This is a genomic window from Methylobacterium sp. UNCCL125, from assembly GCF_900116795.1.
GTDB lineage: Bacteria > Pseudomonadota > Alphaproteobacteria > Rhizobiales > Beijerinckiaceae > Methylobacterium > Methylobacterium fujisawaense.
This window is the reverse complement of record NZ_FPBW01000034.1, coordinates 1-57,151: the sequence shown is the minus strand read 5'-3', so window position 1 is coordinate 57,151 and position 57,151 is coordinate 1. Positions and strand designations below refer to the sequence as shown.

The window sequence follows — 57,151 nt, the reverse complement described above, 5'->3', positions numbered from 1 at the left end:
GCAGCACTGCACAGGGGCCGGCGGAACGAGATACGCAGAGGCGCCAGAATGATCCGGCAGCCCGGGCCGCGAGGAGCGCGTAGCGCGCAGGTCGCGGCGGTGCGGCGACGCGCATCACGTCTGCCAATCGCTGTGGGTGCCACCTAGTGGCACCTTCAAACCCGAGGATCGAGAGCGCACGGGCTGGCCGCCCATGTGCAGGACGACGGTTTCTGTCGTGCCGCCTGTCAGGGACGGGCGAACACCGCTTCGGCGCAGGCCACGAGACGACCCAGGTCTCGCCTGACCACCTCGCAGAAGCGCGGCTTTCAGCGCTTGCCCGGACATTGCAGCACCGGAACGGCGAGAAGAGAATGCTCTCGAACGTGACACCGAGAATAAGAGTCGTGGCCGTGCGCGGTGTCGGGATCCGCTCGCTCCGCGGCGAAAGCTCCGTCGCGAAGGCTCTCAGATGTTGCGAGATCCTCATATGGTGCGGTGTGTCGGTTGTTGCGGTGTATCAATCGACGTTGCGTCGCACCCAACCTGAGGCTCTCGTACCCGATCTCTCAAGGCCCATTCAGTTACAGCGGTCGCGAGGTCTCACAAATCGCAGCGTTATTCAAAATTCTAGTTCTTGAATCGAAAATCTGTTCCCGATTGTGATAATCTCGCGGCGTCTTCTCCGGGTTCTCGGAGGCTGTCTCCGGTCGTACCCAGTCGGATGTCTTATTTCGCCTCCGGGTCGATCCGGACCCGCTCATAGGCCTCGACAACATGCCGGCGCATCAGATCTGCAGCGCCGGCCGCGTCACCGAAGATCATACGTTCGAGAATGCGGCTGTGCTCCTGCCACACGCTGATCGACATGCCCGGATAGCGGAGCACCTGACCCATCGCTCGGCGCAGGTGGAGCCAGTGTAGGCGCATGGTCTCTCCGATGATCGGATTGCCGGACAGCTCGTAGATGAAGGCATGGAAATCCATGTCGGCCTGGAGTGTGGCGCGCGCGTCGCCAGCCACCACCAAGTTGCGACCGTGTTCCACCAGCGAGCGCCCGCGCACGATGGCGTTCTTAGTCAGACGCTGTGTCGCGAGGCTGACCGCGAGGGGCTCGACGGCCGAGCGGAATTGATAGATCGCCTGGAAAAATTCGGGTTCGACGGCGGTGACGGTGAGCCCGCGACGACCTGACTGCATCAGGAAGCCCTGCGCCTTCAGCACCGCGAGCGCATGGGTGACGGGCTGGCGTGAGACGCTGAGCCGGGCCGCGATGTCGTCCTGCGTGAGTCGTTCGCCAGGCTTGAACGTGCCATCACACAAAGCGTCGAGGATCACGGTATAGGCTTGATCGACGAGGCTCGTCGATGGCTCGAGTGACTGCAAGCCCCGTCCTCCGATACGCGAACACGACAACGATATCACGCCCGCTTGACAGAAGAGCAAGCGCTCTGCACGCTGCGTTCCGTGTACCGAATTCCGAGTTCGAGGCCGCGAACGGCGCCGAACAGCAATTTCCTCGCCGGAACGCCACCGGCGTGCTCCCTGGAAATGCGAATGGGACTGTGATCGGCCAACGCCGATAGAATATTCCGGGCTCGATCCACCAAGTCACAATAATAGACTAGCTCTATTACAGAGGGAGGACGTTATGTCGAGCGGTCTCACGCTGGCCCCGGTCACCGATCTGCCTTCGCGCGATGCTCTCTACGGGAGATTGCTGCGCAGGATCGTGCCGTTCTTACTTCTCTGCTACGTCGCGGCTTACCTCGATCGCGTGAATGTCGGCTTCGCCAAGCTACAGATGCTGAGCGACCTGAAATTCAGTGAAACGGTGTACGGGCTGGGAGCGGGCGTGTTCTTCGTTGGCTACGCCTTATTCGAGGTCCCGAGCAACATCATCATGGTGCGATTTGGTCCCCGCTACTGGATCGCGCGAATCATGATCACCTGGGGCGTGATCTCAGCCGCCATGATGTTCGTCACGTCGCCGACGAGCTTCTACGTCCTCCGCTTCCTGTTGGGCGTGGCGGAGGCCGGATTTATCCCGGCGATCATCTACTACCTGACCATTTGGTTCCCCTCCGCCTATCGCGGCAAAGCCTCGGCGCTGTTTTTGGCGGGAATCCCGCTCTCGGGCATCGTCGGCGGCCCGCTGTCAGGCTGGATCATGACCGCCTTCCATGGAGCGACTGGCCTCCAGGGATGGCAGTGGATGTTCCTGATCGAAGGTCTGCTCGCCTCGCTGCTCGGGATTGTCTGCCTATTCCGGCTCGACGACAACGCGGCCTCGGCGGCTTGGCTCGCACAGGACGAGAAACAGCAGATCGCCGCCGACATCGCCGCGGAGGCGCGCGAGAAGCCGTTGCACACCGCCCGCCACGGTCTGACCAGCGGCCGGATCTGGCTGCTCAGCGGCACCTACTTCTTCTTCACCATGGGTCTTTACGGTCTCAGCTTCTGGCTGCCGACGATCATCCGCGATAGCGGGGTCAAGGATCCGCTGACCGTCGGCCTGCTCACCGCGATCCCTTACACGGGGGCGCTGGTGACGATGTACATCGTCGGATTGAGTTCGGACCGCCAGCGCGAGCGGCGTTGGCATCTCGCAGTCCCCGCCCTCGTGGGAGCGGCGGGGCTCATCGCCAGCGTGCTGGTGGCCCACAGCCCCGCGATGGCACTCGCCGCTCTCACGGTCGCGTCCGCCGGCACCCTCACCTGCATCCCACAATTCTATACTCTGGCGCCGAGCGTTCTCACGGGCGCGGCAGCGGCGACCGGCCTCGCGGTGGCAAACTCGGTGGGCAGCGTCGCGGGCTTCGTGAGCCCGTACCTCCTGGGTTGGGTCAAGGACGCCACCGGCAGCACCGGACAGGGGGTGATGGTGCTCGGCGCCACGCTCGTGATCGGCGCGCTCCTCGTCTTCATCAACCCGGCCCGCCTCGTAAATCGCTGACCCCGGTCCCGCTCAGCCGGCGCGCCAAGCCCGCTCGGCCCGGTCCCAAGCCTCAAGGGGCTGCAGGTCTGGGACCCAGGCGAGGCCACTCTTTGCATCCGACGAGACCGCCTCCCCGGTCACCAACACGTCGAGCAGGGCCGGCCGGTTCGCCATCGCCCGCGCGAGAGCCGCGGGCAGCGCGTCGGCCCGCTCCACACGCTCGGCGTACAGGCCGAAGGCACGGGCCATCGCAGCGTGGTCGGCGTGCTGGAGCCGCGTCCCGACCACGCGCCCGTGCGTGACGGTCTGGTCGTGGACTTCGATCTGCCAAGCTCCGTTGTTAGCCACCACGAACAGGACCTTGGCCCCGTGCCGCTGGGCGGTGTCGAGCTCCATGGCGTTGAATCCGAAGGCGCCGTCCCCGGTGGCGACCACGACGTCCCGTTCGGGCGCCGCGAGGGCGGCGGCGATCCCATAGGGTACGCCGACGCCGATGCAGCCGAACGACCCGGGATCCAGTACAATCCGGGCCGAGAGGCCGACCCGGGCGAAGCTGAGGAAATCGCCGCCGTCCGTGCAGATGATCGCCTCAGAGCCGGCGACCGCCTGCAGCGCGTCGAGCAGCCGGTTCGGGTGCATCAGCCCATCTGAACCATCGGGCGCCGCGCGGGCCTGCTCGCGGAGCTTGTCGACCCGCACGACATGGCCAACCCGCAATGCATCGACCCAGGCTCGATCGACCAGCGGCTCGCGCTTTTCGACGCCGCGCACCAGCGCCGTCAGCGTCTCCCCGGGATCGGCCAGAATTGCCGTCCCGGGGCGGTTGTCGCGGAGTTCCGCAGGCGCCCCGGCGATGCGCAGAAATTGCGCGGCGCTGAATACCGCTGGCGAGCCGTAGGCGAGCTGGAAGTCGAGACGCCGGCCGACCGTGACCACGAGGTCGGCCTCGGCCATCGCGCGGCCGCGCATCGCGGCGACCACGGACGGGTGATCATCTGGCACGAGCCCACGGCTCTCGCCGGTGTCGAGATAGGGACAACCGAGGCGGTCGAGCAGCGCCAGGAGCTGCGGCCCCGCCCCGCGTGCGCCGCGCCCGCTGACGATCAATGGGCGCTTGGCTGCGACCAGCAAGTCGACGGCGCGGTCAACCGCCTCGGGATCGGGCCGCGGCCGCGTCAGGACCCGAGGGCGCATCAGTTCAGGCAGCAAGAGCGGTGCGGGTACGTCGGCCCGCAGCACGTCGGTCGGGACGTCGAGGTAGGCAGGCCCCGGGTCGCCCCCCTCCCCCAGGGCCCGGGCCGCCGCTTCCGCGAGCTCCTGCGGGATGAGGCCAGGCTCGCGCACGGTGCGGGCATAGCGGGTAATCGGGCCGACCAGGCGCGCGTGGTCGAGGTCCTGCAGAGCGCCCCGGTTTTCCTGGGTCCGCGGCGGTGTCCCCGACAGGATCAGGATCGGCGCACGCGAGACGTGCGCGTTCGCGATGCCGGTCATGGCGTTCGTGACGCCCGGCCCCGCCGTCACCAAGGCGACGCCGAGGGCGCCTGTCACCTCAGCCTCACCCTGCGCCATGTGTACGGCCGCGCGCTCGTCGCGCACATCCACGATGCGGATGCCGGCGGCATCGACGGCCATCCAGATCGGCATGATGTGGCCGCCGCAGAGGCCGTAGACCCGCTCGACCCCCCAATTTTTGAGGAACCGCGCGATCACAGACGCGGCTTGGTGTTCCTCGGTTGTGCACATCAGTTCCTCCGCTCAGCCCAACGTTGCAGTCCCGCGAGTCGGTTTGAATTCCGTCCTCAGCGCGAAATTCTTGACTCAGAGTCCCGTCTGCCTTTGCCGCACAAGGGGACGCCGGCTTCTGCGCTGCAATATAAGTTCTATCTTGACGCTCAACCTGCACGATCGTACCGATGGCATACGGAGTTCGGAATTCAATAGCGAGAGCCCGGAATGAGCCAGCCGATCCGCGTGTTGCTGGCCAAGGTCGGCCTGGATGGCCACGACCGTGGCGTGAAGGTGGTCGCCCGGACGCTGCGCGACGCCGGCATGGACGTGATCTACTCGGGCCTGCACCGCACTCCTGAGGAGGTGGTCACGGCGGCGATCCAGGAGGATGTCGACGTGCTCGGCGTCAGCCTCCTGTCGGGGGTCCAGCTCACGGTCTTCCCGAAGATCTTCAAGCTCCTCTCGGAGCAGCAGGCGAACGACCTCATCGTGATCGCGGGTGGCGTGATGCCCGACGAGGACGTCGTCGCCATCAAGGAGATGGGCGTGCGCGAGGTCCTGCTGCAGGACACGCCGCCGGAAGTCATCGTCAGCACCCTACGCCGGCTGGTCGCCGAGCGTGGCGAGCGTTGAGGAGGCGATCATGGAAGCCTGGACCTTCCCGACCGCCTACGACGACAGCTACTTCCCGGACGCCGGCAGTCGCTACTGGTTTCCGCGGCGCGAGACCATGCCGGCGGGGGAGCGCGAGGCCGCAATCCTGGGCCGCCTGCGCGAGGTCTGTAGCTACGCCTACGCCAACGCTCCCTTCTACCGGCGACGCTGGGATGAGGCCGGTTTCCACCCGGACCAACTGAAGAGCCTGGAGGATTTCGAGGACCGGGTTCCGGTGGTCACGAAGGCCGAGCTACGGGCGTCGCAGAACGCGGCCCCACCCTTCGGCGATTATCTCTGCGTGCCCGACCGGGAGATCTTCCATATTCACGGCACGAGCGGCACCACCGGGCGGCCAACCGCGTTCGCCATCGGCCGCAACGATTGGAACGCCATCGCCAACGCCCATGCTCGTATCATGTGGGGCATGGGGATCCGGCCGGGCGACATGGTCTGCGTCGCCGCGATCCTCAGCCTGTATATGGGCAGCTGGGGGGCGCTCGCCGGGGCGGAGCGCCTGGGCGCCCAGTCCTTCCCGTTCGGCGCCGGCGCGCCCGGCATGACTGCCCGCTGCGCCCAGTGGCTGGCAAGCCTCAAGCCCGCGGCCTTCTACGGTACGCCCACTTACGCGCTGCACCTCGCCGAGGTCGCTCGCGAGGAGGGCCTCGACCCGCGCAGCTTCGGCCTGCGCATCATGTTCTTCTCGGGCGAGCCCGGCGCTTCCATCCCCGGCGTGCGCGACCGCATCGCCGAGGCCTTCGGCGCCAAGGTGTTCGACTGCGGCTCGATGGCGGAGATGTCGCCGTTCATGAACGTCTCTGGCACCGCCGAGACCCCCGGCATGCTCTGCTGGCAGGACGTGGTCTACACCGAGGTCTGTGACCCGGCCACCATGCGGCGCGTGCCCTACGGCAGCCGCGGCACGCCGGTCTACACGCATCTGGAGCGCACCTCGCAGCCGATGATCCGGCTCGCCTCGGGCGACCTGACCCTGTGGACCGACGACCCGACCCCGTGCGGGCGCACATACCCGAGCCTGCCGCAGGGCATCTTCGGCCGGATCGACGACATGTTCACGATCCGCGGCGAGAACGTCTATCCGAGTGAGATCGACGCAGCGCTCAACGAGACCTCAGGCTACGGCGGCGAGCATCGCATCGTCATCAGCCGTCAGGCGGCGATGGACGAGCTGCTGCTACGCATCGAGGCGGACGACAGTGTGTTCGCCCGCGGGCCGGAAGGGGTGGAGGATTTCCGCCGCGCGGCCTGCCACCGGTTGCAGAAGATGCTGGGCCTGCGGGCGCAGGCTGAAATCCTGGCAGCCAACACCTTCCCGCGCACCGACTTCAAGGCCCGTCGAGTGATCGACGACCGGGCGGTGTTCCGCGACATGCACGCGCAGATCGCCGACCGGGGGGCTGCGTGACACGGGTCCCCTCCCTCGACCTCGTCGAGCGGATCGCCGCGGGCGCGGTGCCGGCAATCGGGCGGATGATCTCCCGAGCCGAGGCCGGCTCCCCAGAAGCGCGCCCAGCGCTGGCCGAGATCTACGGCCGGGCCGGACGCGCCCACGTGGTCGGCCTCACCGGCGTGCCGGGTAGCGGCAAGTCGACCCTCGTGGCGACGCTCACAGCTCATCTGCGTCGGGCCGGCCAGAAGGTCGGCGTCGTGGCGATCGACCCGTCAAGTCCGTACTCGGGCGGCGCCATCCTGGGCGACCGGATCCGGATGGCCGACCACGTCTGCGACGCGGGCGTCTACATCCGCAGCATGGCCACCCGGGGCGCCATGGGCGGCATGGCCCGGGCCGCCCTCGACGCAGTCGACATTCTCGACGTGGCGGGCTTCGACACCGTGATCATCGAGACGGTGGGCGTCGGCCAGGACGAGGTCGAGATCGCCCGAGCCTCGCACACCACAATCGTGGTCTCGGCCCCCGGGCTCGGGGACGAGATCCAGGCGATCAAGGCCGGCATCCTGGAGATCGCCGACATCCACGTCGTGTCGAAATGCGACCGCAGCGACGCCAACCGCACCCTCACCGACCTGAAGCAGATGCTCACGCTCGGGGCGCTCACCGCCCGGCACGCGGAGTGGCGCATCCCGGTGATCGGCCTCTCCGCCTACAAGGGCGAGGGCTTCGAGTCCTTAATCGCGGCGGTCGAGGACCATCGACGCGTCGCCTTCGAGACCGAGACCGGAGCCCGGCGTCGGCAGGCAATCGCGCGCTTCCGCTTGGAGAAGACCGCCGAGAATCTGCTGATCGAGCGCTTCAGCCGTGGCGCGCAACGCCTCAGTGGCCCGCTGGCGGAGCGCCTCAGTGCGCGGGCCGGCGACCCTTACAGCCTCGCCGCCGCACTCCTCGAACAGGCCCTCGCGTCAGAGGCCGACGAACCCGGAGCATCGTCATGACCAGTCTCATCGACCGGACCACCGTCGACGCGCTGCGCTCAGAGGTGGCCGACTGGGAGGAGAAGGAGGTCGGTGCCTTTATGAAGAAGCAGGCCGAGCGCAAGCCCGCCTTCTTCACCCTCGGCGACATCCCAGTGAAGCGCGTCTACACGGCCGCCGACGCCGCCGAGACGCCGATCGAGGATATCGGGCTGCCCGGCCGCTACCCATTCACCCGCGGTCCGTACCCGACCATGTACCGCTCGCGGAATTGGACGATGCGCCAGATCGCCGGCTTCGGCACCGGCGAGGACACCAACAAGCGCTTCAAGTACCTGATCGCCCAAGGCCAGACCGGCATCTCGACTGACTTCGATATGCCGACCCTGATGGGCTACGACTCCGACCACCCGATGAGCGAGGGCGAGGTCGGGCGCGAGGGCGTGGCGATCGACACGCTGGCCGACATGGAGGCTCTGTTCGACGGCATCGACCTGGAGACGATCTCCGTCTCCATGACGATCAACCCCTCCGCGTGGATCTTGCTCGCCATGTACATTGTCCTGGCAGAGAAACGCGGCTACGACCTCGACAAGCTCTCGGGGACGATCCAGGCCGACATTCTCAAGGAGTATATGGCGCAGAAGGAGTATATCTTCCCGGTGGAGCCATCGGTCCGGATCGTGCGCGACTGCATCACCTACTGCGCCAAGCACATGAAGCGTTATAACCCGATCAACATCTCGGGCTACCACATCTCCGAGGCTGGGTCGTCGCCGCTCCACGAGGCCGCCTTCACGCTGGCCAACCTCATCGTCTACGTCGACGAGGTGCTGAAGACCGGCATGCCGGTCGACGCCTTCGCGCCGCGGCTCGCCTTCTTCTTCGTCTGCCAGGCGGACTTCTTCGAGGAAATCGCCAAATTTCGGGCGCTCCGGCGCTGCTACGCCAAGATCATGAAGGAGCGTTTCGGGGCCAAGAACCCGGAATCAATGCGCCTGCGCTTCCACTGCCAGACGGCAGCCGCCTCGCTCACCAAGCCGCAGTACATGGTCAACGTGGTGCGTACCTCGATGCAGGCGCTCGCGGCCGTGCTCGGAGGCTGCCAGTCGCTCCATACCAACGGCTACGACGAGGCCTTCGCCATCCCCACCGAGGACGCAATGCGCATGGCCCTGCGCACCCAGCAGGTCATCGCGGAGGAGACCAACGTCACTCAGGTCACAGACCCGCTCGGCGGCTCGTACTACATCGAGACCCTGACCACGGAGTACGAGAAGCGTATCTTCGAGATCCTCAAGGAAGTGGAGGAGCGCGGCGGCACGCTGAAGCTGATCCAAGAGGGATGGTTCCAGAAGCATATCGCGGATTTCGCCTACGAGACCGCGATCCGGAAGCAGACCGGCGAGAAGCCCGTAATCGGCGTCAACCGTCTCGTCGACGACACCCCGGATCCGAAGATCGAGACGCACCCCTACGACCAGTCGACCGCCGACCGGCAATGTGCCCGCACCCGCCGGGTCCGGCAGGAGCGCGATCCGGTGAAGTTCGACCTGCTCCTGCAGCAGCTCGTGGCGGTGGCCAAAGATCCGGCGCAGAACATCATGCCGATCACCATCGAGCTGGTCCGCTCAGGGGCAACCATGGGTGACATCATCGAGACGCTGAAGAAGGTCTGGGGTACCTATCGGGAGACACCGGTCTTCTAGGAGCATTTCAGCGTCTTTCAGATCGTAAGCGGCGTTTGGAGGCCAGAGACCGTCGCGCTCTTCGGGATACGACATCAACGTCGCTCGCGGACACTCTGTGGGAGGGTCAGAAGATGGGTTCTCGGCTTTCGGAAATCGCGGCCCACGCTGGCGATCATGGCCAGACCGGACTCGATAACCGGCTACGCGTGGACAAGGACAACCCCGTCATCCAGGCCCTCGGCGCAGTGGACGAACTCAATAGCTGGATCGGTGTCGTAATCGCGCTGTCGGGATCCGATAAGATCCGGTCGTTTCTGTCGCTGGTCCAGCATGATCTGTGCGATCTCGGTGCTCAGATCAGGGGCCCTGGTACGCAGCGCCTGTCACCAAATCACCTCGCGCGGCTAGAGATGCTCGTCGCAGCGCTCAACAGCGAGTTCGGTCAGCTGAAGGAGCCGATCCTCTCAGGAGGCGTTCAATCGGCGGCATTCGCACACGTGGCGCGAACCGTCTGCCGACGCGCCGAGCGGGATCTCTTCACGCTGATGGAGGCGTCCAACCGGTTGGACGGTCTGCAACCTGCCGATCGGGCGCCCGCGACCGATGATTTCGGTCTCCCATATCTCAATCGGCTCTCCGATCTACTGTTTGTCGTCTCACGCTTCGAGAACTGCAATGCCGGGCAGACAGACGTCATGTGGAGGCGCGAACAGAGTCTGAGGTCAGATCCGGTTCAGGTCGGGCGATGAACGGATTGGCCGCGGCTCCGACGGATGAGGTGCGCATACGCCGGAGCGGACGGCTCGGGCATCTCACTTTAAATCGTCCCGCGGTGTTGAATGCCCTGACCCCTGGCATGGTCACCCGAATGCTCGCGGCAATCACGGCGTGGGAAGTCGAGAGCGGGATCAGCGCAATTCTCATCGACGGCGCAGGAGAACGGGGTTTCTGCGCGGGCGGCGACGTCAGGATGCTGCATGCGAGTGGCCGACGCCGGGACGGATTGGCCCAGCGCTTCTGGCATGACGAGTACGTGTTGGACGCGCTGATTGCCCGCTGCACGCGTCCGGTGATCGGGATCATGTCGGGGATCGTCATCGGGGCCGGACTCGGATTGACTGGGCACGCGTCCCACCGGATCGCCACTGAGGATCTGCGCCTCTCGATGCCGGAAGTCGGGATCGGTCTGATCCCGGATGTCGGCGCGACTTGGCTCTTGTCCCGGGCTCCCGGGGAATGTGGGACCTATCTCGGGCTCACAGGCGCGTCCGTCGGCGCCAGCGACGCGATCGCGCTCGGATTGGCCGATCTCTTCATCCCCTCCGAGCAGGTGCCCAGGCTCGTCCAACGGCTCACCGCTTCGGGAAGCGGCACCGATGCCGGAGGGATCGGCGAGATCTTGGCGTCGTACGCGGAAACGCCCGACACGGCGCCCCTCTCGGCTCGGCGTGCCCTCATCGACCGCTGTTTCGGTTTCAACAGCTTAGAGGAGATCGTCGCCGCGTTGGCGCGCGAGGACGATGCGTGGGCCGGCACCGTGCTTGCCCTCCTTCGAACCCGATCACCGACCAGCCTTAAGATCTCGCTCGCCGCGCTGCGGGCGGCGAGGGAGTTCAACTCCCTCGAGGACTGCCTCAGGCTCGAATTCCGGCTGGTGTGCCGGATCCTCGACGGCCATGACTTCTACGAAGGTGTTCGGGCTGTCGTCATCGACAAGGATCGCACGCCTCAGTGGAAGCCAGATCGGATTGAGGACGTGTCGTCGGAGGTCGTGCGCGCCTATCTCGATCCGCGTGACGCCCCGGAGGTCGCGTTCATCGCCCGTCCGGTGGATGCAGCGGTCGGCTGAGCGGTGTCCGGACGGACGGCAACCCTCTACGGCGTTGGGATGGGCCCGGGGGATCCGGACCTGCTGACCGTGAAGGCACAGCGTATCCTGATGCGGGCGCCAGTGCTGGTGCATTTCTGCAAGCGCGGGAAGCGGGGCAACGCCCGCACCATCGCGGACGCGATCCTGCGCGACCCCGCCCGCGAGATGGCGCTGGCCTATCCCTACACCACCGAGATCCACCCCGAGCATCCGGACTACGTGGCGGCGCTCGCGGGCTTCTACGACGACGCGGCCGGGCGGCTCGCCGACCATCTCGGCGCCGGACGCGACGTGGCGATCCTGTCGGAGGGCGACCCGTTCTTCTACGGCTCGTTCATGCATCTGTGGCGCCGCCTCAAGGACCGCTTCCCCGTGGAGGTGGTGCCGGGCGTGACCGGCATGTCCGGCTGCTGGACCCGGGCCGGCACCCCGATCACCTGGGGCGACGACGTCCTCACGGTCCTGCCCGCGACCCTGTCGCTCGCCGCGCTGACCGAGCGCCTGCGCGCGACCGATGCCGCGGTCGTGATGAAGCTCGGGCGTCACCTGCCCAAGGTGCGCGCGGCGCTGGCCGCCTCCGGGCTGCTGGAGCGCGCGGTCTATGTCGAGCGCGGCACGATGGCGGGCGAGCGCGTCGTGATGCTGGCCGACAAGGCCGACGACGACGCGCCCTACTTCTCCATGGTGCTCCTGCCCGGCGAGGGGCGCAGGTCGTGAGCACCGCGTCGCGCGTCCCGGCTCGCGGTCACCCGAAATTCGGCTCCGGATCTCCCGTGGGCTCGAAAGCGGAGAGAATCGCGGCGCGGTCGACGTCATCGAGTGCGGCGGGCTGCCAGGCCGGACGGTTGTCCTTGTCGACCAGGACGGCGCGCACACCCTCGTAGAAATCATGACCCTGCATTATCCGCGTGACCAGGCGGTACTCCGTCGAGATCGCCTCCGGCAGGGTCAAATTGAGGCCGCGCCGCATCTGCTCCTGGGCGAGGCAGAGACTGGTCGGTGAACGGCTGCGGATCGTGCGCGCAGTCGCGGCGGCAAAGTCCGATCCGGCAACCGCGTCGAGGTTGGCCAGGACGGCTTGGACGCTGCCGGCCGAGAAGCAGGCGTCGAGTAGGCCTGCCTCCCGCACCACCGGACCAGCGGATGGCGGAGGGCTGGCGTGGGCGGAAAGGACCGTGTCGATCGGCCCGCCCTTAGCGAGACCGTCGAGCACCGCCGGGAAGTCCGCGGCCTTCGCGGCATGCGTGGCGAGGCCCAGCGCGAGGGCGTCCCCCGGGCCGATCCTGTTGCCGGTCAGGGCGAGATAGGTGCCACTATGGCCGGGTAAGCGCGGTAGCAGGTAGGTGGTGCCGACATCCGGGATGAAGCCGATGCCGACCTCTGGCATCGCGAAGGCGTAATTCTCAGAAGCAACACGGTAGGGCCCGTGAACCGAGATGCCGACCCCCCCGCCCATGACGATACCGTCGATAAGCGCGACGATGGGCTTCGTGTAGCGGGCCATGGCGGCGACGAGGTCATACTCGCCGCGCCAGATGTCGAACATCATCGCGTGCTCGCCGGTGCGGGCCGCCTCGTAGATGCGCCTGACGTCGCCGCCGGCGCAGAACGCGCGTCCGCCGCTACCCCGAACAACCACACGCGTAACACACGCGTCATCCTCCCACGCCCGCATCTGCGCGCGCATCGCCCTGATCATGCCGAGCGTCAGAGCATTCAGCGCCTTGGGGCGATTCAGCGTTATGAGACCGAGCGCCCCACGTCGCTCGAAATCCACTTCGTTGGAACAGGCCATTTTCACCACGGCGTGCGGTTGCTCGTCTTAAAGTGGAATCGCCTCCGTGATCAACGCAATAGCCTGTCGCAGGGCTGCCGCATCGTCCTTCCGAGTCGAGTCCGTCGCCGTCGCGAGGCGCCGGCGAGCGGTTGGGTCCTCGGGGAAGGCGGCGGCCAAGCCCTCGTAGATCTCGACCGACTTGCGCTGTTCGTCCGGAATTTTGGAGAAGAACAAGCAGTTGGCGTATTCAATTTTAAGGAAGTACCCCACTGTCCGGTCAAAACGCGCCGTGACGGGTGTTTCCAGCAGCGGCCCGAGCCCCTCGATCGCCTCACGAAAATTCACCGCGGCCGTGACGTAGTTCGTGCGTGCTTCCTCACGAGAGTTTGCCTCCTACCCGTCGATGATCAGGCCCTAGCCGACCTCGACCACACCGACCATCTCGCTGGAAGCCACACCCCTGAGAGCCGCAACGATGGCGTTGCGATCGGTCGGCTGTGATGTCGCAGACTACGTTTCCAGCGATGGCATACTCTTCAGCTGATTAACATCTGCCCCGCCGTGAACGGCGGGGATTTTCGGAGCTTTCAGCCTCGTACCGAACGAGTTGGACGAGCAGAGACCACGCGGCATCGTGAATGGAATGCGCGAGCATCCCTCGCTTGAGCGCAGTCAGGTTGAGGTCTTCGAACGCGATGCTGCGGTAGCGGGAGACCAGGGACCGGGAAAGCCTATGCGGATGATCCCGACGCTGCCGGGCGATCCTTGCCGACCCAGCAGCCAGCCGCGCCCTGGCCTCGAGGCGGCGCTCCGAGCCTCGTTGGCACCGAGCCAGTGCACGCTGTCGCCTACTCTGCGCCTTCTGCACCGTGCGAGCAAACCGAGGTACCGGGACCGTGTCGCCGTCGCTGGTGGCGATGAGGCTGTTCAGGCCGAGATCGATGCCGACCGTACCCGTGCCGCACGCCTCGGCAAACGCGGCCTCGACGCTGAACACGACGTACCACTTGCCCTGCTGTCGCGTGAGGATCGCCGTGCCCAGTTCGTCGTCCTCTGGTAGGGCGCGATGCCACACAACCTTGATGCCGCCGAGCACGCCCAAGCGCCGATCCTTCCGGATCGTCAGCTCGTCGCCGACCCGGAAGGTCGCTGCATGATAGCGGGCCGACGCACGGAAGCGCGGGAGGCCGTGGCCGCACTTGAAGAAGGCAGTATAAGTTTGATCCAGCCGGCGCAGCACCTGTTGCAGGGCGGAGAACGACCAGCGTCCAAGCCCGTCCGGGTCGCTTCGCGGCACGCCTCCAACTCGCTGGCTTGATGCTTGTAGCGCAGGCTCATGCCGCGGCGGCGGTATGCCTCGACGCGCTTGCAAGCCGGCGTTGTACAGACCGCAGAAATCGCGGAGCTTTGCGTAGAGCGCTGTATCCTGCGTCCGGTTTGGCCGGAGCCGATACTTGTAAGAGCGCACAGACACCGCTCAGCTGCCCTTCTGCGCGGCGATGTGGGCTTTGACCACCTTGGCGCTGACGTGGTCGACTGAACCCGCATAGTAGGAGCGCGACCACGGCGTTCGCAGGCGCAAGCGCAGCGCCGGGAGCTTCTGGCGCATCAGCCGAGACGAGCGGCCTTTGAAGCGATTGACGATCTCGGCGACCGCAAGCGTTGGGTCTGCCTCCACGAACAGATGCACGTGATCGGGCATCACCTCGATCGCGTGGGCGATCAACTCTGCCTTGTCCGCAACCTCTGCGATGATCTCCCGCATCCGCGTGTCGTAAGGCGCGATCAGCACCTTGCGCCGGTACTTTGGCACCACACGAGGTGGTACTTGAGGCTGAAGGTTGCGCCCGCGTTGTGCCGATAGCGGCTCATTCAAAACATTATATCAAGGGCGTTTATCTTTCACGAGCTCGTCGGCCCATCCGCATGCAACCGACGCCTGAAGGCGACGGTCCCCTGCGGAAGTGACTATGAGTCTTGAGGTCTGATCGAATGCCCTCGCTTCCTGCTCGCCATGTCATTCTGAGAACGACTTTCCGAAATCGGAACTTACCGCGCCGGATGGTGCGCCAGTCGCCGAAAGCGAAGAGCCGAGTCGCTCAGATCCGTCCGCCGGTGGCTCGCCCGGCGCGAGCTACGACCGGGTCCCGAACAGCCTGCGAGCGGAGCAGCAGGGCCCGGAGTCGAGAGAGCTCAAGCTTCACGGAGCGGGCGCGCAGTGCCCTCCCGGGGCCCAATCTCTCAGTACCGAGCCCTGAGGGGCGCCGGCGTAGCCGGGGCCGGATCACCAACATACAAGGGAGCGACGACGCGCAGCCATCCTCGCGTGTCCCGACCGCCATAGTTCCGCTCGATCACGTCGCGGGTGAGATAGGCCTGCACCGTGAAGGGACCGAAATCGTAGCCCACGAGTCCGCCGACGGCGAACTGCCCTTGGGAACGGTACGAGGAAAACCGCGTCGGGAGGTCGGTCGATCCGAACGCGACAGGACCGAGCTCCCACTTGCCGAAGTGTTTCGTCGCGGTCAAATCGAGGTTCAGGTAATCCGGATATATGGCTCCATTCTTCGTGGTCGGCCCGACGATGGTGCCGTAATACAGATTGGCCGCGAGATTGTAGCCGTCAGCGGTGTACCCGATCGCAAACCGCTGGTTGATTGTGGTCGTCTCCGCATCGAGGTTAGTCCCCGAAGGCAGATAGGCCGCCAAAAGGTAGCTGACGCCGACGCCTCCGCCCAGATCCCAGGCGACGATGCCGGAAATAAAAAAGTCGGTGAGGCCGCCCTGCGTGCGCGTTCCGGGGCTAGAGACCCAGATGTTGGGCATGGCCACGATCAGCCCGAAATGCCCGTCGAAGATGCGAAGCGGCGTAGCCCAGACTAGGACGGGAATGTTGAGCCCGAGATCGGTATGGGCAGGTTGCGTGCTGCGGCGGCCGAAGTTGAACGTATTGATGAAGTAGAGGCCGTCCGGCAGCGGCGTAGCAACCGCGAGCCCGATCGTCTGGCCTGGCTCTGAGACGGACGCGGCGTCAGCCACCGTCGTGGCAGCGAACAGGCTGGCAGCAGCGAGAACAAGGCTGGTGTACCGCATCGCGTATCCTCATTGGGTTCGATGAACGTCTTCGCGCGCCGAAGCCGCGCTGGCGGGCCGGCCTCAATGGCGGCCAAGCTCGAGCCGATCCCGTCCGCGCGAACGCGCCGGCAGCCCGAGTTCATGGATCGGCCGGCTTAACGGCCGGCCGGGTCGATTTGCGGAAGAAGTGCGCCACGATCCGGATCGTCTCCGGGACTGATCCCGTCACGAAGTTGCGTCAGTGGTTTTTTCACCGAACTGACGTGGATCCACGTTAGATGCCCGCAGCTGCGGTCGAAGATTCCGCCACTAGATTCGGCATCTCTGCTTTAGTCAAGTTCTGATGCCGGGCGTTGATAAGGCGAGTCGATGTGTGTCGAGACGAGTTTTGTCTCGGACGGGGAGTGCGAGATCGCGGAAGGTCGAGAACTGGACATCGGTCGTCCTCAGATTTGCGGTTGGCAGGGCCGGCAACGGCGCGGTGCCGGGGACAGTGTTGGGCGGGTGCTCGCGCGACCGGTCCCAGCCATCAGCAAAGGTCAGAGACGACTGACGGATCGCCTCGCGCGCCGATCCGACCTGATCTGAGACAGGCCTCTTGATCAGATCAGCTGACACGAGGTCTCAGCCAGTATCCTCCCTCGTTCTTATGTGGCGGCGCTGCTGCGCGAACCATCTGTTCTGTAAGACTAGACTATTGCTGCTCGCAAGCGAGTCAATCCGGAAAAATAACACCGGATGGAGCTGTTGTAAGATTAGCACATTGTCTTACCTGGACAGAGCGTCCGGAGAGACGTGGTTCGGCTAAAGTTGCAAAACGCGACAGTGTAGCTGAATGCGACAAGTGTAGCGCGTGGTTGTTTTGGCGGAGAACCCTGAAACCTCGGCCTTCAGGCCGGGGAGGCCGCGCGTCGGCGCGGCGTGAAGGGTTGGTGAGATGCGCGCCTGGTGATAGAGACGAATTGTGACCATCGCCCGCGGCTTCCGCTACAAGCTGGAACCGCTGCCCGAGCAGGAGGGCCTGTTCCGGCAGTGCGGTCACTGTGCCCGCGCGGTTCACGTCGCAGACCTATGCGGCCTGCGGTGTAGTCGGTGCCAGAAGCCGCGAGAGTCAAGCGAGCTTCACCTGCGTCAGCTGCGGCCACTGCGATCACGCCGACATCAACGCGGCGATCAACATCCAACGGCGGTGGAACACACCGTTGCTGGACGTGGAGGGTGTGCATCAGCAGCCTGTCGAAGCGTCAACTGGACGAGACCTCACCGTCTCCGAAAATCCCCGGCCTTCACGGCGGGGAAGATGTTAACACCTGTGATCAGGCAAGTGCGGAGGTGCTGTGGAGCATCGATCCGGAGCTTGCCGCGGCCAACAGGTCGGAAACTCAACCCAGAGCCGCCTGAGCAGCTTAGGTGGGATCGTTCACGGCCGGATACTCTGAGGCGCTCTCCCGGTGCTGGCAGAGGCGAACCTAGGCCGCCTCCCGGAGACACAGCGCCTGCTGGACCGGTGCGGAGGACGCTTCGGCGGTCCCGTCCCGGGGGCATCGCGACGCCCGCGCGTGAGCCATGCACGATCAGGGCGTGATCGCGACTTTCAGAACCCCGTCGCGCTGATTGGCGAAGAGTTCATAGGCGTCCTCGATCTCTTCCAGTTTGAAGCGATGGGTCACCAGCCCGGATAGATCGGCGCGCCCTGAGGTGACGACCTCGAGCATGCGGCGCATGCGCTCCTTTCCACCCGGGCACAACGAAGTCCGGATCGATTTGTCTCCGAGCCCGGCCGAGAAGGCGTCCAGCGGGATCTTAAGGTCCGTCGAATAGACGCCGAGGCTTGAAAGCACCCCACCCGGGCGAAGCACACGCAAGGCAGCCTCAAAGGTCGGCTGCGTGCCGAGTGCCTCGATGGCGACGTCGACGCCGCGCCCGTCGGTCAGGCGCATGATGGCCGCGACGGGGTCCTCTGCCTTGAAGTCCACAACGGCGTCCGCACCCATCCGCTTGGCCATCTTCAGGCGCGCCGGGACCGTGTCGACGGCGATGATGCGGGTTGCGCCCATGAGCTTCGCACCCGCCGTCGCGCAGAGCCCGATCGGCCCCTGCGCGAAGACCGCGACCGTGTCACCAATCTTGATCTGCCCGGTCTCGGCACCGGCCAAGCCCGTTGACATGATGTCAGGGCACATCAGGACTTGTTCGTCGCTGACGCTGTCGCTGATGGGCGCGAGATTCGCCATCGCGTCGGGGACGCGCACGTATTCGGCCTGGCAGCCATCGATCGTATTGCCGAACTTCCAGCCGCCGATCGCCTTCCAGCCGTGCCGGGTTCCCGCACCGTCCTGGGCGCCGCAGCCGCACAGGCACGCGTGGCTCCAGCCGGATGGCGTGATGGCGCCGGCGATGACCCGTTGTCCCTCCGTGAAGCCGCTGACGCCGGAACCCAACTTCTCGATGATGCCGACTGGCTCGTGCCCGATGGTCAGGCCCTTCTCGACGGGATATTCGCCCTTCAGGATGTGGACGTCGGTTCCGCAGATCGTGGTCGTGGTGATCCTGACCAGCGCGTCCTGCGGGCTGATATCCGGGATCGGCTTCTCGTCGAGCACGATCCGGCCCTTCTCCACGAACACCGCCGCCTTCATCCTGCGCTGCATATCGGTCTCCTCGCCGCTTCACGCTCCGACGTTCTCTCGAAGAGGCTGGCGCGGCTCACCCTGTGGGCCGCGCCCCTCAAAGACGCGCATCTCCGGCCTTCTGTGCAGCCCGTCCGAGCCTTAGATGTCTCGCCTCTGCATCGCGCCGGCGATGTGATCGGCCTGCCGGATCGCGAGCGCCACGATCGTGAGCGTGGGGTTGCAAGCCGCGCCCGAGGTGAACTGGCTGCCGTCTGAGATGAACAGGTTCTTGATGTCGTGCGTCCGGCCGAACTTGTTGACCACGCCGTCGCGCGGGTTCGCGCTCATGCGATTGGTGCCCATGTTGTGGGTGCTCGGATAGGGCGTCGTGGGATACGTCACCGTCGCACCGACGGCCTCGTAGACGGCCGCACCCTGCCGGTAGGCGTGGTTGCGCATGGCGATGTCGTTCGGGTGGTCGTCGTAGTGAACGTTTGCGACCGGCAGCCCATGCTTGTCCTTTGCCGTCGGATCGAGGGTGACGCGGTTGCTCTCCTGCGGCATGTCCTCCCCAATCAACCACATGCCGGCCATGCGAGGATACGTCTCGAGAGCGCTGGTGAAGCTGCGGCCCCAGGCTCCCGGGTTGAGGAACGCCGCCATGAAGGGAAGCCCGATCGAGATCGTCTCCATCTCGTAGCCACCGTTGAAGCCGCGCGAGGGATCGTGGCGCGCCTCATCGCGGATGATGCCCGCCATGGTGGTGCCGCGATACATGTGCACCGGCTTCTCGAACGTGGCGTACACGGAACCGGTCATATGGCGCATGTAGTTGCGCCCGACCTGACCCGACGAGTTGGCCAAGCCGTTCGGGAACAGGGATGAGGCACTGTTGAGCAGAAGCCGAGGGCTTTCGAGCGAGTTGCCGGCCACACACACGACGCGCGCCTTCTGACGCTGCAGGGCACCGGTTTCGTCGAAGTAGGTGACCCCCGTGACCTTCCCGCTTCGATCATGCTCGATCCGCGCCACATGACTGTTGGGCCGAACCTCGAGGTTGCCGGTCGCCTCCCCTTGAGGAATCTCCGTGTACAGCGTCGACCATTTGGCGCCCGACTTGCAGCCCTGGAAGCAAAAGCCGATCTGCTGGCAAAAGCCGCGCCCGTCGCGCGGCTGACTGTTGATCGCCATGCGCCCGGTGCTGACCTCTTTATAGCCGAGTTTGCGCGCGCCGGCCTCCATCACTTTGAAATTGTTGTTGCCCGGGAGCCCGGGGATGTTGTTCGTGCGGGTCACCCCCATCTTCGTCTCGGCCTTGTCGTACCATGGATCGAGGTCGGCCTTGATTATGGGCCAGTCCAGGAGATTTGCGCCTTTCACGCCGCCGTAGGCCGACGCGATCTTGAACTCATGTTCGTCAAATCGGAGCGAGGCGCCCGCCCAGTGAACGGTCGATCCACCGACCGATTTCACGATCCACGCGGGGAGATTCGGGAAGTCCTGCGCGACGCGCCACGAGCCGGACGCGACCCGCATGTCGGTCCACGCGAGTTGGGCGAAGCTCTCCCACTCGTCGTTTACGAAGTCTTGGATCTCGTTGCGCGCACCGGCTTCCAGCATCACGACCTTGACGCCGCGCTGCGCGAGTTCATTGCCGAGCGTGCCGCCGCCGGCGCCGGAGCCTACGATCACGACGACGCCGTCGTCATTCAGATCAAACTGGGCCATCATCATCCTCCCTAGGTATCTTTTTGTCTACCACTGCCAGCTTCAGGTCTTGGGAAGCCAATCGATGTCATTGAATCCGCGGTTGATGTAACCGCCCTTGTCCGCAGATGGCCCCTCGTAGCCGAACTTCTTCCAAAGCTCGTGCTGATTGTAGAGCGACACGACCAGATCGGATCGAAGCTTCTTGAAGAAATCGGTCTTCTCGACACCTTCGAGGAGTTTGACCCGCTGCTCCTCCCAGCCAACGTCGACGTAAGGAACGCCATGCCGCTTCTGAGCATCGGCATCCAGGTGCCGCACGCCGTCTTCGAGCATGGTTTTAATCGCCGGATCGCTCGCAGCCTTGCCGTTCCACGGCTTGATGGCATTGACGTAGTAGACGTCCCCGAGAAAATCGTGTGGGTAGATATCGCGAGCGACCTTGACCAGTGTTTTCATCGTGAGCGGAGCCAGTGGGCCGTCTTCTGCCCAAGCGTCAGATACTGACAGCTCCGCAGAGCTGGCGATCGCCGCAGCGGGCAGACCCGCGGCCATCCCCTTGAGGAGGAAGCGGCGGCTGTATCGGTTTCGCGGGTCGACTGTTCTCATAATGACCTCCCTTTCAATCGCGGTCGATGGTTAGACAAAGCGTCCGCCGCGCTCGATCACTTCGATCTTGTATCCATCTGGATCCGTGATGAAGAAGAATCGCGCCAGGATGGCGCCGCGGTGCTTGAATTCGCGGATGGGCCCGACCGAGATTCCGGCGCTCGACAGTCGCTCATGCTCAGCCTCGAGCGAGTCGACCGTGACGGCCAAATGGCCGTAGCCGTCGCCGAGCTGGTACCGCTCCGTCCGGTCGTGATTGACGGTGAACTCCAGCTCGAATGGTGAGAGCTCATTGCGCAGATAGATCAGCGAAAAACCATCGAAATCGAGCCGGTCGGCTACTTTCAGTCCGAGAACCTGGTCATAGAATGCGATCGATTTGATGTCGTCGAGAACACGGATCATCGAATGGACCAGCTTAGTGCCCATGTCAGTGTAGCTCCTTCAGATAGCCGATGATCGCCGATCGAACCTCGGCCTTGGATTGCCGGTAGGGCATGATCGCCCCAGGAATCATCGCCTGCGGGTTGGTCAGCCAGCGGTCCAAGCGCGCCTCGTCCCAGGTCCAGTCGGCCTTGGAGAAGCCGGCCGAGTAGTGATAGCCGGCCACCGTCCCGGCTTTTCGCCCGATCACGCCGAACAACGTCGGCCCCTGCCGCGGAGGATCTGTCGTGTTGATCGAGTGGCACGTCGCGCACTGGCGCTCGAAGAGCACTTGACCGGAAGGAAGCTGAGCCACCGGCTGTCCGACTTGCGCGCGAGCAGATCCGAATTCGGTTAAGCCGCATGCGATCCAAAACAGCGTTGCCAGAACTAGACCGTACTGAAGCCGGGGCATGATTACTCCATGTTATGAGACGCAAATCGCTTAGCCGAAATTGCCCTGGCTTCGCGAGCGTCGGATGTCTCGATACTGGCTCGCTACGGATCTCGTCGATATCTTATAGGGTATCGCCGGACACTGTGGCGCTCATTTTGAACTCACATCTTATTTCTGGAATACAAAAGCGTCTTTTCCACAACGATCGCGGACCTAGCGCTGTTTGACGCTTCAACCGATCCGGGATCCTCCGCGACCTGGCATTGTGAGCGAAGTCGACAGCTACGGCCTCGCTCCTCACATCGCGCGCGACCATCGCACCATGGTCGCCGTCGCGGTTATTCTGCGGCGACCTTGTGGGCCTGCGACCCGTCCGTGTAGGTCCCGGCCTGCAGGCGCTTGCCCGGGGCGGCGCGGCCCGGCAGCGGCGGCAGGGCCTTGGCCTTCTCCAGGTCGATCCCGGCGCCCTCGGCGACGCGGCGGCCGTAATCCTCGTCGGCGTGCCAGAAGTGCCAGACCATCCGCAGCTGGATCGGCTCCGGGCACTGCTTCATGTCGGCCACGAGGTTGGCGATCAGGTCCTCGCGCTCCCAATCCTCGAAGGAGCGGTAGCGCACACCGGCCTGGGTGTAGTCGTCCTCGGTCCGCGAGGTCTGGTAGCGGCCGAGGCGGCCCTCCACCGGCTGGTGGTAGTCCTTCGCGGGCTTCGGCGCCTCGCGCAGGCCCTCGGACAGGGTCGAGGGCTCGTAGTTGATGTGCTTGTTCGGGCCGGTGCCGTCGACCGTGTAGGCCATCTGACCGTCGCGCTGGTTCGAGTAGACCTTCACGCCGGGCTGCGGCGCATTGATCGGCAGTTGGAGGTAGTTGGCGCCGACGCGGTAGCGCTGCGTGTCCGAGTAGGACAGCGTCCGCCCCTGCAGCATCTTGTCGTCCGAGAAGTCGATGCCGTCGACGAGCACGCCGGTCCCGAAGGCCGACTGCTCGACCTCAGCGAAGAAGTTGTCCGGCACGCGGTCGAGCACCATCCGGCCGCAGGGCAGCAGCGGGAATTGGTCCACCGGCCACAGCTTCGTGTCGTCCAGCGGGTCGAACGACAGGTGGTCGTTCGGGCCGTCCGGCATGATCTGCACGGCGAATTCCCATTCGGGGAAGTTGCCGGCCTTGATGTTGTCGTACAGGTCGCGGGTCGCGTGGCCGACATCCTTGGCCTGGATCTCGGACGCCTGCTGCGAGGTCAGGTTCCGGACACCCTGCTTCGGGATCCAGTGGAACTTGCAGAGCACCGCCTCGCCCTGGTCGTTGACCAGCTTGTAGGTGTTGACGCCCGAGCCTTCCATCTCGCGGTAATTGGCCGGGATGCCCCAGGGCGACTTCAGGTGCGTCACCATGTGGATCGACTCGGGGTGCTGGGCCACGAAGTCGAAGAAGCGCCACGCCTCCTGGCGGTTCGTCACCGGATCCGGCTTGAACGCGTGGATCATGTCGGGGAACTTGATCGCGTCGCGGATGAAGAAGACCTTGAGGTTGTTGCCCACGAGGTCCCAATTGCCGTCGACGGTCTTGAACTTCACCGCGAAGCCGCGCGGGTCGCGCTCGGTCTCCGGGCTCTCCTTGGCGCCGGCCACGGTGGAGAAGCGCACGAACATCGGCGTCTTCACGCCGGTCTCGTTCAGCACGCGGGCGCGGGTGTACTTGGAGGCCGGCTCGTCGCCGATCTTGCCGTAGGCCTCGAACCAGCCGTGGGCGCCGGCGCCGCGGGCGTGCACGACGCGCTCCGGAATGCGCTCGCGATCGAAGTGCGTGATCTTCTCGATGAACTGGTAGTTCTCGAGCGTCGCGGGCCCGCGCTCACCGACCGTGCGGGTGCTCTGGTTGTCGCGGACCGGATGGCCCTGGCGGGTGGTCAGATAAGGCTCGTCGGGCATAACCTTTGAACTCCAGATCCGATCGCGATCGGTTTCTCTCCCGCGGAGAAAGACCAGAATACATACTGGACTTTTCGTCACCCCGACGGGATCAATTGCCTATGTTCTTAGTTTTACCAATTTCATAGTACAGTGAAGCGACAAAATACCCACAAGTCAATGCTCTGCGTGTAGCAAAATAGGACTTTGTGGGTGCGACGTTCACTGCAAATCCGGCAGAGTTCTCGTGAAGGGTTTGCTCTCTGCAATGAAGCGCGCGGCGAGCACGAGCGCGCCCATGGAAAACTCTTTCCCGTGGGCCGCAATCATACGCTCGGAAAGCTCCGCGATCTCTCGGAAGAACGCGTCCTTGCTGTCGTTCTCAGGTTGTTTCGTCTCGGCTTGGGACATGATGGTCTCCTCTTGGCCGCTTCGCTCATTTGAACAGCTGCGGCGGGAAGGTGATGATGCTGGCCTCGCCCGCCTCTGTGCCGAAGACGAGTGACTGCCCGTCGCGAGACCAGGTCATCTCCGTGACGGGATCTCCACCCGGCGTACGGACAACCAGTTCGTCGCGCTCCCCGATCGGCGCCACAACCACCATCCCGTTCTCGTAGGCGGCGGCGATGAGCGCGCGTTGTGGATGGACGGCGATGGCCTTCACCGTCGCCAGCCCGGAGCGCCCGGTCGGCAGGCTTCGCGGTTCCGTGACTTCGGTCTCGAACTGTTCGACGGGCCAGACGATGATGCGGTAGGCGCCGCTGGTTGCGAGCAGACGTGACGTCGAGTCCCAGCTGAGGGCACGGACCGGCGCCGGATAATTCGGGAGACCGATGGTCCGCAGGACACGACCGTTCTCAAAGCGCAGCAGCGCGACCCCACCGCCGGTGAGCGAAGCCGCGAGCCAACGTCCGTCCGGACTCCAGGTCAGACGCTGGGGGTCGAGCGCGGTTAGGACCTCGACGCCACGGCGAGGGTCGGTGACGTGGCGGAGCGTCAGGCCGACTCCTCCATGTGCCAGCCAGTCTCCACCGGGAGCGGCAGCCACGGGCGCGGACGCCCGATCGCTCTGCAGCAGAGGATGGATGCTGGCGTCCCCGGGAGCGGCGGTCATCAGCGCCTGACCGAGCGCGACCAGCACGCTGCCATCGTTCATCTGCGCGAGCGCCCGGAGCGGTTGCTCGACGCTCGCCAGCCGCGTGGTGTTTCCGTCCGGCGCGACGATGTTGAGCGCACCCGAGATGCCGCCGGCGAGGAAGCCCGCGGCACCGAACGCAGCGACGTGGCGATGTCCCGCCTCCCCTGCCACGACGATGATCGGCGCCGTGCCGCTGCGGCGGGGCGTGATCGTTGCCCGTCCGGTATCGCCCGCGACGTGGTAGCGATCGACAGCCGAGTCGGGATCCGCGACGGGCGCGAGCGCGAGACCACCGTCGGCCAGTGCAAAAGCAGCCGTCGTCTCCGTCGCGTCGAGGGCGATCGCGGTAACAGCCGACCCCAATGCCCAGCGCCGTCCGAGCAGATCAATCAGGTTCGTAGCATTCATAGCGACAGTGGCTCTATTCGCGCGCCGTGGATCAGGACGTCCTCTGGGCGGCAATCTGCTGGTCGACAGCCGCGAGTTCGCGTTCCAGTTGGTCGATCTCGGTCTCGAGCGCGGTGATCGTCGCCTGAAATCCGTCGTCGCGCCCAGTCGTCTCGGCGGCTTCGCCGGCGTGTGGCGACTGGCGTCGCTCGGCGAGCGCCGCGATCTGGTTCCCGAAGGCCAGCTGTTGACAGGTCACCATCTGAGCCTGCGCAGCAGAGATCCGGCCGCAGAGTTCGAGGCGGGCCCGCAGGAGATCGTCCAGCGTTCGGCTCGGTTCGGCCATCGCGTGTGATCCTCTCGTGGAGCGTCGCCGCAACGGCGGCCGGGCATAAGCGGTCGGGCAGACGTCCGTAGGGATAAAAGCCGGTCTGGTCCCGTGGTCCCGGCCGCGAAGGTGTCAGACAGGCCTCAGGCATCGGCATCGTCCTTCCGGCGGCTCTCCTGAAATGTCGTGACCTCGGCGAGAATGGCCGGCAGCCCCTGGGGCGAAGCGGCAAAATGTGCCTCGGCCTGCTCGATGAGCGAGCGGAGATCATCCCAGAGATCGACGCGCTGGAGATCGGGTGGCGTGATGTTGGTCGTCTGAAAGTCGCCGAGCCCGAACCGGTGTCGAAGAGAGATCCCGTTGTGAACGAACTCGGCCAGTTCACGCGCGTGTGTGTCGACGAACGGCCGCAGGAGAGGATGATCGCCGTAGCCGATGCCGCACGCGGTCAGCGACTCCTCAATGAAGCTCTGAAAGTGGTCGACGAGTGTCTGTTGGCTCTCGCCGACGATTCTGAGGATGAACGTCACGTCGCGGTCCGCGACAGCGAGAATGCGCGTGGCGACGTCCGCGGCTGAGGCGCTCGGCGTTCCGGGCGGCGTAGTCATGAGCGGCGCCTGCCCTTGAGGTGGTGAATTTGGCGGTAGATCGTGCTGCGCGCGACACCGAGCCGGCTGGCCGCGACGGAGACGTTTCCGTTCGCGTCGGCGATGGCCTGCTCGATCGCGCGCCGTTTGGCGTCCTCCAGGCGATCGGTCGGAAGCGCGGCGTCTATGTGCTGCGACGCTACCGGTGGGAGAGGATCACGACCTGCCGGCGTGTCGGCGATCATCTCTTCGGGCAGATCCGTGAAGCCCACCGGTTCGCCGCTCGACAGAAGCACCAACCCCTCGATCAGGTTGCGCAACTCCCGCACATTGCCCGGCCAATCGTAGCGCTGCAGAAAGGCGAAGACGTCCGGCTCGAAACGCAGCGGCGGACACCCGTGCCGGATCGAGAGCTCCCTGTTGTAGTGCTCGATCAGGGCCGCGATGTCATCCGAGCGCTGGCGCAGCGGCGGGATCGTGATCCGCACGACGCTGATCCGGTAAAAGAGATCCCGCCGGAAGCGGCCCTGCTCGACCTCCAGCTTGAGATTGCGGTTGGTCGAGGCCACGAGCCGCACGTCGACGGGGCGCGGCTTGCTATCGCCAAGCCGGGTGACGGCGCGCTCTTCCAGAGCACGCAGGAGATAGGGTTGCAGGTCCAGCGGCATCTCGCCGATCTCGTCGAGGCTCAGCGTGCCGCCGTGAGCCTGTTCGAAGCGGCCCGCGCGCCCTTCGCGCGTCGCACCCGTGAACGCTCCGGGCGCGTGGCCGAACAGTTCGCCGCCGAGCAGATCCTTTGAGATCGCACCGCAATTGAGGGCGACGAAAGGTTCGTGGCCCGTGGTCGAACCGACCGTATGGGCAAGCTGGGCGAAGAGCTCCTTGCCGACACCGGTCTCGCCTTCCAGGAGGATCGCGGTGCGTCCCCGAGCGGCCCGGACGACGCGATCAACCGCCTGCAGAAGCGGCTCGCTGCTGCCGATGATCCGTGCTTTGGCGGCGGTGAGGAGCGGCGTCTCCGGGATGCGCACCGCAACGCTCGGCCGCGGCTTGCCGCCGAGGACCAACATCGCGCCTCTCACCGCGCCGCCGCGCATGAGCGGTTCCAAGCTGTGGCCGGTCAATGGCTCCGGGAGCCGCAAGCCAAGATCGGTCACTGCGCCGGTCTCTGACCTGGCGAGCCGCTCCCCGATTCTGAGGTTCGCACCGGCGCCGAGCGTCGGCCACCGTCGGCGGGCGACCTCGTCGAAGTGCAGAACTCGCCCGAACTGGTCGAGCAGAATCATGCCGTCCGACGATCCGACGTGCCGAACCCGATCGAGAGACGCTTCCAGAAGAGAGATCCGTTCGATGTTCGCGCGCTCGACCAGCATCTGCTGGATCTGCCCGGCCGAGAGCATCACCAGCGCCAGGTTGTAGCGGTGAAACAGCCCCTGTGGCCCGGACAGGTCGACGAGACCGATCACGCTCCCGTCGAGCGGGTCGCGGATCGGAACGCCGACGCAGGCCCAGGCCTTCACGCCCTCGCAGAAATGCTCCGCGGCGTGAACGTGGACCGGGCGGCCCGTCGACAGGGCGGTACCGATGCCATTTGTGCCGGCGACTGACTCCCCCCAGGCGGCCCCAACTTCCAGACGAATGTCATGCGCACGCTCGATGGTGCGGCGGCTTCCGCCGACATCGAGAATGACACCCTGCGCATCGGTGACCACCGCCATGGCCCCGGTCTCGCCGATGATCTCCGTGATCCGCTGGAAGGCGGTACGGGCCGAGACCAAGAGATCCTCGTTCTCGCGGCGAAGCCGCTCCAACGCGTCGTTCGAGGTCGACTGCGCGCTACCGCGCCCGTGCGCGTCGACGCCCAGGGTGGCGCTGCGCTCCCAGGAGTGTCGGATCGCAGGCCGGATCATTCCGGTCTCGCCCTCGAGCCGACCCGAAATCACGAAGTGCTCCCAAGCCCGCATGATCCGCTTTTCGTCGTAGTCGCGGTCGCGGAGCATCTCCGTGTCGGCGGCCCAAACGCGCTCTGACGCCAGCTCCTGGCCAGTCGGCAGTTGCGCATCGGGACCGAGATCGGTCGGAGGTTTGAACGGAAGCTTGGTCATATGGACGTCGCTGTCACGCCAAGCGGCTGCCGCCACGCGGAGGATATCCGAACGGGATGAGCACCCATCTCGCCCAGGCGTGCGCGGCGTGCTGGGATCCAGACATGTTACTCCTCGATACCGAGCCTCGCGGCGATCTCCCGCTTGAGACCGTCTTCCGTGTTCGCATCCGTGACGACGGTGCCATCCAACGCGGCGAGCCGCTCGGCAACCGCGGCGTCGAGCGGTGCGAAATAGCCGTTCTCCTTGGTTGCCAGGACGAAGCGCAAGGCCTGCCGCGGTCCGCGCAGATCGCCCACGTGATGCAGTTGCCGGCCGGACTCGAAGTCGGCAACGACCACGCGGCCGTTCGGGCTGAGACGGATGTAGGGCGTGACACTCTTTTCCGCCGCGCTCCGACGGGTCCCGTAGGCGCGCGTGACCTCTGGTGACGGAGTTTCGATGATACGCGTTCTGGCACCCCCTCCCGTGATAGCCCGCTTGATCTGATCGATCGTGCCGCGGTTCTCGGTGAGGATCCGCTTCATCGCAGCGTCCTCCTTCCGCGGCCCATCCTGCCTGGAAAGAATATGCACCATGGTTTCCTCCCGATGCCTCAGCAGCCCCGCCTCGACGAGCGGCTGGTTGTTCGCGCCAATTACAGAGCACCGCTCGAATACGACAAGGCATCACTAGTTTCGGCCAGCTATGCCGGGCGACCGCTGTAACGGGCGGTCGCCCGCATGGTCGGTTGCGGGATGTCACGCGCGGCCCAGGTTCTCCGCGCCACCGCCGAGAGCGGGGCCCGCTGTCGGATCGACATGTTCCGGAAGCTCGGCCACGAGCGTGTCGGTCGTCAGCACCAGGGTCGCGACGGAGGCCGCGTTGCGAAGCGCGGTGTAGGTGACGCGCACCGGATCGACGATGGCAGACTCGACCATGTCCGTGAACGTACCGGTCGCGGCATCGAAACCGCTACCGCGGCGCGCTGTCGTGAGGTTCGAGATGACGCGCCCGGGGTCGTGTCCGGCGTTGCGTGCGATGAACGCCGCAGGTCGCGTCAGGACCTCTTTGACCAAGCCAATGCCGCGCCCAAGGTCACCGTCAACGTTGCCGAGCGCGCGTTCCAGAACGGGCGCGCACTGCGCCAAAGCCGTACCACCGCCGGGGACGATCCCTTCCTCGGCCGCGGCGCGGGTTGCGCTGACGGCGTCGTCGATCAACTGCATGGTCCGCTTTTGCTCGACAGGCGTCGCGCCGCCGACCATCAGCACGGCCGTTCCGCCGGATAGCTTGGCCAACCGCTCCTTGAGCTTGTCTTGCTCGATGTTGGGCGGCGCCAATTCGTACTGCCTCGTGACTTGAGCGAGCCGGGCGGCGATCGACGCTGGGTCGCCCCTACCGCGCACGATTGTGGTCTCACGAGCGCTCGACCGCACGCGGTCCGCCGAACCGAGATCGGACAGGCTCATCTCTTCCAGGCGACCCCCAAGATCGCGAGCGACGACCTTGCCGCCCGTGATGATCGCGAGATCGTCCATCATGGCCTTGCGCCAATGCCCGTAATCCGGCGGATGGACGACGAGGACCTTGCCACGATTTTCGTCCCCGAGAAGCGTGACCAGAACCTCCGGAGAGACTTCTTCGGCCACGATGACCAGCGGCCGTCCGGTGCCGGTCACTGCCTCGCGGATCCCGGCGAGTTCCTCTGGGCTCCTGATCTTCAGGTCGGTCAGGAGTATGAACGGGTCGTCGAGGACGACCTCCATCCGTTCGACGTCGGTGACCATGTGATGAGAGATATAGCCGCGATCAAACGAGAGTCCCTCGGTCACCTCCAACGTCGTCTGCGTGGTGAGCCCATATTCCGACGTAACAATCCCAGTGCTGCCGACTCGTTCGATCGCCTCAGCTACGAGAGCGCCGAGTCTCGGATCCGTGGCGGCGATCGTCGCGACTGCCCGCAGCATCTTACCGTCTCGAGCCGGCACCGCCGACCGACGCAATTCTTCGACGACCACCTCTACGGCACGGTGGATCCCCTTGCAGAGGTCGACCGCTCCGGCGCCCCGCTCCAGGGCCCCGACGCCGCCCTGGATCAGGCCGTTCGCCAGGACCATCGCCGTCGTCGTTCCGTCGCCGGCGACCTCGTTGGTCTGCATCGAGACTTCCCGAACGACCTGAGCACCCATGTTCTCAAACCGGTCCGGCAACTCGATCTCAGAAGCGATCGTGACGCCGTCGCGCGACACGATCGGCGTCCCAATCGGCCGGTCGATCATCGCGTTCATTCCCTTCGGGCCGAGCGTCGACTCCACGGCGACGGCGAGCTTCCCCACGCCGCGGGCCAGCGCCCGACGCGCCTCGATATCGTGCAGGAGGACTTTGGGCATGTGTGTTTCTTCCCCGGTGGTGTCGTTGATTCAGAAGGGGGCCGCTGAACTGAGGTTCGAGATCCCCCAACCGCTCCCGCGGGCGTCCGATGTTTCGGGCGGGAGGCGCCGGCCGCCCGTGGGCGGCCGGCCGATCTGTCCATCGACGTCGTTTACTCGATGTACTGCAGAGCAGCTTCCATATCGCCGAACAACGTGACCGTATTGTCGTCGATGCGGATCATCCTGCCGTAGTGCGTCGAAGTGTTGACCTCGAAGATCTCCGCGGTCATCTCCTTGCCGAGAATTTCGCTGATCTCGTCCATCTTGAAGACGAGTTCGCCGTTTCCATCGATGCGGATCAGCGCAGGCTGGTGGGTGATGGTGACGCCCGGCTTCTGGCCCATGAATTCAGCGATCGCGCGCGCCTCGACGCTGTCGTTCATGGTAACACCGCACTGGTGTGAGATCGTCTGATCGAAAGAAAGATCCCCCATCTTTTGGAAGATGTTCTGGTTCGACGCATTGCGTGCATTCACAGACATGCCAATTACTCCTGAGGAAGATCGAGGCCGAGCTCGCCGAGGATCTTGGTGACACGTTCGGTGGACGCCGCTTTCGCGTCGGCGAACTGGGCCGGCTTCGAATGAGGCTGTGACCAGATCGGCTGGAGATCGGCAGCTGCCTTGCGAGCCAAAGCGACGTGCCGGTCGACCCAGCTCCGGAACAGGGTCCGGTTGTGCTCGGCGTGCGCGGCGTCCGTGGCGAGCAGGTGAAACAGGTCGATCGCGTTGGCGAGGTTGCGCTCGTAGTCCGCCTCGGCCGCGGAGATCACCGGCGGCGTGATGAAGTCCCCGTTCGAGGACGCGACCTGCATCAGGAAGCCGCTGCGAAACAGCTCGCCCACCAGCGGCTCGAAGACGATGTTCGTCGCGAAGTACTGCTCCAGGTAGTCGGTCGAGCCCATGATGGCCTCCACCGCTTCCCGGGTGCCCTGCCAAGTTCCGTCCTCGAGCCAGTGCCGCTTACCCGCCGTGTCGTCGAACCCGGCGATGTCCATCCCGATCTCCGCGAGGTAGAGCGTGATGTCCTGGGCGAGGCGCAGCTTGTAGGACGAGTTCGTCAGGGTCGCGTTGTTGATCATCTGCGTGTAGCCGTAGCGCTGCGCCTGCATGAGCGCGGTGCCCAGCCCGAATTCCACATGCTTCCATGCGCCGAGATGGTTCTGGAGGATCTTCACCCAGGCCTTGTCGAAGGCGGCCGGAGCGCCGGCCTTGCGACCATTGGCGATCACGGATTGCACCATCGCCTCGATCTTCGACTGTCGCTGATAATGCGTGCGCTCCCACTCCTGATCAGGCGCGCGGAAAGCGTGCCAGTCGGAGCTCAGGGCCGCCGTATTCTCCTTCGAGTACGCGCCCTTCCCGTCCGCGAACGAAATGATCCAGTTCTGGAGTAGGTAACGCTCGGGATCGGGCTGTACGTCGACCGTCATGTCTTCGTAGTGGGTCGCACGTTTGCCCTTGGGTTCGAAATACCGGTACTTGCGGCTATCCGAGTCCGCGAAAATCGCGGAGCCGGCTGCGCCCGACTTCCGTGTGGCGGCTTCCAACGTCATCATTGTCCTCCCGGTGGTAACTCGCCGCTGGTGGCGACTTGGTTCGGCCCGGTTACGTCCGTGCCGGTGTGAACTTGTCGAAGAAAATCCGCTCCGAAGATACGTCGTTCATCTGCAGCACTGGGGTGAGTGCCTCGATCATCGGCTCCGGACCGCAGGCGTACACGTCGAGATCTTCCCCGTAAGCGAGACGACGTAGATGGTCGTTGACGACCTCGTGGACGAACCCCCGCTCACCCTGCCACGCGGCGTCGTCCGAAGCGTGGGAGAGGACCGGTATGAAGGTGAAGCGCGGATTGGACCGCGCCACCTCGGCGAACAGATCCAGATAGAACAGATCCGTTTGCGTGCGCGCGCCATAGAAGAAATGGACTGGGCGTTCTTCTCCGCTCGCGATGTGGTCGTGAAGGATGGACCAGAGCGGTGACATCCCCGAACCACCCCCAACGAGGATTAGGGCTCCTCCTCTGTTTTCACGGCGGAAGCAGGTTCCGTAGGGTCCTTTGACGCCGACGGGGGTTCCGACGTCGAGCTCTCCGTCGAGGCGGGAGGAGAATCGGCCGCCGGGATATTTTTTGATGATGAACGAGAGTTTTTGCGTTTCGCTCGGCGGATTTGCCATGGAAAACGAGCGCGTAATCTCCTCTGCTCCCGGAAGTGTGATGTCGACATACTGTCCAGCCCAGAACTTCAGAGGTTGATCAAGTTCGATTTCAAGCAGGCGAATGTCGTGCGTCAGACTCGAGACGCGGCTGACACGCCCTTGGAGGTCCCGGACCGGGATCGATTTTGAGAGCAGCTCCTCGTCGTAGTTGAGGAGGTCGACCTCGATATCGCTCGATATAAGGCTCCGGCAGAGAAGAACATGGTTCTGGTCACGCTCCGTCTCGTTCAGCGCGAACGTGGAATAGGGCAGCATCTCGACTTCGCCGTCGGTGACGATGCATTTGCAAGCCGCGCAACGCCCCTCTTTGCAACCGTGTGGGAGCGCAATGCCCTGCCGGAAGGCCGCGTCGAGGACGGTCTCGTCTTCCTCGACCTCGAACTCGACGCCCACCGGGTTGAGTTTGACGGTGTATACCTCGCTCATGGGAGCCAGTTCCTCCTGTGTCGGTGTGTTCTTTTCTGACCGGCTGGCCGGGGTGCCCCGGCCAGCCGTCCGACATCAGTTGCAGGGATTGATCGTGAAGCCCGCGCGATATTCGGCGAGATGCGCCTCGCGCGCCTCCGGCGACATTTCGCGCAAGGTGATCAGCGGGCTCTTCAGCGTGTATCCACGCACATCGTCGAGCGTCCACATATCCTTGTTGTCGAAGCGCAGATGCGGTTGAGGAACGAGGGTCTTGCCGTCTGTGCGGACGAAGCCGAGATCCTTGATGGCATCTGCCAGATCCCAGTTGTGGTATACACTCTCCCATTCACGACGGCCGCTGAACCGCCCCATGGCCGGTGTGGGACGTCCCTCGTATTCGTTGGCGAAGGCTTCGACCGCGGTCCAACGATCGATCTCGTGCGCGAAGGTGTGCAGCTGGCCGTCGATCTCGTCAGTGACGAGATCCTCGCGCACGACGCACGGCACCAGCGAACTCCAGCAGCGGTGCGGATAGACGTAACCGACATCCTCGTTGAAGGTGACGATCTTCTGGCCGGGCCGGCTCAGCTTTCCGTACCACTTCCAGTACTCGCCGAACTGAGCGTACCAACCCGGATATTTGTGCTCAAACCACTCGAAGTCTTTCTCGGTCTGCGCCTCAATCCGCCAGAAATTCACCGGCCAGCCGACGGAGAAGAACTGTGCGATCTTGTGAACGTAATGTTTCTCGGTGATGCGCTTCCAGGCCGTCTGAACGTCGTCGTGGTGAATTTTGATGCCGTATTTCTCCAGCGGGAGCATGTAGGTGCGATAGTAGTCCTCGAAAATCCAGCGGTGCCACATCTCCGCGTAGGACTCCTTGTCCTTGTCACGGTTCGTGGTGCCGTACTCGATGAACGTGCCAATCGCGGCATCGACGATGGCGTGGTTCTGCCAGAAGGCGTAGCGCAGGTCGCGCTCGAGCAGGAGGTGGTTTTCCGGCTCTTTCAGGATCGACATCAGCATCGAATGCCCGTTGCCGACGTGCCGGCTCTCGTCGGACTGCACCGACAGGAACACGGTCGGCAGAGCATAGTCGCCGTTACGGGCGGCCTCGGACGGCATGGCCACGAACAGCGTGTTCGTGAAGGCGGTCTCGGCGACCACGGTCAGGTAAATGTTGGCCGAGGTGATCGCGTCGCCGGTGATGAAACCTTCGCCGAATTGACGACCGATCGTCGTCGCATAGCATTTGCCGAACGCCTCTTCGGTGATGTCGAAGCCCGCCGGGTCGATATAGTTCTCCATGTACCATTTCTTGAGGTTCATTTGGATGGTCGAGTGGCGGAACTCGTCGACCATCTGCATGGTAAACCCGGTACGCAGCTCCTCGCCGGGCGCCAACCGACCGACCATCGCCATCGAACGGGCGGCCGAAATCTCGGGAAACGGAATGATAGCCAGGAAGAGCTTCATCCACTCGACCCACCGCGGCTCGACGTTTCGGAACATGTCGCCGCGCAGCGCCGCATCGAGCGCCCCGTAGACCCGATTGTCCTTCTCCTCCTGCATTGGGAAATAGGACCGCAGAACCTGCTTCATCGGATCTTTGGGGGCCTTGGTGATCTTGTAGTCCGTTGGGAAGGTCATAGCCTCCTGGACGTACGAGGGGTTCCAGCCGAGATCGGCGATCTTCTTGGCCGCCTCTCCGACGGAGATCCCTTTCTGGGCTGTTATCTTGTTGAGTGTCAGTGTTCCAGACATCGCTGCATCCTTAGGTTTCGCGATAGTCGATGTGAAAGACCAGGTAGGTCCCGGGATACCGGGCCCTCAGACGCAGGAAGGCGTCGAGCGCGGACGCGCCTGGTCTCAGCTATCGGCAAAGGTCTCGGATGACTGCTGGAGCGTCTTGCGTGCCCCCGATCGCGACTGCGCAACACCGAAGTCTTGCATCAGGCCGCTGAGCGTGGCGTCCAGATCAGTCTCCTCCCTCGTTCTTGTCGTGACCGCCACCTTGGGCTTGTCATCATTGTTCTAGATCGAACTTACGCATGGGCCGTGCCAGGTCAACCGGAAAAGGGATTTTAGCAAGAAAATGCAGGTTTTTCGCGCGGCCTTTTCAAGCATCGAGGCCGCCATCGCTCGAATTTGCTGCACTTCAACTGTTGCAAAATGCGCCACTGTCGCATCGTGCAACAGTACGGAGAATATTCTTTTCTCAAGGGCAGGTCGGTGGCAGACGAGAGATGGGAATGGTCAGCCGAATGATTCGCTCGGATCCCTGGCGTCGTGGCGGGAGGACATGCGAGCGTCATCGCGATAGTAGCTGATTCTTGGACTGCCGCCGCTTTAAAGGATGTCGGCCAGAACATGCGCAGGGTTCCATGACGGTAGTGTATCAGCCCGGCACCGAGGCGGAGGCCGGGGAGATCGTGCGGGCGGCGGCCGGGCGGGGCGAGCGTCTGCGGCTCGCCGGCGGCGGGACCGCCGCGGGGCTCGGCCGGCCCGCGCAGGACACCGCGACCCTCTCGGCGAAGGCGCTCACCGGCGTCACGCTCTACGAGCCGGCCGAGATGGTGGTGGCGGCCCGGGCCGGGACGCCCCTGGCCGAGGTCGAGGCGCTGCTCGCCTCCCGGGGCCAGATGCTGCCCTTCGAGCCGATGGACCTGCGCGGCCTCTACGGCAGCGCCGGCACGCCGACCCTCGGGGCCGTGGCGGCGATCAACAATGCCGGACCGCGCCGGATCAACGCCGGGGCGGCCCGGGACAGCCTGATCGGCGTGCGGTTCATCAACGGGCGCGGCGAGGCGATCAAGTCGGGCGGCCGGGTGATGAAGAACGTCACCGGGCTCGACCTCGTGAAGCTCATGGCTGGCGCCCACGGCACGCTCGGGCTCCTCACCGAGGTCACCTTCAAGGTCCTGCCGGCCTGCGAGCGGGTCGCCACCCTGGTCTTCCCCAACCTGGACGACGCCCGGGCGGTCACGGCCCTGTCGGAGGCCCTGGGCTCGCCCTTCGAGCTCACCGGCGCGGCCCACCTGCCGGCCGGGATCGGCGCCCCGCAGGCGCGGACGCTGATGCGCCTCGAGGGCTTCTCCGACTCCATCGACTACCGGACGGGCGAGCTGCGCCGCCTGCTGAAGCGCTACGGCCAGCCCGAGATCGTGGACGGCGAGGCCGCCGCCGCCCTCTGGCGGTCGGTGCGCGACGCCGCGCCGCTGGCCGAGCCCCGGGACGCCGCCCTCTGGCGGATCTCCACGGCGCCGACCCACGGCCCGGCCCTGGCGGCGGCGATCGCGGCGGAGCGCGACGCGCGCTGGTTCTTCGACTGGGGCGGCGGCCTGATCTGGCTCGCCACCGGCTCGGAGGGCGATGCCGGCGCCGGGACGGTGCGCCGGGCGGTTCAGGCCCAGGGCGGCCACGCCACGCTGGTGCGTGCCCCCGACGCCGTGCGCGCCGCCGTGCCGGTGTTCCAGCCGCTGGCCGAGCCGCTGATGCGGCTCACCGCGGGCATCAAGGCGGCGCACGATCCGGCCGGGGTGCTCAACCCGGGCCGGATGTACGCCGGACTGTAAGCTTCAGATTCCGCCCCTCCCCGATCGCGGGGAGGCGAGGCGCCGAGGATGTGACCCGTGCAGACCAACTTCGCCCCCGCTCAGCTCGCCGACCCCGCCATGGCGGCCTCGGAGAAAATCCTGCGGACCTGCGTGCATTGCGGCTTCTGCACGGCGACCTGCCCGACCTACCTGCTGCTCGGCGACGAGCTCGATTCCCCGCGCGGGCGGATCTATCTGATCAAGGACATGCTGGAGGGCGGCAAGCCGGCCTCGCAGGAGGTGGTCAAGCATGTCGACCGCTGCCTCTCCTGCCTGTCCTGCATGACCACCTGCCCGTCGGGGGTGCATTACATGCACCTCGTCGATCATGCCCGCGCGCATATCGAGAAGACCTACGCGCGGCCGACGGGCGACCGGTTTCTGCGCGCCCTGCTTGCCCAGGTCCTGCCCTACCCGAACCGCTTCCGCCTCGCGCTGGTCGCCGCCAAGCTCGGCGTGCCGTTCCGCGGGCTGGTCGGCCGCCTGCCGCGCGTGGGCAACCGCCTCGCCGCCATGCTCGACCTCGCTCCGGCCGAGATGCCGCCCCGTGAGCCGACGAACCGGCCGGGCCGGTTCGCGCCGGCGAACGGACAGGCCGCCAAGCGCGTCGCGCTGCTGCGCGGCTGCGCCCAGAGTGTGCTGCGGCCGGACTTCAACGCGGCGGCGATCCGGCTGCTCAACCGCCACGGGATCGAGGTGGTGCACGCCAACGAGGGCTGCTGCGGGGCGCTGACCCACCACATGGGCAAGGAGCATTCGGCCCACGCCCACGCCAAGCAGACGATCGACGCCTGGGATGCCGAGATTGCCAAGGGCCTCGACGCGATCTTGGTGACGGCGTCCGGCTGCGGCACGACGATCAAGGATTACGGCTTCATGTTCCGCGACGACCCGGCCTATGCCGAGAAGGCGCGGCGGGTCTCCGCGCTCGCCAAGGACGTCACCGAGTACGTGGCACAGCTCGACCTGAAGACAACCACGGACGCGAGCGACCTCGTGGTGGCCTACCACTCGGCCTGCTCGATGCAGCATGGACAGGGCATCCGGACGGAGCCCAAGGCCCTGCTCAAGCGCGCCGGCTTCACCGTGAAGGACGTGCCGGAGGGGCATATCTGCTGCGGCTCGGCGGGGACCTACAACATCCTGCAGCCGGAGCTCGCCGCGAAGCTGCGCGCCCGCAAGGTCGCCAATATCGAGCGCGTGCGCCCCGACGTGATCGCCACCGGCAATATCGGCTGCGCCACCCAGATCGGGAAGGGCACCGGCATCCCGATCGTCCACACGGTGGAGCTGCTCGACTGGGCGACCGGCGGTCCGAAGCCGCGAGTTCTGGATCGCAGGGATCTTTGAGGAAACCGTTCTTCTGTGCCCCCGGCGTTCCGGGGCGCACAGGAGACGCGACTTCACAGCGCCTGCGCTTCCCGGGGACGCACCTCCACGCGCGTCCAAGCCTCCTCAGGCTGCTTTGACGGAACGCAGAAAATCCGAGATCGATGTGCCCAGTTGGCTAGAGCGCTCCAGCACGTCTCGGGAGGCGTTCAGGACGTCCTCCGCCGCCCGTTCCGTCTCATTGGCTCCGTGTCGCACATCGAAAATATTCTGCGACACCGTCTTAGAGCCGTCGGCCGCCTCGCAGACACTGCGCGCGATCTCGCCTGTCGCTGCTCCCTGTTCCTGCATCGCGCGCCTGATGCTCGAGGCCATATCGCTGAGGGTCATGATCGCCTCCCCGATCTCGGCGATCCCACCTACGGTCGAATGGGTCGCTTGCCGGATCTCATCGACTTGTATCGCGATCTCCTCGGTAGCCCGCGTGGTCTGAGCCGCGAGGCCCTTCACCTCTGCAGCAACGATCGCAAAGCCCCGGCCAGCCTCCCCGGCCCGAGCCGCCTCGATGGTGGCGTTCAGGGCCAGGAGATTGGTTTGGGCCGCTAGAGCGTTGATCATCCCGACCACAGCGCCGATCCTGTCCGCGGCCTTCGAAAGCGTCTGGACCCGAGCGTCGGTCTGCGTGGCCTTCTCCGACGCCTCGCGCGCCATTTCCTCCGATCGCGCGGCCCTGGCGGACAGTTCCGCCACGCTCGCGGTCAGCTCCTCCGTCGCGGCAGCGACGGTCTCGACGTTGCCCGAAGTTTGCTCGGCTGCACCGGCGACCTCGATCGACCGGCGGTTCGTCCGGTCGGCCACCACCGCCATAGCTCGAGCGATGGCATCCATCGCCGTCGCCGCAGCGGATAAGCCGGCGAGGACACCCGAGGCGTCTCGGTCGAACGCGGCAACCAAGTGATCGATGTGTTGCGTCCGGGACTGGCTTGACGCCGCGGCTTCGATCGCCACGTGGATATCGACGAGAGACCCGCAAGCGCGGACGGCCTTGCCAGTCGCATTATGCACGACTCCACCGGTGGCGCGGAACCAGCGATAGTCACCATTGCGAAGTTTCAGCCGGTAGTTGATGTCGTACGCGCCCTTGTTCTCGATATTGGTCAGCGCCGCGCCGAACGCCTCGAAGACTCTGGCGGCATCGTCCGGGTGCAACCGATCGGACCATGAATGTACGACGTCGGGGAAATCACTCTTCGCGGCAAATCCGACGAGACGACGAAACTCTTCGGACCAGGTCCAGCGGCTCTTGGGGTGCATCGGATCGCCGTCGTGAAGAATGGCATCCCAAAGGCCGATGCCCGCATGGCGGCCAAGCACATCCAACAACTCATCACTCGTGGAGCGTCTTCTAAACATGTTTATTTCCCCATGGAGCATCGCCTTATAGTTGGCCGAATTTCTTAATAAATATACGCATCGTTTGCGTTTCATCGGAAATACGTCGATCTAATCTGTTTTCCTAAGCCCTACGTTGCCGTCATGAAGGCTAGATCCGAGAAGCGAGCATTGTGGGACACCTTTGTCATCATGCCGCGGTGAAGAACCCCGAGGCTGCTTCGGCCGCAAATGGCGTGTGGCTCTGAATGAAGTTCAATGCCGAGGCCGCTGGCAGTGGCTGACCGTACAGAAAGCCCTGAACCTCGGTGCAGCGTTCCTGCCGCACGCGGACGAGCTGTTCCTCGGTCTCCACGCCTTCGGCCGTGATGGAGGTGCCCAACTGCCCTCCGATGCTCACGATTGCCCGAACGATCGTCGCGGTGAAATTGCGGCCAGCGAATCTCGTCAAACGGCTCCCCGTCCCGCAGCTCGTCGGGGGAAGGACCCAGCAGCTCGCGGGCGCGGCGGTTCTGTAAAAGAACCCGATTGTTCGGACACAGCATAAGTATGCCCTGGTCCATGTTCTCCAGAACCGCATGCACGAATGCGGTACTCCCGTGGACCGGCGGCCGGTCCATCGGCGCGGGACCGGCTATGTCACTGCCTTCTCCGAAAGGCGCGAGACTTGTTCCTGAAGCTTCGCGCTCGCACAGTTCGGCCCTGAACCGGCCATATGGCGTTCTCGATGCCGGGTGCGCGTTGACAGACCCGTCCTCGAACTCGGCGTCTTGAGTGAGGAGCCCACTGCCGCTGCAATCCGGAAGTTCGCGACCGGCTGCCGACCGGCGGCGTCGCAATGTTACTTCAGGGCCGTAGGCAATCACTGCGGAGCCAAAGCGACCGCCAGCAATCAGTCGCACGCCCACGACCAGCGCATGGACGAGTTTGGTCGCGAAGTGGTGGAGGTAAGTGAATCGCACGCCGGATCCGCCGGCATCCCGTTCGTGCGGGATCGCGCTACGACAGGCCACCTCCTTGTCAAGGCAAGCCACTGCGGCTTTCTCCCGTGTGCGTATCATAACGCATCGCGTAGCCCTTCTCGAACGTAGGGCCCCTCAGTCCTCTGACGGCTTCACGCTTACAGAGAAATATTACGAAATCATTATGCGTCTACCGTAAATCGGCGTATTTGCCGAGTATCTTCAGCCTTCATCGCAGCATAAGTGACCACGAGCAAGACATTGATCGCCGCGAAAGCCGGAACTCGCAGTGGTGAGAGCTCAGGCTTCCGAGATAGATCTTCACCAGACGTCGCAGGACGGCGCTCAATGAGGGGTTGAACGAGGTACTCGACCATTCTGCTACACTAGGGATCTGTGAAGCCGCACAATCCCAGCTCACCAGCGCGGCGCCTTTGATCAATCACGTTATGCGCAGGATCAAAAACCCCGAGGGATCGCTCAGGGCGCGCGTGTGACCCAGTCTGTGACCGCGCTGGGCTATGGCACGCGCCGGGCGGAGGTGTCTTTCAGATTACCGGCACCATTTTCCAGAAGTAGACTCTTTCGGCGCCGCCTCGCAGGAATGGCGCTTCGGACCAGCGGTCCGCCTAGCATGATTGAGGACCGACGCCGATACGGGCGTCACAATTCTGCGACATCCGCCGCCTCAACCTAATCAGCGAGCCTCGAATAGATCCCAATCCGGAAAGAACTGCCGCAATTTGAAAGCCGAGATCGCGGGGCTCGTGTAGAACCTGAGCGATACGTCGGCGGCATTGGTGCCGACGTTCGCGACCTGTCCGTCAAGCGACAGGCGGATCTTGGAGCGGAACGCCGCACGTGAAACATCTCGATCCTCTTTGTAGCCGGTACGCCCAGTGCGGCTCGCTCGCAATCCCGCGGCCGGGAGCCGGCGCGTCAGGAACAGCACTGCCGGCGTTGCCTCACCTGATGCAGGACGGAGCAGCCTTATGGTCAGGCCATCGTGCTCCTCAGCCTCGTCCGTAATACGCAGCCATTCGGCTTCGGAACACGAACGGCGATGAGATCGGCAGCGCGCCGGCCGCATCAGCTCCGCGCCGCATGCGGCCGTCGACGGGCAACGTCCCCAAACCGCCTAGAGCCACACATATCAAAGGTTGCAGGCTCCCGCGCCACCTCGCTTACTCCCTTGTAACCTCTGATTGTGTACGCCCACCAGCCGACGCCGTCTGCCGTGCCGGCGTAGGACGCTCACAACCCCAACGGACAACGCTCATGGCGCGGACCGTCCTTGATCTCTCTGCCTTCGCCGCGCGGCTGGACAGTCGATCGCGCGCCGCGCCACCGCGCGTCTCGAGACCGCCGACCCGGCGCCATCTAGCCCAGCCCCTCGAGCACTTCGCAACGATGGCGGTCGGCTGTGGCATTTAGGGTCGCCGCGCGGACGATACTCGAACTCGGCGCCGAGCTGATCAGCTCGGACGCGACAGCGCTCTATGAACTCATCAAGAATGCGTACGACGCCCGCTCGAAGCGCGCGACAATCGCGATCACGACGGTGTTCAAATACAGCCATCTGCGCGACACGCTGAAGCGTATCGAGCAAGCACAAAAGACGGTGGCGACGCAGGGCGCTGATGCCGACGTCCTCGCGGACCGCATCTTAAAGGACGTTCTCTCGAAGATCGACGAGAGCGCACCTGAGCACATGCGAAGGCGCGAGAGCGCCCGACGCGCAGGCCGACCCCGTCGAGATGGCCACGTCGCCGAGCGCCAACACGAGTGCGTCGGCCTCGACGCCGGGAAGGCTGACATTCAGGTTTCCGGGCAGACGCTGGTCGAGGGTACCATTGACGGTCAGTTCGGGTATCGCGTGGCGTAAACGTTTCAACAGGGCATCGCGCAGATGGCCCAGTCGTCGGGCCTCGGCGGCCATCTCCTGGGCCGCGATGCGGCAGGCTTCACCGAGCCCAACGCAGAGCGCGAGCGGCAACGTCCCCGGCCGTAGGCCGCGCTCCTGTCCGCCCCCGAAAATGACAGGTCTGAGGCGCCTGCGAGCGCCCGCGCTGCAGTAGAGGGCGCCTATGCCCTGCGGACCGTACAGCTTGTGGCCGGATAGGCTGAGCAGATCGATACCGGTCGCCCGGACGTCGAGCGGCACCTTGCCGACAGCTTGAGCCGCATCCGTGTGGAAAAAACAGCCATGAAGGTGACAGAGCGCGGCCAGATCCGAGAGAGGCTGCAGTGTCCCGACCTCGTTGTTCGCCGCCATCACCGAGGTGACGATCGCACCGCAGGCAAGCCTATCCTCGACCACATCGAGGTCGATCAAACCGTCCGCGTCGACTGGGAGTTCGAGAGCCTTGACCCCCTCCGCCTGAAGCGCATGGGCCGTTTCCCGCACGCAGCTGTGCTCAATTGCGCTGTACAGAAGGCGGGGGACAGGCCTGCCCTTCGCGGCCTTCTCCCGCGGCTCGAACAATCCGCGCAGTGCCAGGTTGCAGGCCTCTGTCGCACCCGCGGTGAAGATGATGTCCTCCGGCTCTGCTCCGATCAACTGCGCCACCTGCCAGCGCGCCTTCTCGACCGCAACGCGGGACATTTCCGCACGCGCGTATCCTATGGAGTGAGGGTTGCCGAACTGCGCGCCATAGTAGGGCAGCATGGCTTCCAACACGCGACCGTCCAGCGGGGTCGTAGCATGATGGTCCAGAAACACGCCCTGCTCGAGGACGGCAGAGGGGGCACCCTGGACGAGGTCAGGCATCTGGCTTTCTGAGCGGCTCGAAAAATCGCTACCTATCACCGGAAGCTTTCCCTTCCTACGGGAAGGGGCTTCCAGGATCGTTGCGTCGGCCCTATCGGAAGGCGGTAGCACAGCTTCAAGCATGCGATTCGAGGCGGTGCAACGTTCCAGCTTTCCTGGTCACGATGCATTGAGGCGGGGCTCAACTGCGGTTCGCTGAGCAGTGGAGCCGCCAACTCGACCAAGTTCGGACCGCATCGCGCCATTCTCGCTCCTGGCGGCCCTACACCGCTCGCCGCCGAAGTAGAGACCAGTTCGGTGCATGCGTGCGCGTCACGACATGGCCTGAGAGCGAGATCCGATCGCGACCGAACGGGACGCGGCTCTAGTCGCATCGCGGTGTCGTGCGCAGAGCGCGCTTCGGCGGCCGCTGGTTCAGAGCGCGAGGCGCTCCCGGACACGCAGAACTGGAGACTTGAGAGTCCAAGCACCGTTCGCAGGTCGCGCAGGCCCCGCACACAAACACACGCGTAGTCCGGGTTCTCGAGAGGCGAAGAGCACCCCGTAACGGGATTGCCGTTGCCGGGTGCCGGTCATCAGAGCTCCGGACGTCATGCCGGACAGACCACACCATTCGCTAGTTCCCAAATACGAAAGGTGTCCGTCCTCGTGGTGAGAAGCGGCCTTAATCTTTTCTGCTATCTGGCTGACTACCGGAAGTCCACCCGGGCTGACTCGGGTTGGTATTCGGCTTTCCAGGGCTCAATCTATCTTTTCCTTCGTCGCCGGAGCCGGATTTATCTGAGGTATTCGCACTCGCGCCCGTCGAATTCGCGGATGAGCCACTCGGTGTCGATGTAGAATTTGATGAAGAACCAATTGTATTTTGAGCGATGGCGTCAAAACTTATTCCGAGCGCGCAACCAACTAGGATGCTTAAAATGAAAAACTTGCTTGGCATGGTCATCTCCCTGCACGCTCCTTGAAAAGGTGGTGCGTGGGCCAAGAACGTCTCTGCCTTTTGGCTGTTCCGGCAGTTGTGCCGCTCCAGGCATGACAGAAGCACGCGCGCTGTAGTTTTGACGATTCGGATTGCGCACTGAACCGCGATCGAGCGCGACACCGATGTTCGAACTAGCCGGCACCAAGTGACAACCCCGCCTGCTGAAGCAGGCGGCTTCTCAGGACAGCTCCGCGGCAACCCGCCCGCTTAAGTCCTGAAGGCAGGATGTCCCGGCCTTATCCGAAGGCCCGCCGATGCACGATCTTGGCCGCAGCAACGTCACGATCCAAGACACAGCCACAGGTGCAGCGGTGCTGGCGTTCCTTGAGCGCCTTCGGCCCGATCGCGCCGCATGACGGGCACGTCTGCGATGTGCCGCGCGGATCGACCAGGACGACCTCGGCTCCGGCGCTTGCAGCCTTGAACCGGACGAACTGGACGAGCGTGCTCCACGCGGCATCATGAACGGACCGGGCCAGCATACCTTTCTTGAGCCCGGTGAGATTGAGATCCTCGAATGCAACGCCATGTTACCGCGACACCAGGGCTCGCAAAAGCTTGTGCAAGTGATCGCGGCGCTGGCGCGCGATCTTCGCCGATGCTGCCGCGAGGCGGGCCTTGGCCTTCAGTCGACGTTTCGACCCGATCTTGCATCGGGCGAGTTGGCGCTGTCGCCTGCGCTGGGCCTTGTGGGCTTGGCGGGCGTAGCGGGGAACCGAGATGGTCTCCCCATCACTGGTCGCGACGAGGCTGTTCAGCCCGAGATCGATACACACGGTTCCGGTCGCGCAGGTCTCGGCGAAGGCGGCCTCGACCGAGAACACCACGTACCACTTGCCCTGCTGGCGCGTGAGGATCGCGGTGGCAAGCGTCGCGTCTTCGGGCAGGTCCCGATGCCACACGGCTTTGATCCCGCCCGGCACGCCGACCACGCCGAGGTGGCGATCCTTCCTCAGGGTCAGCCCGTCACCGGAGCGGAACGTGGCGGCGTGGTAGCGGGCGGCGGCGCGAAAGCGCGGGAACCCGTGCCCGCGCTTGAAGAAGGCGGCGTAGGCCTGGTGGGGCCGTCGCAGCACCTGCTGGAGGGCGGTGAACGATCAGCGTCCGAGACCTTCGGGATCGGCGGTGCGGCAGGCCTTGAGTTCGTTTGCCTGCGGCGCGTAGCCCAGGCTGACACGTCGACGGCGGAACGCCTCAATGCGCTGCTGAAGCCCAGCGTTGTACAGGCTGCAGAAGTCCCGCAGCATGGCGTCGAGCGCCGCGGCCTGCGCGCGATTGGGCCGGAGCCGGTCTTTGTACGATCTCAACGCCACAGGCAGATCGTACCCGATCTGTTCTCAGGAGCAATCGCCGAGCCGCATTCCCCCTTCGCCTAAAGGCGACGGTCCTCTGCTAAACCATTTATGGGATCATCAACCTCGAGTGTCGAAGAACCGTTGAGCCCTCCTCTCGCTCAATCCCGTGACCTCAGCTTAGTTCGGCGGGATTGCTCGCTTCCGCCTCCGGCGCGGCACCGCTAGTCCACGTGCTGCTGCGTCAAATCGGCCCAGTCTAGTGGCCATAAGTCCGGCGAAACTGGGCGTTGTCGTTTCTTGAGCCCTTCTTGCATCATCTTCGCCAGTTCTCGCCAGATCTAGGTCATTTCTGAGGAGTTTCCGAGTAAATCTCAAGATAAAAGAATGTCCAGTTCGAGCCTGCCACCACGTATGAACGGCGTATCGTCATTGACTTAGGTCTAAAGCTGAGTTGTTCTTTGCATCTACCATGAAGGAGATCGCGATGTGGTTTAACTCCTCCGCGGCCCGATCCACATGGCGTGCGATCAAAGGCTGTGCATCTCTAGGACCACCCGCTTCGCACAACCCAATAAAGGACCAGATCACCGGAGCGAGCGACGTATGTAGAGACCGTCGCCTAGAGGGTGCGCGTAATCCGACCGTTTTGGAGGCCGATCCGGCGCGGGTCGCGCCGTACCGTCACCGACCTGGACCAATCCAGCCGCTCAGTCCGCTTCGACGACCAACCCGGCAAAGCCGGGTGGGCGCAGGATGCTGGCTGAACAGCCGAACCTGCGCCAGGACCTCGGCCGGGTTTCCGGGCCTCGCAACCTTGCGTTGGAGCCGGGAACCCGCGTCGCCCCGACTCTCATGAAGTTGATCGGCTACCCGTCAAACGCGGACGGCGCAGGTCCGGCCATTAACCCAATTGAGCGCCGCCCCGAGCACATCTTTGTGGGTGAGGATCGATGTTCGTCTCCTGAAAGCGCGGAACGAGCCGAGTTCAGATGGTGCAGGTCGCAACGTCGACCGCACACCAAAGCATCTCTCGGGAAAAAAGAAAATATTTCGGTCTTTACGCCCGGGTTTGCGTGAATCGCTTTATTCACCGCAGAATTTAAGTCGGGAGCAGTTCCAAACTCCGACGAGAACCCCATGAGTGACGATCTTATCCGAGAGCCAGGGCCGGCGGCCCAGGAGTGCAGTCGGGGCGACACGACCGGTGTGGCGACTGGCGAGAACACCGTACTCTTTCATCTGCCATCGGAGCGAAAGCAGGGTGAGGGCCTCAAAGTGGCGTCTCTCGGCGATATAGAGGCTTCCTAGAGGCCGAGCGCCAACGGCCGGATTGCGCGAAGCTCCGCCAAGGAGCGCGCAAAGAGCGAAGTGCGGGAGCTGCCTCTGTCTCCAGGCGCCTGGCGACGATCTCGCTGCTGAGGACGGTGCCACCGCAACGGCTCTCGTCATCGCCTGTTCGGTGCATATCTCCTGCGATATCCACGCAGATAAATCGTCGAGCGAATGAACGCCGTCGTTCGGCCGGACATTCGAGCTTTAGACATTAGTCGTGCTGTCTAAATCTGAACTTTCTAGATGAATGTGCGCAACATCGATTGCGTTACTTACTTAAGTCTGTCAACAACCTTCGACATTCGCTGTGAGCCCCCAATGAATCTCATGTTCGCCGGCCATCTCGACCGGGCTTATTTACTCGGAGGGAAGCCGGACCGCTTCCGTCCGCCGCTGACGCGCGCGGGTTCGCCGCACGCGGATGCGTTCGATGCGTACAGGTCGTTTTTTCATCGCTCCGCGATGGCGGTGGCTCTGAGTTCCGCCCTCGTACGCCATCTGGATCGTTCGCCGCCCGGCGAGACCATCGTCTCCCATCGTGGCGAAGACGGTCGGCTCTACGACTCGATCCTTCGAGCGGAGCTCGAAGACGACGCGCTGCGCCTGGCGAAGATTTCGGTGGCAGCAGAGGCCTTTTCTGACGCGACGGCGGAGATGATGCGCCTGCGCGCCCCCGGTGATCCGCACGAGGCGAATCTAATTCATCATGTCGAGGGCATCTTGTTCAACGTCCTACATGCATGGCAAACCGGCGCGACGCTCGTATTGGCGGACTGCGACCGGCAGGTCCTCGTCGAATTACTGAACTGCGTGATCGCCAATGGCATCGCCTTGCCATACGGCATCCCCGACCTTCGCAAAATGAAATCATCTGATAGCAAGACGTCCGGCGTCATCGCCAACCTCGAGCCGGGCGACTACAACGATCTCAACGCGATGTTAGAGGACTCCGCGATTCGAACATATCAGCACCGGCTGAGCCGCCTCTCGGAGAGTCGAACGGTCAACGTCGGGATTTTGCTGAGAGCGGCCTTGGAAGAAGCCCGCAGGAACAGCTCGCGCATCCGTGAGGCGCCGGCCGACATCACGCTCACGTCGGCCCGCGTCCGGACCATCGACACCGTCGACCTCGACGCCGTCGAGATCGATCCCTTCAAATGGGTGAACCGAAAGCCGTCCAAACCGAAGATGCACATTATCGTGCTCTCGAGCGCACGGAGCTTGGGCTGATGGCGTGCGGCGCAGTTGGGCCAAGATCGGCGCGCCGACGACCGGAAGCGGCGTGGAACACCGCAGACCTTCGCGAGATCAACGCCGCTTGGCCAAATAGCTCGGCGGAAGTGATTTATATTTTCCGCAAGTCGACGTGGCCCGTCAGTGATTGTGCGACCGATCAAGCCGACGAGAGACACTTCAAGGGAAATAGAGCTCATCAATGCGATTAAAGCCTGTCGTTCAAAACTAAAACCCTAAAGGACATCGAAATCATGACCAAATCCAAAGATGAGCACGACGCTCACGAAGACGCTTGGCCGTTTGAAGAGGTCCTGATGGCCGGGCGCACCGCCGCACGAGCGCGACAACAGCGCTTTCTGGACTACGTCGCGGACACCGATCCTAGCCTGTCTGCCGCGCTGGCATCAGAGGCCGCACGCTTCGATGTCCTGACGCGCACGGTGATCGAACCTGCGATGCGCGAGGTTGCCGATAAGGTAATGCAGCGCGGATGGCACGTCTCTGTCGTCCGCGACGACGATCTCGACCGTTTGGCGCCATTCGCCACACCGGGCATCCGCTTCTACTGCAGTCGCCGTCCGCCCCGGATCGCGACCGTCGACTGGCTCTGGCCGCCTGCCTTTGTCGCCTATTATGGGTGTGCGCAGATCCAAGCCGTGCGGACCCATGTGGAATTGGACGAGGTCGCAACTGCGCCTCTTTCGTTTCACGACGAAACGCCGCTCGCCTATCCAGAGGTCACGCGCGATGCCGTTCGTGCGCTGCTCGTCGCCTTCCTTGACCATCTGTAGCGCATCGGCCGAGAGGCCCGATGCCGCAGAGCAGGCTTGCGAGAATCATCGTCGCGGCTGCGGTCTCAGCCAGCCGACGAACGGTGTGCAGGAAACTGGCTACGAAGCAGGACATCCGCGGCAGATAAACGACTGATCGCCGCTGCAAGCAGAGCTTGTTCGAATCGCTTAAACCGCAGCATAGCTAAACTTCGCTGCCGTCTTCGATGAGGGACGTGCTGAAGTCATCTGTATGCCTCCTGTGAGGAGCAAGATCATGTCTACAAAAGCTCGGTATCCCGCGGCCGAGAAAGGTTGTACGCGAATTCAGATCGAAGCGTTCGAGCGGATCGCCACCGGTGCTGATCAGGGCCACGCGCCTGCGACGCTCGCGGCGCTCGAGAGGCGCGGTTTAATCAAGCTGCAAGAGACAATCCTGCCTGGCGACTTCGTCGTCTGGGTCAAGGTTCCGGTCGTACCGCTCTCGGTTCACCACGCGTGGTGCGCCTGGTGCGCCGAGCAGTCACACACAGAATAAAGCGATTTGGATTCACGAGGCGTACTGGGATGAATATCGTTCTAGCTGGGCAGTTCGACCGCGTATACGCAAATGCGCTCGCTTGCGGCGCACAGGGGCAGGATCACATTCCGGACACACGTTCCAACGACGCACAGCCCGAAAAGGATCGGCACCTCTTCCGTCGGGCTGCGACACTTGCCGCTCTCAGCAGCACTGTCGTGACGGCACCGGATTGGTATACCTTTGACGACGGGATCGAGGAGAGCCAAGCCGCGCTTCTCCGCCAGGATCCCAGTTTCGCGCCCGGCATGGCTCTCCCGAGAGAGACGTGGGCCGAGTTATACGACGACGCAGTCGGGCTCGTGAAGGCGGTGGACTTTCTGGGGAGCTATTCCGAGCAGTCCTTGGCTACGCTGGATGATCTCAGTGCGCCGCATGTTTGGATCGACGGCGACAGTCCGCGCAGCCTGCAGCGCGCTAGCATCGGTGCGACTCATGCCTACCTCACGGAACTCCTGCTGCAGCCGTTCCTGGCCTGGGTATCGGGTGCCGTGCTCGTAATCTCGGGAGCTGACTGCCACCTGCTGGCAGACATCGCCGCGTTCCTCGTCGAGCAAGCCCGGCCCCGACCATTTCCGATACCGGATCTGAGTGTCTGTCCGGCGACATATTGAGTGATGTGAGGGGTTTGTGATTTAAGGCGGCCTGTGTGGAGGCTGCCGATGTGGACGACCGAGAACCGGGCCCGCTACGATCGAAGCGAGCTTCGGTATCCGAGCGATCTGACGGATGACGAGTGGGCGCTGATCGAGCCCCTGATCCCTCCAGCCAAGCGCGGCGGCGGCAAGCGCAGCGTCGACATGCGGGCGGTGGTGAACGGCCTGCTGTACGTGCTGAGCACCGGCTGCCAATGGCGGGCGATCCCAAAGGATCTGGCGGCGCGCTCGACGGTGCACGATTACTTTGACCTGTGGGACTATGACGGCACGCTGGAGCGGATCCATCACACGCTCTACGTCGCCTGCCGGGAACGAATGGATCGGGAGGCCAGCCCGACGGTGGCCATCATCGACAGCCAGAGCGTGAAGGGCGCGGAAAAGGGGGGCGCTCGATCGACCCGCCCGGCTACGATGCGGGCAAGAAGATCAGGGGCAAGAAGCGCCACATCCTGGTCGACACGCAGGGCCTGCTGATGCACGCGCTCGTCCATCCCGCCGACATTCAGGATCGGGATGGCGGCGTGCTGGTGATGGCCACGCTGTTTGGCCTCTACCCGTTCCTGCTCAAGCTCTTCGCTGACGGCGGCTATCAGGGACCGGCCTTCCAAGATGGCCTTCGCAAGGTCTGCCGCACCCTCACGGTCGAGATCGTCAGGCGCTCCGATCAGGCTAAAGGCTTCGCCGTACTGCCCAAGCGTTGGATCGTCGAGCGAACGATCGGCTGGCTTAACCGCTGCCGCCGTCTCGCAAAAGATTGGGAATGCAAAAGCCGGAAAGGACGAGCGTTCGTCCTCTTGGCCTCCATCCGCCTCATGACCCGAAAGCTCTGTCAGAAAACATCATGATGCCGGACAGACTCTGAATCCGACGTCGTTAACGTTCGACCAGGGCGAGTTCTCTGTGCTTCTCGGTCCGTCGGGTGCGGGCAAGTCCACGCTGTTGCGGTGCCTGAACGGTCTGGTCCGGCCAACGAACGGGCAGGTCGTGTCGACGGCTCATGGCGACATCCACTCCGGAAGCGTAACTTTGCGCCGGCATCGGGCTGCAACAGGCATGGTGTTCCAGCATCACCATCTTATTGGCCGCTTGACTGCTCTGGCCAACGTCCTCGTTGGCCGGCTCGGTCATCACTCGGCCCTTCGCTCATTGCTTCCGCTTCCCCTTGCAGATCGGCGCATCGCCCTGGAGGCACTCGAACGGGTCGGTTTGCTCGACCGGGCCTTAACCCGAGTTGACCAGCTTTCGGGCGGGCAGCAGCAACGTGTCGGCATCGCGCGGGCTGTGGCTCAGCAACCTCGGCTGATCCTTGCCGACGAGCCGGTAGCAAGCCTCGACCCGGCCACCGCGGCACGCGTCCTCGATCTCCTGCGAACGATCTGCAAGGCCGATGGCATCACGGCCGTAGTAAGCCTGCACCAAGTCGACTTGGCGCGCGGCTTCGCAGATCGCGTCATCGGTCTCCAGGCTGGGGCCGTCGTGTTCGATGGAACACCCGATCAGCTCTGCGAGGCGAGCCTTGAGCGGATCTACGGATCACGGACCGACGCCCCAAGGGCCGTCGAAGACGAACGAGTGCGGCCCCGCCGTGAGCCGTCCTACGCCGCCCAGCCCGCCTAAAGGAAACCAACCCATGATTTCAAGACGTACCCTCGGTGCCGGCTTTGTGCTGGGCGCTCTGCTGCGAACCGGACCGTCGCTCTCGCAGGGCGCCGATCCCGACACTCTCAAAGTCGCGCTGCTGCCCGATGAGAGCGCCTCAACCATCATTCAGAACAATCAGGGTCTGAAGTCTTACCTGGAAGAAAGGCTTGGTAAGCGGATCGAGCTTGTCGTCACCACAGACTACTCGTCCATGATCGAGGCAATGCGGTTCAAGCGCATCGACCTTGGGTACTTTGGCCCATTGTCCTACGTGCTGGCCAAAAGCCGTTCGCCAGGGATCGAGCCGTTCGCTGCCCTGGTCTCAGGGGGGAAGCCGACCTACACGAGCTACCTTATCGCGAACGTCAATGCCGGCATTGCAAAGGCCGAGGACGTACGAGGGAAGACGGTCGGTTTCGGCGATCCGGCCTCGACGTCAAGTCACCTGATCCCGCGGGGCCTGCTCAAGAACCTTGGCCTCGAAGCCGGGGAGGATTTCAAGTTCCAGCACCTTGGCACACACGATGCTGTGGCTCGCGCAGTGGAGGCCGGCAATGTCCAGGCTGGGGGGATCAGTCGGACCATCTTCGAGACGCTCGTCGAAAGGAAGCTCATCGATTCCTCTAAGGTGAAGGTCGTCGCCGAGAGCCGGCCGATCCCGAATTATCCGTGGACCCTGCGCGGCGACCTCACGCCGGCGTTGAAGGACAAGATCAAGTCTGCTTTCCTTGAGATGAAGGATCCGGCGATCCTGAAGCCCTTCAAGGCCGAGGCCTTCGGCCCGATCACGGATGCGGACTACGACGTCCTGCGCGAGACCGCCAAGCTCCTCAACATCGACCTTACCAAGGTCAAGGGCTAGCGGCATGCCCCAATCACGCCTTCCTACGTCGTTCCCGGCCCCTTCTGCGGTCTACGACGTCCTGCTCGATCAGGCCCGATCAACGGCGCTACGGCGGCAGATCCTCGTCCTACCGATCGCTCTCGGGATCCTTGCATGCCTCTGGAAGGTCGGGCTGCTGGATCCCGTGCGTCTGGCGGAGGGTGTGCCCGCCCTTGCGCAGCTCGTCGACGAGATGACGCCACCTGATTTCACACGCTGGCGGTCGTGGCTGTCCCCCATCGTTGATACCTTCGCCATGAGCGTCGCTGGGACGGCTCTCGCCGTTACGCTTTCACTACCGCTTGGGCTGCTCGCGGCTCCGAACACCAGTCCTCATCCTCTGGTGTTTCGTGCGACGCGCATCGCGCTTAATGCGCTCCGGTCCGTCCCGGAGCTCATCATGGGCATCTTCTTCGTGGCCGCCGTCGGGTTCGGGGCCCTACCGGGCGTGCTTGCTCTCGGCCTGCATTCCGTTGGCATGGTCGGCAAGTTCTTCGCCGAGGCCATCGAGCACGCCGATCCGAAGCCCATCGAGGCCGCGAGAGCGGCAGGTGCCTCACCTTTCCAGGTCGTGACGCATGCTGTGCTGCCACAGGTCCTGCCGCAGCTGACGGACACCACCTTGTATCGATGGGAATACAATTTCCGAGCATCGACTGTGCTCGGCGTCGTTGGGGCGGGCGGCATCGGTTTTGAACTCATCGCCTCGCTAAGGCTCCTTCAGTACGATCAGGTCGCAGCGATCATGCTGTGCATCCTGGGCGCCGTTACCCTCGTCGATGCGTTGGGCGGACTGCTGCGCCGCCGGCTTAAGTGAGAGATTGCATGCGCGCCAAGGTCGTCGTCACGAACCCTGTCTTCCCCGAGACAGAGGCCCTCCTGGAACCGCTCTGCAGCCTCGACGTCAATCCAGGCCCGGACCCCTGGCCGCCTGAGGAAGTGAAGCGCCGTTGCGCTGATGCCGACGGGGTCTTTACCTTCATGACGGATCGCGTGGACGCCGATTTCCTCGCGGCCTGCCCACGGCTCAAGGTTGTGTCGTGTGCCCTTAAGGGGTGGGACAACTTCGACGTCACCGCTTGCACCGACGCCGGGGTCTGGTTGACCGCAGTCCCGGACCTGCTCACTGAGCCGACCGCGGAACTGGCGGTTGGTCTGGCCATCGGTCTTTGCCGAAATGTTTTGATCGGAGACCGGGCTGTGCGCGCCGGATTCGAGGGCTGGCGCGCCAGCCTCTACGGCGCGGGGTTATCAGGCAGCGTCATCGGCATTGCCGGCATGGGAAAGGTCGGCCAAGCCATTGCGCGTCGGCTCGGAGGCTTCGGTGCCAGGGAGATCGTGTACTTCGATGCCGCGACGCTCCCCGTGGACGCAGAACGCGCGCTCGGTCTGAGGAGGGTCGCTTGGGAGACACTCGTTGCACAATCAGACCTGCTTATCCTGGCACTTCCCCTGACACCTGCTACTCGTCACCTGCTGAACGCTGAGACTCTCGCCAAGGCTCAGCCTTGGTTACGGATCGTCAATGCCGGTCGCGGTTCGGTGGCAGACGAGGCTGCGGTTGCCGACGCTCTTTCCGGTGGACGCATCGGCGGCTATGCCGCGGACGTATTCGAAATGGAGGATTGGGCCCTCGACGATCGCCCGCGAAGCATCGAGCCGAGGCTTCTATCCGATCATGACAGGACTCTATTTACGCCTCATCTCGGTTCCGGTGTCGTTGCGGTGCGTCGCGAAATCGAGGCAGCGGCGGCTCGCAACTTGTTGGCTGTCCTTCAGGGCAAAGAGCCGCCGGACGCGATAAATTGGCCATCGCAGCCGCGCACGCAGCGCAAGGGGCACGCTCCGTCATTGTGAAAGCATACTTGTGCTGAACCTTCACCACGTCGAGACATGGCTTTCCGTGCTCGCGACAGGCAGTTTTCAAGAAGCTAGTCGTCGCCTCGGATTGGCCCAGTCCACGGTTTCGCAGCAAGTGCAAAAACTCGAGGCGTCGTTGCGGGCACCCCTCGTGGAGCGCCATGGCACGGGATGCCGGCCCACTCCCCAGGGTAGAGCGCTACTACCCCACGCAGAGGCGCTCCTACGATTGAGCCGACGCGCGGAGGAAGCCGTCAATGGCGGCCGTCTTGCTATCGGTGCATCCGGCAACGTTGGCACCTATCTCCTGGCCGACCTGCTACGTGCCTACCAAGCGACCAATGCGACGTCCCCGCAGGTCGAGATCGGGACTAATCCCTACGTCATGGATCGGTTGGAGGCCGGTGAAATCGACCTAGCGTTGGTTGAATGGTGGGAGGCTCGGCCTGGTCTGATCGCACGTGCTTGGCGTCGCGAACCGCTGATTGTCATTGTCGGACCGGACCACCCATGGTCGACCTGGAAAAGCGTAACCCCAGGCGACCTTGTGGGCCGTCCACTCCTTGGGGGCGAACCTGGCAGCGGGACGGGACGCCTCTTACGAGAGGCCCTGGGTGCGGCGGGGGCGAACCTCGGTATCCACCACCAGCTTGGAAGCACAGAGGCGGTCAAGCGCGCGGTGCGGGCCGGCATTGGCATCTCGATTGTGATGGCAAGCTCCGTCACGGACGAGGTTCGTGCCGAGTTGCTTGTGGCATTGCCCCTGAAGGGCATCGACCTCTGTAAGACATTGTATGCGGCTCATCGATACCCGCTGCCCGGCACAACGTTGGCCGATGGCTTCATCGCAGCCCTTGCATGACGGCCATGGATGCTGTCATCGACGAAAAAGGGTCAGCGCATCCTCGTCAGCCGGCACCGTCGGCACGTAGCGTTGCGTGCCCCGGTGCTGGCCGACGATCCGGCAGGCATGGCGTTCTGAGAGACCATACTTCTCACGAATGCCGTCGACTGCCTGCCGGCGTCGCTCCGGGGCTATAAGTTTTGCTGGCGCTGGCCTTCGGCTCCCGCGGCGACGTCCACCAGCACCTGCTTCTCCAGGAACAAGTCAGACACGAGCTGGCGCAATCGCGCGTTCTCGCGCTTCAGATCCTTCATCCGACGGTCTTGGTCGATCTGCAGGCCGCCGTATTTCTTGCGCCAGCGTGAGTCGCTCTGCTCGGAGATCTCCGCCTCTCTGCACGCTATCGCCAAACTTTTGAACTGCGCCGTCTGAACCTCGATCTGGCGCAGCTTCAGCACCACCTGCCCCGCACCCGTCTTTTGATCTTGCTTCATGTCCAGCTCATGCGGTCCTGGCTGCTCCTCTCAATTAGCCCGGTCCGAAGCCAGCCGGTCGGGTCGCAGGGGCCATCCACACCATCAATCGAGCAGCCCTTCGCCAAGCAGAAAGGCCTTCGCCGCACCAGGGCGGCTCACACCGCCCTAGATCTGTGGGAGGCCATCAAACGCGCGCCGACACGCTTCCAACCAAGTAAGTGCTGCAACGACCTCGCATCAGAGGGATACGACACAACCTGATCGGATGCCGCTCAAAGGGGCCGATTTTTCCCAGCCCGGCATGTCCCCAAAGAGGGGTGAAGTTTTTGCTCTGCTCAAAGCGGGCGTACAACTTGAGCAGAGCACACACTGGTAGCGTCAGACGACTTTGAGCAGCCAGCGCAGCGGGAGGGCGACCGCAGTGAGGCAGGCGATACCGCCGGCCCAGAGTGCCACGAACCAGCCGAGGCGACGCATCGAAACGGGAACGGACATGATGGGGCTCCTCAATGGTAGCCCGGGGCACCGGCGGTGACCTTCCCCCGGAACAGCCAGTAGACATAGGCGGTGTAGCCGAGGATCATCGGCAGCAATACGACCGTCCCGACGATCAGGAAGAGCTGGCTGCTTGGGTGGGTGGCCGCATCCCAAATCGTCACCGTGGGCGGTACGATCATCGGGAACAGGCTGATGCCGAGCCCGACATAGGACAGTAGGAACAGGCCGAGGCCACAGAGGAATGGCATGACCTCCTCCCGCCGGTCGAGGGCGTTACGCAGACGCAAGCCGAGAAGAGCAACGAGGACTGGGACGGGAGCAACGAAGGCCATCGCCGGCCAGGTGAACCAACGTCCGCGGAATGCAGGGCTTAGCCCGTCTTATTCATCGGGCTTTGTCGGCGGTGGTTTTTAGGCTGATGGCGAGCGGGATCGCGCGTCTGTTCTGACGCGTGTGGATCCGGAATGTTTTGTCAGCGCTGGAGGGATGTGGACGGGTTCGTCGGGGCGTCGCTGCCCCGTCGTTCAGGCTGGCGCCGGGGCGAGCGCGGTCGCGAGGTGGCGCAGAAGGTCAGCATCAGGGCAGGCGGCGGCGAAGGCGAGGCGAACCCGGCTGGCGGTCTCGCGGATGCGAGCTCCGAGCTTCAGGAGGCGCAGCCGGAGGGTGGCGAACTCGGCCGTGGCGAGGCGGTGCGCCTTCGGGATG

Annotated in this window: 54 protein-coding genes and 4 pseudogenes; 23 read left to right on the top strand and 35 right to left on the bottom strand. The window is 64.2% G+C overall.

Annotated features, from left to right (window positions below; all coding sequences use genetic code 11):
* Window positions 1–708: 708 nt before the first annotated feature.
* Complete coding sequence (locus BM396_RS26880; RefSeq protein WP_043387481.1) at window positions 709–1,365, bottom strand: GntR family transcriptional regulator; 657 nt, start codon at window positions 1,363–1,365, stop codon at window positions 709–711.
* Between the two features lie 265 nt (window positions 1,366–1,630).
* Here BM396_RS26880 and BM396_RS26875 point away from each other — a divergent pair, with 265 nt between their 5' ends.
* Window positions 1,631–2,935, top strand: a complete 1,305-nt coding sequence (locus BM396_RS26875) for an MFS transporter (RefSeq protein WP_051976261.1) — start codon at window positions 1,631–1,633, stop codon at window positions 2,933–2,935.
* Between the two features lie 12 nt (window positions 2,936–2,947).
* Here BM396_RS26875 and BM396_RS26870 read toward each other — a convergent pair whose 3' ends face one another.
* Window positions 2,948–4,660, bottom strand: a complete 1,713-nt coding sequence (locus BM396_RS26870) for a thiamine pyrophosphate-binding protein (protein ID WP_043387479.1) — start codon at window positions 4,658–4,660, stop codon at window positions 2,948–2,950.
* Between the two features lie 210 nt (window positions 4,661–4,870).
* On the opposite strand from BM396_RS26870, the gene BM396_RS26865 reads away from it, so the two are divergent.
* The 7 genes from BM396_RS26865 to BM396_RS26835 all read left to right on the top strand — a co-directional run bounded on the left by BM396_RS26865 (window position 4,871) and on the right by BM396_RS26835 (window position 11,968).
* A complete protein-coding gene (locus BM396_RS26865) occupies window positions 4,871–5,278 on the top strand; it encodes a cobalamin B12-binding domain-containing protein (protein WP_043387478.1) in 408 nt (135 codons plus the stop codon).
* 10 nt (window positions 5,279–5,288) lie between these two features.
* Window positions 5,289–6,725, top strand: coding sequence for a phenylacetate--CoA ligase family protein (locus BM396_RS26860; protein ID WP_043387477.1), 1,437 nt, complete (start codon window positions 5,289–5,291; stop codon window positions 6,723–6,725).
* Window positions 6,722–7,711 carry a methylmalonyl Co-A mutase-associated GTPase MeaB gene (gene meaB / locus BM396_RS26855; RefSeq protein WP_043387475.1) on the top strand — a complete coding sequence of 330 codons (990 nt, stop codon included), beginning with the start codon at window positions 6,722–6,724 and terminating at the stop codon, window positions 7,709–7,711. Before BM396_RS26860 ends, meaB begins: the two co-directional genes overlap by 4 nt.
* Window positions 7,708–9,399: a methylmalonyl-CoA mutase family protein gene (locus BM396_RS26850; RefSeq protein WP_043387474.1), complete on the top strand. Its 1,692-nt coding sequence runs from the start codon at window positions 7,708–7,710 to the stop codon at window positions 9,397–9,399. Before meaB ends, BM396_RS26850 begins: the two co-directional genes overlap by 4 nt.
* Before the next feature lie 113 nt (window positions 9,400–9,512).
* A complete protein-coding gene (locus tag BM396_RS26845) occupies window positions 9,513–10,130 on the top strand; it encodes a cob(I)yrinic acid a,c-diamide adenosyltransferase (protein ID WP_043387472.1) in 618 nt (205 codons plus the stop codon).
* The gene (locus BM396_RS26840) at window positions 10,127–11,230 is read left to right on the top strand and encodes an enoyl-CoA hydratase/isomerase family protein (RefSeq protein WP_043387470.1); all 1,104 of its coding nucleotides are present in this window, start codon (window positions 10,127–10,129) and stop codon (window positions 11,228–11,230) included. Before BM396_RS26845 ends, BM396_RS26840 begins: the two co-directional genes overlap by 4 nt.
* Before the next feature lie 3 nt (window positions 11,231–11,233).
* Window positions 11,234–11,968 carry a precorrin-2 C(20)-methyltransferase gene (locus BM396_RS26835; RefSeq protein ID WP_051976259.1) on the top strand — a complete coding sequence of 245 codons (735 nt, stop codon included), beginning with the start codon at window positions 11,234–11,236 and terminating at the stop codon, window positions 11,966–11,968.
* A 28-nt stretch (window positions 11,969–11,996) separates the two neighbouring features.
* Here the strand turns inward: BM396_RS26835 and BM396_RS26830 are convergent, their stop codons facing one another.
* The 5 genes from BM396_RS26830 to BM396_RS26810 all read right to left on the bottom strand — a co-directional run bounded on the left by BM396_RS26830 (window position 11,997) and on the right by BM396_RS26810 (window position 16,121).
* Window positions 11,997–13,046, bottom strand: a complete 1,050-nt coding sequence (locus BM396_RS26830; protein ID WP_043387468.1) for an enoyl-CoA hydratase/isomerase family protein — start codon at window positions 13,044–13,046, stop codon at window positions 11,997–11,999.
* A gap of 27 nt (window positions 13,047–13,073) precedes the next feature.
* The gene (locus BM396_RS26825) at window positions 13,074–13,373 is read right to left on the bottom strand and encodes a hypothetical protein (protein WP_043387467.1); all 300 of its coding nucleotides are present in this window, start codon (window positions 13,371–13,373) and stop codon (window positions 13,074–13,076) included.
* Between the two features lie 199 nt (window positions 13,374–13,572).
* Window positions 13,573–14,496 carry an RNA-guided endonuclease InsQ/TnpB family protein gene (locus tag BM396_RS26820; protein ID WP_244538969.1) on the bottom strand — a complete coding sequence of 308 codons (924 nt, stop codon included), beginning with the start codon at window positions 14,494–14,496 and terminating at the stop codon, window positions 13,573–13,575.
* Window positions 14,497–14,505: 9 nt separating this feature from the next.
* Window positions 14,506–14,841, bottom strand: a complete 336-nt coding sequence (tnpA, locus tag BM396_RS26815) for an IS200/IS605 family transposase (RefSeq protein ID WP_274927670.1) — start codon at window positions 14,839–14,841, stop codon at window positions 14,506–14,508.
* Window positions 14,842–15,269: 428 nt separating this feature from the next.
* A complete protein-coding gene (locus tag BM396_RS26810; protein WP_043387465.1) occupies window positions 15,270–16,121 on the bottom strand; it encodes a transporter in 852 nt (283 codons plus the stop codon).
* Window positions 16,122–17,146: 1,025 nt separating this feature from the next.
* Here BM396_RS26810 and BM396_RS26805 point away from each other — a divergent pair.
* Window positions 17,147–17,410 (top strand): zinc ribbon domain-containing protein, encoded by a 264-nt coding sequence (locus BM396_RS26805; RefSeq protein ID WP_081948768.1) that lies wholly within the window; start codon window positions 17,147–17,149, stop codon window positions 17,408–17,410.
* Between the two features lie 267 nt (window positions 17,411–17,677).
* Here BM396_RS26805 and BM396_RS26800 read toward each other — a convergent pair whose 3' ends face one another.
* The 17 genes from BM396_RS26800 to BM396_RS26725 all read right to left on the bottom strand — a co-directional run bounded on the left by BM396_RS26800 (window position 17,678) and on the right by BM396_RS26725 (window position 35,105).
* Window positions 17,678–18,754 (bottom strand): NAD(P)-dependent alcohol dehydrogenase, encoded by a 1,077-nt coding sequence (locus BM396_RS26800; RefSeq protein WP_043387463.1) that lies wholly within the window; start codon window positions 18,752–18,754, stop codon window positions 17,678–17,680.
* Window positions 18,755–18,874: 120 nt separating this feature from the next.
* Window positions 18,875–20,443: a GMC family oxidoreductase gene (locus tag BM396_RS26795; RefSeq protein ID WP_043387489.1), complete on the bottom strand. Its 1,569-nt coding sequence runs from the start codon at window positions 20,441–20,443 to the stop codon at window positions 18,875–18,877.
* A gap of 42 nt (window positions 20,444–20,485) precedes the next feature.
* Entirely contained in the window at window positions 20,486–21,031 is a 546-nt protein-coding gene (locus tag BM396_RS26790) for a gluconate 2-dehydrogenase subunit 3 family protein (RefSeq protein WP_043387461.1), read from the bottom strand.
* A 30-nt stretch (window positions 21,032–21,061) separates the two neighbouring features.
* A complete protein-coding gene (locus BM396_RS26785; RefSeq protein WP_043387460.1) occupies window positions 21,062–21,460 on the bottom strand; it encodes a VOC family protein in 399 nt (132 codons plus the stop codon).
* Between the two features lies 1 nt (window position 21,461).
* Window positions 21,462–21,869: a c-type cytochrome gene (locus BM396_RS26780; protein ID WP_081948767.1), complete on the bottom strand. Its 408-nt coding sequence runs from the start codon at window positions 21,867–21,869 to the stop codon at window positions 21,462–21,464.
* 320 nt (window positions 21,870–22,189) lie between these two features.
* A complete protein-coding gene (locus tag BM396_RS26775; RefSeq protein WP_091995066.1) occupies window positions 22,190–23,776 on the bottom strand; it encodes a catalase in 1,587 nt (528 codons plus the stop codon).
* A 201-nt stretch (window positions 23,777–23,977) separates the two neighbouring features.
* Window positions 23,978–24,166, bottom strand: coding sequence for a hypothetical protein (locus BM396_RS26770; protein WP_043387326.1), 189 nt, complete (start codon window positions 24,164–24,166; stop codon window positions 23,978–23,980).
* A 25-nt stretch (window positions 24,167–24,191) separates the two neighbouring features.
* Complete coding sequence (locus BM396_RS26765; protein WP_051976245.1) at window positions 24,192–25,301, bottom strand: WD40 repeat domain-containing protein; 1,110 nt, start codon at window positions 25,299–25,301, stop codon at window positions 24,192–24,194.
* A 31-nt stretch (window positions 25,302–25,332) separates the two neighbouring features.
* A complete protein-coding gene (locus tag BM396_RS26760) occupies window positions 25,333–25,626 on the bottom strand; it encodes a hypothetical protein (protein WP_043387324.1) in 294 nt (97 codons plus the stop codon).
* Between the two features lie 125 nt (window positions 25,627–25,751).
* Window positions 25,752–26,216 (bottom strand): hypothetical protein, encoded by a 465-nt coding sequence (locus BM396_RS26755; RefSeq protein WP_043387323.1) that lies wholly within the window; start codon window positions 26,214–26,216, stop codon window positions 25,752–25,754.
* Entirely contained in the window at window positions 26,213–28,300 is a 2,088-nt protein-coding gene (locus BM396_RS26750; protein ID WP_051976244.1) for a sigma-54-dependent Fis family transcriptional regulator, read from the bottom strand. Before BM396_RS26750 ends, BM396_RS26755 begins: the two co-directional genes overlap by 4 nt.
* A gap of 107 nt (window positions 28,301–28,407) precedes the next feature.
* The gene (locus BM396_RS32975) at window positions 28,408–28,827 is read right to left on the bottom strand and encodes a hypothetical protein (RefSeq protein ID WP_051976243.1); all 420 of its coding nucleotides are present in this window, start codon (window positions 28,825–28,827) and stop codon (window positions 28,408–28,410) included.
* Between the two features lie 213 nt (window positions 28,828–29,040).
* A complete protein-coding gene (locus tag BM396_RS26745) occupies window positions 29,041–30,672 on the bottom strand; it encodes a molecular chaperone GroEL (protein WP_043387318.1) in 1,632 nt (543 codons plus the stop codon).
* A 152-nt stretch (window positions 30,673–30,824) separates the two neighbouring features.
* Window positions 30,825–31,196: an MmoB/DmpM family protein gene (locus BM396_RS26740; RefSeq protein WP_043387316.1), complete on the bottom strand. Its 372-nt coding sequence runs from the start codon at window positions 31,194–31,196 to the stop codon at window positions 30,825–30,827.
* Between the two features lie 5 nt (window positions 31,197–31,201).
* Complete coding sequence (locus BM396_RS26735) at window positions 31,202–32,272, bottom strand: aromatic/alkene monooxygenase hydroxylase subunit beta (RefSeq protein ID WP_199807263.1); 1,071 nt, start codon at window positions 32,270–32,272, stop codon at window positions 31,202–31,204.
* A 49-nt stretch (window positions 32,273–32,321) separates the two neighbouring features.
* A complete protein-coding gene (locus BM396_RS26730; RefSeq protein ID WP_043387315.1) occupies window positions 32,322–33,359 on the bottom strand; it encodes an NADH:ubiquinone reductase (Na(+)-transporting) subunit F in 1,038 nt (345 codons plus the stop codon).
* 75 nt (window positions 33,360–33,434) lie between these two features.
* The gene (locus BM396_RS26725) at window positions 33,435–35,105 is read right to left on the bottom strand and encodes an aromatic/alkene/methane monooxygenase hydroxylase/oxygenase subunit alpha (RefSeq protein ID WP_043387314.1); all 1,671 of its coding nucleotides are present in this window, start codon (window positions 35,103–35,105) and stop codon (window positions 33,435–33,437) included.
* A 620-nt stretch (window positions 35,106–35,725) separates the two neighbouring features.
* Between BM396_RS26725 and glcE the strand changes: the two genes are divergently transcribed.
* Window positions 35,726–36,916 (top strand): glycolate oxidase subunit GlcE, encoded by a 1,191-nt coding sequence (gene glcE / locus BM396_RS26720; RefSeq protein ID WP_043387313.1) that lies wholly within the window; start codon window positions 35,726–35,728, stop codon window positions 36,914–36,916.
* 57 nt (window positions 36,917–36,973) lie between these two features.
* A complete protein-coding gene (gene glcF / locus BM396_RS26715) occupies window positions 36,974–38,287 on the top strand; it encodes a glycolate oxidase subunit GlcF (RefSeq protein WP_043387310.1) in 1,314 nt (437 codons plus the stop codon).
* A gap of 105 nt (window positions 38,288–38,392) precedes the next feature.
* Here glcF and BM396_RS26710 read toward each other — a convergent pair whose 3' ends face one another.
* The 7 genes and pseudogenes from BM396_RS26710 to BM396_RS33495 form a co-directional block, all read right to left on the bottom strand.
* Window positions 38,393–39,640, bottom strand: a complete 1,248-nt coding sequence (locus BM396_RS26710) for a methyl-accepting chemotaxis protein (protein ID WP_244538970.1) — start codon at window positions 39,638–39,640, stop codon at window positions 38,393–38,395.
* Between the two features lie 208 nt (window positions 39,641–39,848).
* Window positions 39,849–40,238, bottom strand: a complete 390-nt coding sequence (locus BM396_RS33735) for an EAL domain-containing protein (protein ID WP_081948762.1) — start codon at window positions 40,236–40,238, stop codon at window positions 39,849–39,851.
* Window positions 40,239–41,317: 1,079 nt separating this feature from the next.
* Complete coding sequence (locus BM396_RS32340) at window positions 41,318–41,572, bottom strand: hypothetical protein (RefSeq protein WP_139239547.1); 255 nt, start codon at window positions 41,570–41,572, stop codon at window positions 41,318–41,320.
* Window positions 41,573–42,286: 714 nt separating this feature from the next.
* Complete coding sequence (locus BM396_RS26700) at window positions 42,287–43,390, bottom strand: cysteine desulfurase family protein (RefSeq protein WP_051976242.1); 1,104 nt, start codon at window positions 43,388–43,390, stop codon at window positions 42,287–42,289.
* A gap of 1,218 nt (window positions 43,391–44,608) precedes the next feature.
* Window positions 44,609–44,854, bottom strand: a complete 246-nt coding sequence (locus BM396_RS33505; RefSeq protein ID WP_244538966.1) for a transposase — start codon at window positions 44,852–44,854, stop codon at window positions 44,609–44,611.
* Window positions 44,855–44,902: 48 nt separating this feature from the next.
* Window positions 44,903–45,451 (bottom strand): annotated as a pseudogene (locus tag BM396_RS33500) (transposase); the annotation flags it as partial.
* 18 nt (window positions 45,452–45,469) lie between these two features.
* Window positions 45,470–45,679: a helix-turn-helix domain-containing protein gene (locus tag BM396_RS33495; protein ID WP_244538964.1), complete on the bottom strand. Its 210-nt coding sequence runs from the start codon at window positions 45,677–45,679 to the stop codon at window positions 45,470–45,472.
* Between the two features lie 1,638 nt (window positions 45,680–47,317).
* On the opposite strand from BM396_RS33495, the gene BM396_RS26690 reads away from it, so the two are divergent.
* From BM396_RS26690 to BM396_RS26650, 11 genes and pseudogenes are all read left to right on the top strand, one after another.
* Window positions 47,318–48,229 carry a hypothetical protein gene (locus BM396_RS26690; protein WP_043387305.1) on the top strand — a complete coding sequence of 304 codons (912 nt, stop codon included), beginning with the start codon at window positions 47,318–47,320 and terminating at the stop codon, window positions 48,227–48,229.
* A gap of 257 nt (window positions 48,230–48,486) precedes the next feature.
* Window positions 48,487–49,026 carry a hypothetical protein gene (locus tag BM396_RS26685; protein ID WP_043387304.1) on the top strand — a complete coding sequence of 180 codons (540 nt, stop codon included), beginning with the start codon at window positions 48,487–48,489 and terminating at the stop codon, window positions 49,024–49,026.
* Between the two features lie 256 nt (window positions 49,027–49,282).
* The gene (locus tag BM396_RS32335) at window positions 49,283–49,543 is read left to right on the top strand and encodes a hypothetical protein (protein WP_139239546.1); all 261 of its coding nucleotides are present in this window, start codon (window positions 49,283–49,285) and stop codon (window positions 49,541–49,543) included.
* A 29-nt stretch (window positions 49,544–49,572) separates the two neighbouring features.
* Window positions 49,573–50,199, top strand: a complete 627-nt coding sequence (locus BM396_RS26680) for a hypothetical protein (RefSeq protein ID WP_043387302.1) — start codon at window positions 49,573–49,575, stop codon at window positions 50,197–50,199.
* Window positions 50,200–50,247: 48 nt separating this feature from the next.
* Window positions 50,248–51,089 (top strand): IS5 family transposase gene (locus BM396_RS26675; protein ID WP_091995063.1). Its coding sequence is split into 2 segments (ribosomal slippage): window positions 50,248–50,638 and window positions 50,638–51,089, totalling 843 coding nucleotides; the frame shifts between segments, so codons are not numbered across the junction.
* A gap of 13 nt (window positions 51,090–51,102) precedes the next feature.
* Window positions 51,103–51,861, top strand: a complete 759-nt coding sequence (phnC, locus tag BM396_RS26670) for a phosphonate ABC transporter ATP-binding protein (RefSeq protein WP_091995061.1) — start codon at window positions 51,103–51,105, stop codon at window positions 51,859–51,861.
* A 13-nt stretch (window positions 51,862–51,874) separates the two neighbouring features.
* Window positions 51,875–52,747 (top strand): phosphate/phosphite/phosphonate ABC transporter substrate-binding protein, encoded by an 873-nt coding sequence (gene phnD / locus BM396_RS26665; protein WP_091995058.1) that lies wholly within the window; start codon window positions 51,875–51,877, stop codon window positions 52,745–52,747.
* A 4-nt stretch (window positions 52,748–52,751) separates the two neighbouring features.
* Complete coding sequence (gene phnE / locus BM396_RS26660; RefSeq protein WP_048464249.1) at window positions 52,752–53,585, top strand: phosphonate ABC transporter, permease protein PhnE; 834 nt, start codon at window positions 52,752–52,754, stop codon at window positions 53,583–53,585.
* An 8-nt stretch (window positions 53,586–53,593) separates the two neighbouring features.
* Window positions 53,594–54,625, top strand: a complete 1,032-nt coding sequence (locus tag BM396_RS26655) for a phosphonate dehydrogenase (protein WP_048464248.1) — start codon at window positions 53,594–53,596, stop codon at window positions 54,623–54,625.
* A gap of 10 nt (window positions 54,626–54,635) precedes the next feature.
* Window positions 54,636–54,764, top strand: a pseudogene (locus BM396_RS33490) (LysR family transcriptional regulator); the annotation flags it as partial.
* A gap of 93 nt (window positions 54,765–54,857) precedes the next feature.
* Window positions 54,858–55,490, top strand: a complete 633-nt coding sequence (locus tag BM396_RS26650; protein ID WP_082167375.1) for a LysR substrate-binding domain-containing protein — start codon at window positions 54,858–54,860, stop codon at window positions 55,488–55,490.
* Between the two features lie 30 nt (window positions 55,491–55,520).
* Here BM396_RS26650 and BM396_RS26645 read toward each other — a convergent pair.
* Window positions 55,521–55,966 (bottom strand): annotated as a pseudogene (locus BM396_RS26645) (transposase); the annotation flags it as partial.
* Between the two features lie 87 nt (window positions 55,967–56,053).
* Between BM396_RS26645 and BM396_RS33485 the strand changes: the two are divergent.
* Window positions 56,054–56,209: pseudogene (locus BM396_RS33485) on the top strand (IS630 family transposase); the annotation flags it as partial.
* A gap of 117 nt (window positions 56,210–56,326) precedes the next feature.
* Here the strand turns inward: BM396_RS33485 and BM396_RS32330 are convergent.
* From BM396_RS32330 to BM396_RS26635, 3 genes are all read right to left on the bottom strand, one after another.
* On the bottom strand, window positions 56,327–56,443 hold the full coding sequence (locus BM396_RS32330; RefSeq protein WP_139239545.1) for a DUF2474 family protein: 117 nt from the start codon (window positions 56,441–56,443) through the stop codon (window positions 56,327–56,329).
* 11 nt (window positions 56,444–56,454) lie between these two features.
* Window positions 56,455–56,778 carry a cytochrome d ubiquinol oxidase subunit II gene (locus BM396_RS26640; protein WP_091995050.1) on the bottom strand — a complete coding sequence of 108 codons (324 nt, stop codon included), beginning with the start codon at window positions 56,776–56,778 and terminating at the stop codon, window positions 56,455–56,457.
* 192 nt (window positions 56,779–56,970) lie between these two features.
* Window positions 56,971–57,151, bottom strand: a 181-nt coding sequence (locus tag BM396_RS26635; protein ID WP_210187144.1) for a transposase, incomplete at its 5' end; no start/stop codon positions are given.

Bases quoted from the DNA above. Each gene is read 5' to 3' on its own strand.
- BM396_RS26795 (WP_043387489.1), bottom strand. From the start codon at position 20,443: ATGGCCCAGTTTGATCTGAATGACGACGGCGTCGTCGTGATCGTAGGC.
- BM396_RS26685 (WP_043387304.1), top strand. From the start codon at position 48,487: ATGACCAAATCCAAAGATGAGCACGACGCTCACGAAGACGCTTGGCCG.
- BM396_RS26740 (WP_043387316.1), bottom strand. From the start codon at position 31,196: ATGTCTGTGAATGCACGCAATGCGTCGAACCAGAACATCTTCCAAAAG.
- BM396_RS26860 (WP_043387477.1), top strand. From the start codon at position 5,289: ATGGAAGCCTGGACCTTCCCGACCGCCTACGACGACAGCTACTTCCCG.
- BM396_RS26680 (WP_043387302.1), top strand. From the start codon at position 49,573: ATGAATATCGTTCTAGCTGGGCAGTTCGACCGCGTATACGCAAATGCG.
- BM396_RS26790 (WP_043387461.1), bottom strand. From the start codon at position 21,031: ATGAGAACAGTCGACCCGCGAAACCGATACAGCCGCCGCTTCCTCCTC.
- BM396_RS33505 (WP_244538966.1), bottom strand. From the start codon at position 44,854: ATGCTGGCCCGGTCCGTTCATGATGCCGCGTGGAGCACGCTCGTCCAG.
- BM396_RS26755 (WP_043387323.1), bottom strand. From the start codon at position 26,216: ATGACTACGCCGCCCGGAACGCCGAGCGCCTCAGCCGCGGACGTCGCC.
- phnE (WP_048464249.1), top strand. From the start codon at position 52,752: ATGCCCCAATCACGCCTTCCTACGTCGTTCCCGGCCCCTTCTGCGGTC.
- BM396_RS26780 (WP_081948767.1), bottom strand. From the start codon at position 21,869: ATGCCCCGGCTTCAGTACGGTCTAGTTCTGGCAACGCTGTTTTGGATC.
- BM396_RS26785 (WP_043387460.1), bottom strand. From the start codon at position 21,460: ATGGGCACTAAGCTGGTCCATTCGATGATCCGTGTTCTCGACGACATC.
- BM396_RS26700 (WP_051976242.1), bottom strand. From the start codon at position 43,390: ATGCCTGACCTCGTCCAGGGTGCCCCCTCTGCCGTCCTCGAGCAGGGC.
- BM396_RS32330 (WP_139239545.1), bottom strand. From the start codon at position 56,443: ATGTCCGTTCCCGTTTCGATGCGTCGCCTCGGCTGGTTCGTGGCACTC.
- BM396_RS26870 (WP_043387479.1), bottom strand. From the start codon at position 4,660: ATGTGCACAACCGAGGAACACCAAGCCGCGTCTGTGATCGCGCGGTTC.
- BM396_RS26655 (WP_048464248.1), top strand. From the start codon at position 53,594: ATGCGCGCCAAGGTCGTCGTCACGAACCCTGTCTTCCCCGAGACAGAG.
- BM396_RS26775 (WP_091995066.1), bottom strand. From the start codon at position 23,776: ATGCCCGACGAGCCTTATCTGACCACCCGCCAGGGCCATCCGGTCCGC.
- BM396_RS26845 (WP_043387472.1), top strand. From the start codon at position 9,513: ATGGGTTCTCGGCTTTCGGAAATCGCGGCCCACGCTGGCGATCATGGC.
- BM396_RS26830 (WP_043387468.1), bottom strand. From the start codon at position 13,046: ATGGCCTGTTCCAACGAAGTGGATTTCGAGCGACGTGGGGCGCTCGGT.
- BM396_RS26875 (WP_051976261.1), top strand. From the start codon at position 1,631: ATGTCGAGCGGTCTCACGCTGGCCCCGGTCACCGATCTGCCTTCGCGC.
- BM396_RS26640 (WP_091995050.1), bottom strand. From the start codon at position 56,778: ATGGCCTTCGTTGCTCCCGTCCCAGTCCTCGTTGCTCTTCTCGGCTTG.
- BM396_RS26750 (WP_051976244.1), bottom strand. From the start codon at position 28,300: ATGACCAAGCTTCCGTTCAAACCTCCGACCGATCTCGGTCCCGATGCG.
- BM396_RS33735 (WP_081948762.1), bottom strand. From the start codon at position 40,238: ATGCGGTTCTGGAGAACATGGACCAGGGCATACTTATGCTGTGTCCGA.
- phnD (WP_091995058.1), top strand. From the start codon at position 51,875: ATGATTTCAAGACGTACCCTCGGTGCCGGCTTTGTGCTGGGCGCTCTG.
- BM396_RS26735 (WP_199807263.1), bottom strand. From the start codon at position 32,272: ATGATGACGTTGGAAGCCGCCACACGGAAGTCGGGCGCAGCCGGCTCC.
- glcE (WP_043387313.1), top strand. From the start codon at position 35,726: ATGACGGTAGTGTATCAGCCCGGCACCGAGGCGGAGGCCGGGGAGATC.
- BM396_RS26800 (WP_043387463.1), bottom strand. From the start codon at position 18,754: ATGCAGCGCAGGATGAAGGCGGCGGTGTTCGTGGAGAAGGGCCGGATC.
- BM396_RS26765 (WP_051976245.1), bottom strand. From the start codon at position 25,301: ATGAATGCTACGAACCTGATTGATCTGCTCGGACGGCGCTGGGCATTG.
- BM396_RS26760 (WP_043387324.1), bottom strand. From the start codon at position 25,626: ATGGCCGAACCGAGCCGAACGCTGGACGATCTCCTGCGGGCCCGCCTC.
- BM396_RS26850 (WP_043387474.1), top strand. From the start codon at position 7,708: ATGACCAGTCTCATCGACCGGACCACCGTCGACGCGCTGCGCTCAGAG.
- BM396_RS26725 (WP_043387314.1), bottom strand. From the start codon at position 35,105: ATGTCTGGAACACTGACACTCAACAAGATAACAGCCCAGAAAGGGATC.
- BM396_RS26690 (WP_043387305.1), top strand. From the start codon at position 47,318: ATGAATCTCATGTTCGCCGGCCATCTCGACCGGGCTTATTTACTCGGA.
- BM396_RS32975 (WP_051976243.1), bottom strand. From the start codon at position 28,827: ATGAAGCGGATCCTCACCGAGAACCGCGGCACGATCGATCAGATCAAG.
- BM396_RS26770 (WP_043387326.1), bottom strand. From the start codon at position 24,166: ATGTCCCAAGCCGAGACGAAACAACCTGAGAACGACAGCAAGGACGCG.
- BM396_RS26865 (WP_043387478.1), top strand. From the start codon at position 4,871: ATGAGCCAGCCGATCCGCGTGTTGCTGGCCAAGGTCGGCCTGGATGGC.
- BM396_RS26810 (WP_043387465.1), bottom strand. From the start codon at position 16,121: ATGCGGTACACCAGCCTTGTTCTCGCTGCTGCCAGCCTGTTCGCTGCC.
- BM396_RS26745 (WP_043387318.1), bottom strand. From the start codon at position 30,672: ATGCCCAAAGTCCTCCTGCACGATATCGAGGCGCGTCGGGCGCTGGCC.
- BM396_RS26730 (WP_043387315.1), bottom strand. From the start codon at position 33,359: ATGAGCGAGGTATACACCGTCAAACTCAACCCGGTGGGCGTCGAGTTC.
- BM396_RS32335 (WP_139239546.1), top strand. From the start codon at position 49,283: ATGTCTACAAAAGCTCGGTATCCCGCGGCCGAGAAAGGTTGTACGCGA.
- BM396_RS26840 (WP_043387470.1), top strand. From the start codon at position 10,127: ATGAACGGATTGGCCGCGGCTCCGACGGATGAGGTGCGCATACGCCGG.